We start from the raw sequence: 57,671 nt of genomic DNA, 5'->3' as shown, positions 1-57,671 counted from the left end.
ATTGGTCGGTGTCCAGGTACGATATGCAAGGATCAGAAGCGCCATGGTCTTATAGCGTCCGTCTGCCGTTGTGATATCATACTGTTTCAGTTCCTCTGCATTGGTCGGGATCGTGGTAAAGGTGTAAGTATAGGTATTTATCGTTACATTAATGACTTCCTTCTGTCCTTTATCATTGGTGATCTCTTTTTTTGCAGATTTAGTTCCTTTTGTAAGAACCGGCTCCACCTGTTTCTTTACTGTCTGTGTCACGTGGACAGTACAGCTGCCTCGCCAGGTACTCTTATCCCGGACCTGGATCTTTGTTGTTCCCACATTCACTGCCGTTACTTTGCCTTTACTGTCTACAGTTGCAACAGATGTATCATCACTGGTCCATACAAGAATCTCTTTATAATTCTTTACCTGAAGCTGTCTCACATCACCTTTATTCATATGTAAGGTGGTGTCACTTAAAGATGGTTTCGGCACCGGTGTAGGTGTCGGCTTCGGTTTCTGCGCTGCTTTTACTGTAACCTTACAGTTGAATTTCTTCGTATTTGCCTTCGCTGTGATCACTGCCGTTCCTTTTTTCACTGCGGTGATCTTTCCTTTGGAATCCACACGTGCGATCTTCGGATTGGAAGAAGAATATTTCACCTTCACAGTTGTTCCTGTCAATTTAATGGCACTGGATTTCTTTTCTGTTAATGTCAGCGATGTCCTGCTGAGCTTCGGTGTTTCTACCTTTACAACACATTTATATGTTTTTTTGCTTACCTTTGCATAGATCGTTGCGGAACCTTTATTTTTGGCAACCACCTGACCTTTGCTGTTTACGGTCGCAACACTCTTTTTGGAAGATCTCCAGGCAACCTTCTGCTTGGTCCCGGTAACCTTGAGTGTTGTCTTCTCACCTTTTAAAAGAGTTACTTTTGTTCTGTTCAGTTTTGGTGCGGCGCTGACCGTCACACTTCCAAATGCCATCGTAAAAATAAGGCTGATCAGCAGCACAAAACACAACAGATTTTTTTTCTTTTTCATTCTGATTTCCCCCTTTCCGGTAAAACGTATATTTACGTCATATATTGCTTTAATCATATTTTAGAGGAAATCCCTTATAAAAACACTAGCACTTATGATAGTATCCTTGTAAATATGATCGTTTATATTCTTTCATCGCCCATACCGGGGCTTATTGTCAGGAAACAAAAATAAAACAGGACTGATTTTTGATACAGATACTTGAAATCAAAAGTTTCATCTGTTTAAAAATCAGTCCTGTTATATAAAAAATATCATGGTTGATCCGTAATAGCAGGCAGATCAAGGCATTCGCTATCTGCTCATAATGATACAGTCACGTAACATCGCCAGTGCATGCGCTGTAGTCTGCTCGCGGACCCGCATGCGATTTCCTGTAAAGTGGAACTCTTTGGCAATAGCCTTGCCCTTATAGCAGCAGCCCATAAATACAGTACCAACCGGAGTTTCCTTTGTTCCGCCTCCCGGTCCTGCCAGACCCGTCACGGAAATACTGATGTCTGCTCCGGATGCTTTGCAGGCGCCCTTTGCCATTTCTCTGGCACATTTGGCGGAAACTGCCCCCTGCTCCTTCAGAGTACGCTTCTTCACTCCCAGACATTTATGCTTGGCCTTGTTACTGTAAGTCACAAAGCCATAGCCAAACACCTCAGACGCACCGGATACATTGACAATGCGCTGGGCGATCATACCGCCGGTAAGCGATTCCGCCAGGGAAAGCTTCAGATCTTTCTCTTTCAGAAGATCGATCACTGCTTCCTCCAGTGTCTTGCTCTCATCTGTAGCGAAAACATTCTCTCCAAAACGCTTCTTTAGCTCCTTGACAACCGGTTTGATCAGCTTTCTGCAGGCCTTTTCATTCTCTGCGCTTGCTGTCACACGAAGATGCACTTCACCGGTTTTTGCATAAGGTGCAATGGTAGGATTGGTCTGGCTTTCGATCAGATCCTGGATTTCCTCTGCTACCTGACTCTCACCGATCCCGCTAATCTTTACCATCTGGGACACAATGATCTCCGGCTGGTTTTTCTGCAGATATGGGACCACGTACTCCTCGAACATGGGCTTCAGCTCATTGGGAGGTCCAGGAAGAAGGATCGCGGTTTTTCCTTTTTTCTCAAGGATCAGTCCCGGAGCAGTTCCGTTATGATTGTCAAGAACAATGGCTCCCTCAGGAACCATGGCCTGTTTATAGTTGTTCTTCGTGATACGTCTCTGAGGATTGTTTTTCTCATATTCCTTCAGATATTTATCGATCAGTTTCCTTGAGTGGGAATCTTCCTTAAGAGACATTCCCATCAGATCCGCAGTTACTTCCTTGGTGATATCATCCTCTGTTGGTCCAAGACCTCCGGTGAGGATCACAACATCGGAACGATCCAGTGCAGTACGGATCACGTCACGCATACGGCCTTCATTATCACCTACTACATCCTGATAGTAAACACTTAACCCAAGCAGGGCGCATTTTTCAGAAAGATAGGCGCTGTTGGTATTTACGATATTTCCTAGAAGGATCTCGGTTCCTACGGATATCAGTTCTGTGATCATGAAAAGAAACTCCTTTCGTATACTCTGATCCCTACTCCTGCATGGAAAGGACCTTTCTGTTCTGCATGATATAAGTCAGCAGGGAGATAATGGTCAGTGCAACGGACAGCCAGATAAATATCTGTGTCAGCACTGCAAAAACACCTCCGAAATCCAGCATCAGAAGTATGATCATGATCATCTGGGAAACGGTTTTGAATTTTCCCCAGTAGTTTGCGGCAATGACAATTCCGTTCTCCGCTGCGATCAGACGGAAACCGCTGATGATAAATTCCCGTCCGATGATAATGATCACAACCCATGCCGGAAGCTTGTCAACCTCGATCATGCAGATCATGGCAGAGCATACCAGAAGCTTGTCTGCCAGCGGATCCATAAATTTTCCAAAATTGGTTATCAGGTTATATTTTCTGGCAAGATGACCGTCAAACCAGTCTGTCACACTTGCTGCGACAAAAATCGCAAGACAGATCCAGCGGTTTGCTTCTCCTCCCCATCCTGTCAGTAAGAAAACTACAAGAAATGGTACAAGTATCATTCTTGCAACTGTAAGTTTATTCGGTGTATTCATCGCTCAGCACTCCTATCAAATCATACTCAAGCGCACCTGTCACACGTACCTTTGCAAAATCACCTGTCATAAGCAGTTCGCCTGTCTGAACGAAAATGTATCCGTCAACCTTCGGTGCATCCCCGTAGGTACGTCCGATATAGGCACTTTCATCTGCAACTTTTCCTTCGATCATAACAAGAAGTTCCTGTCCGATACGGTCCTGACCTCTGTCATAAGAAATCTCCTGCTGAAGCTCCATCAGCTCGTCTCTGCGTTCTTCCTTCACTTCTTCCGGAACCTGGTCTGCCATCTCTGCTGCCGGGGTATTCTCCTCCGGAGAGTAAGTGAAGACACCAAGACGGTCAAATTCCATCTCATCTACGAACTCCTTCAGTTCTTCATGGTCTTCCTCCGTCTCACCCGGAAATCCGGTGATCAGAGTTGTACGCAGTACGATATCCGGAATCTCCTTACGGAGCTTTCCGACAATATCGATCAGTTCCTGTTTGGAAGTACGGCGGCCCATTCTCTTAAGAATTCGGTCCGATGCGTGCTGGATCGGAATATCCAGATAATGACAGATCTTCTTCTCATCACGAATAGTTTCGATCAGTTCATCGTAAATCTCCTCCGGATAACAGTAAAGGATGCGGATCCAACGGATACCTCTGATCTCACAGAGCTTCTTTAAAAGAATGTGAAGAGATTTTTTGCCGTAAAGATCCTTTCCGTAAACGGTGGTCTCCTGTGCTACCAGGATCAGCTCTTTCACTCCCTGTTCAGCCATATCCTCTGCCTGGGCAATGAGGCGCTCCATTGGGACGCTTCGAAATTTACCTCTGAGCTTCGGGATGATGCAGTAGGTACAGTGCTTGTCGCAGCCTTCCGCGATCTTCAGGTAGCCGAAATGTCCACCTGTTGTAAGGACACGTTTGCTTCCTGTATCCGGCAGATAATCAATATCACGGAATTCTTCGAAATGATTTCCGGCTACTGCTTCCTCCAGAGCCTTTACGATGTCGCCGTAGGATGTGGTTCCAAGAACAGCATCGACCTCCGGAACCTCCTCAATGATCTCTTTCTGGTATCGCTGTGCCATACAGCCGGTAACGATCAGTGCATGGCAGCTTCCTGTTTTTTTGTATTCTGCCATTTCAAGAATGGCTTCCACACTCTCTTCCTTGGCATCCTTGATAAAACAGCAGGTATTGATCACGATTGCATCTGCCTGTGTTTCATCGTCTGTGATCTCATGACCTCCGGCTGTAAGAAGTCCCAGCATTTCCTCAGAATCCGCCAGGTTCTTGTCACAGCCAAGAGAGATGAATAATATTTTCATAAAATTACTCCGCTTCTGTCTGAGCTGCTTCTACAGTCTCAGTGCCTTCTGCGGTCTCGCCCTCTGCTGCCTCAAGAGCCTCCTTCTCAGCTTCAAGAGCCTCCAGCTCTTCCTCTTCCTCCTGTCCGGGAAGGATCTTTACTTTGCCCTTGTAAAGCTCATCAATGGCAACGGAAAGCGGTTTCTTTCCTGCTGCACCCGGTACAAGCGGCTCTGCTCCTGCGATCAGCTGACGGGCACGTTTGCTTGCTGCAAGTACAAGAGAATAACGGCTGTTCAGCACGAGAGCCTCATCGTCGTCCTCGTTGTTTGTGTTGATAGCCTCAATTAATTCTGAATAAGATGGATGTATCATATCTTTTCTCCCTTCTGTAACGGCAGGGCCGTATTTAACTTGTTAATTGGTATTTATAAAAAAGCTTCCGCTTCTTTCTGGATCCTGGATACAAAATCATGATTCCTGGATGTACGCATACGCTCACACCGGATGGTCTCATGAAGTGTATCAACACATTCCTCCAGATCATCATTGATCAGGAGATAATCATATTTATCCATTCCTCTGGATTCTTCAACCGCTCTTCTGAGACGCCCGTTGATCACATCCAGAGTCTCTGTTCCGCGACCTACCAGACGGTTCTTAAGCTCCTCCATAGACGGCGGACATACAAATACCAGCAGTGTATCCGGAAACTTCTCACGGATCTTCATGGCACCCTGGATCTCGATCTCAAGGATCACATCTTTCCCTGCGGAAAGCTGCTCCTCTACATATTTGCGGGGTGTGCCATAATAATTCTCCACATACTGCGCATACTCGATCAGTCCGTCTTCCCGGATCAGCTGTTCAAATTCTTCTTTTGTGCGGAAGAAATAAGCCTCTCCGTCCTTCTCACCCGGTCTTGGATTTCTGGTAGTAACAGAAACAGATAATGCATAATTGTCATATTTTTCCATCAGCCGTTTCATGACAGTACCTTTTCCGGAACCGGAAAAGCCCGAAACAACAACTAAAATTCCCTTACTCATTTCCTTCCTCCCTCATTTCCTCTCCATACGCTTCCGAAAATCTCCTGGCAATAGTTTCCGGCTGCAGAGCGGAAAGGACAAGATAATCATCGGAAGTAACAATCACTGCTTTTGTTTTTCTTCCCTGTGTGGCATCGATCAGAGTTCGGGTCCCCTTGACACTCTGTATCATGCGCTTTACAGGAGCGGCATCCGGACTTACCACAGCCACGATCTTGCGTGAATTGACAACATTTCCAAAGCCTACATTAATAAGTTTCGCCATTTACGCTCTCCCTTTCTGTCTGTGTACAGCCTGTTTCCTGTCCGGTTACTCGATATTCTGGATCTGCTCACGGATCTTCTCGATCTCTGTCTTCAGATCGATGGCCGCGTTGGATACAATAAGATCATTGGATTTAGACAGGATAGTGTTCGCCTCACGGTTCATCTCCTGTGCCATGAAATCCATCTTACGTCCCACGCCCTCGTTCTCATCCAGGATCTTTCTCATTCCGTGGATGTGGCTTCGAAGACGTACCGTCTCCTCATCATTGCAGATCTTATCTGAAAAAAGTATCACCTCTGCGGCGATCCTGGAATCATCGATCTGGTTATCTTCAAGTAGCTCGTGCATCTTGGCTTCCAGTTTCTCCCGATAAGCCTTCACTACTTCCGGAGAACGTTTTTCCACTACATCGACCTTTGCTTCCAGTCCGTCCAGCTTCCCAAGAAGATCCTGTTTCAGATTAGCACCCTCACGCTGGCGGGTCTCCACAAATTTCCGGCAGGCCTCATGAAGCGGACCCTCCAGAAAATTCCAGAGTTCTTCCTCATCCGGAGCCTGCTCTTCCATCGTAAACACATCCGGATATCTGGAAAGTGTGGAAACACGGATATCATTCTCGATCCCCAGTTCCTCACTCATCTGGTTCAGATAGCCCAGATATTCCTTTGCCAGCTCTGCATTGTATTTCAGAGCCATTCCGCCCATTGTATAGTCTTCATAGGTGATGAACACATCAACTTTGCCGCGGCGGATATAAGTCTTCATCACATTTCGGATCTCTCCCTCAAAATAGCTGAGTCTTTTCGGCATTTTGATGTTCAGATCCAGATATCTGTGATTGACGGATTTCAGTTCAACAGAAACCTTACGCTCTCTGGAAACTGCTTCTGCCCTGCCAAAGCCGGTCATACTTTTTATCATGTTATCCTCCAATACTGCCTCTTAAGTTTATCAGCTGCTGATAAATACAGTAACTGATTGCATACGGATTTATTATAGTTCATTCCAAAACCCTAGTCAAACTCTTTTTTTACTGTTATAATGATTGATGTTGAAATGGAGGTAAAATCATGGCATTTGACGGAATTACAGTTTCTGCTCTCGTGGCAGAGATCGATGATAATTTAAAAGGCGGACGTATCAACAAGATCGCCCAGCCGGAAAACGATGAACTTTTGATCACAGGAAAGGGTGCAAATGGACAGAAACGTCTTCTCTTAAGTGCAAGCGCATCCCTTCCTCTGATCTATTTTACAGATAAGAACCGTATCAGTCCTTTAACCGCACCGAACTTCTGCATGCTTCTCAGAAAGCACATCGGAAGCGCCCGTATCCTTGATGTGAAGCAGCCTGGAATGGAGCGCGTGGTGGAATTTGAGCTGGAGCATCTTAATGAGCTGGGGGATCCCTGCAGAAAGCGTCTGATCATGGAACTGATGGGCAAGCACAGCAACATCATCTTCTGTGACGAAAAAGGCATGATCCTGGACAGCATCAAGCATGTCTCTTCCCATATGAGCTCTGTCCGTGAGGTTCTTCCCGGAAGAGAATATTTCATTCCCAATACCAGGGATAAAGAAAATCCGCTGACTGTTTCCGAGGAGGAGTTCACACAGCACATCTGTAAAAAGCCTGTGAATATTTCCAAGGCGCTTTACACTTCACTCACAGGTATGAGCCCGGTAATGGCTGAGGAGATCTGCTACCGTGCATCCATTGACGGAAGCGATGCATCGCAGTCCCTGGATGAGGCAGCCTGCACCCATCTTTATCATACCTTTCTCCGCCTTATGGAACAGATCCGGAACAGAGAGTTCACCCCAAATATTGTCTACCGCGGAGAGGAACCTGTGGAATACGGTGTCTTTCCTTATCAGCAGTTTGGCAGTGAATACCGCAGCGAAATCTTTGACAGTGTCTCTGTTATGCTGGAGACCTATTATGCTACCAAAAGTCTGCTGACACGTATCCACCAGAAATCCTCCGATCTTCGCCGTGTAGTACAAACCGCTCTGGAACGTAACCGAAAAAAATACAACATCCAGAAAAAGCAGCTGAATGATACTGCAAAAAAAGATAAATTCAAGGTCTACGGTGAACTGATCAACACTTACGGATACGGGCTTGAGGAAGGCTGCAGATCCTTTAAGGCACTGAACTATTACACCAACGAGGAGATCACTATCCCTCTTGACCCGACACTGACTCCGGCACAGAATTCCAAGAAATATTTTGATAAATACGGAAAGCTAAAGCGTACAGAGGAAGCCGTCACAGAACAGATCACAGATACGGAAAGTGAGATCTCTCATCTGGAATCTATCTCCAATGCTCTGGATATCGCCAGATCTGAAAGTGACCTTTCCCAGATCAAGGAAGAGCTCACTGAGTACGGCTATATCAAACGTCACTACACAAACAAAAAAGGCCAGAAAGCCCAGCCGAAATCCAAACCGCTCCACTACATATCCAGTGACGGTTTTGATATCTATGTGGGAAAAAACAATTTCCAGAATGATGAGCTGACTTTCAAGTTCGCAACCGGAAATGACTGGTGGTTCCATGCAAAGAAAATGGCTGGTTCCCATGTGATCGTCCGCACCAAAGACGGTGAACTTCCGGACCGTACTTTCGAAGAAGCAGGCCGCCTGGCAGCCTGGTACTCCAAAGGACACTCTGCTCCCAAGGTAGAGATCGATTATATCCAGAAAAAGCATGTGAAAAAACCTGCCGGTGCGAAACCCGGTTTCGTTGTTTATTACACCAATTATTCTCTCATGGCTTCTCCGGATATTTCGGATCTGAAAGAGGTTACGGAGTAATAACTATTCAACAAAAAACCTTCCTGTGTTCTCGTATTTCTTCAAGACCGGATACCTGTATCTCTGCAAGTATCTGTCCTGAGAAATTTTTCTGTAAACACAGGAAGTTTTTTTTATTGAACATTCGCACTCCGCTTCGTTACATGCTCACGAACAAAAATCGCAAAACGATTTTGTTCAGATCTCCAGTTTTTTCTTCACTGCCGGTGCAATAGACGTATCTGCTTTATGATATGGGATCAGTGTAGACTGCAGTGCATGGTACAGATCGGATTTTCCGGGCCATACGGTTCCTTTCAGATGATTCTGCTCATCCAGCTGATGAAACCAGGAGCCGTTTTCGTGATCCATGACCACTTCATCCAGGTACTTCATAAACGCAGCATAATCTTTCGCATATTTCTCCTTACCGGTCACATGATAAAGAACTGCAGAGGTATTGATCGCTTCCGCAAGCGTCCAGTGCATACGGTCATGTACCACCGGTTTGCCATTCCAATCTGTCGTGTATACAATTCCCGGTGCACCATCTGCGTTCCAGCCGTCTTTTATTGCTGTTGTGTAAAGGTTTTCTGCTGCCTGAAGATGTTTTTCCAGTTTTTCTTTCTCTTCTCCACAGTTTGCAAGCGTCCACTGTGTGATCAGCCTTGCCCATTCGATTCCATGTCCCGGTGTTGCGCCGTATGGCTTGAACGGATCATCCGGACGGTCACGGTTGCAGTCAAGATCTGCCACCCATTCCTTCGTAAAATGTTCCGGGATCCTCCAGGAGTTATCTTCTGCCCACTGGATCACATGATCAATGATCCTGCCTGCACGAATGTGATATTTTTTATCCCCAGTGACATCTCCTGCTGCCAGAAAAGCCTCTACCGTATGCATATTGGCATTTAATCCCCGATAATCATCCAGCACAGTAAATTCCGTATTCCAGGTGTCACAGGCCAGCCCTTCCTCTTCATTCCAGAAATATCGGTCATAAACAGCCAATGCCTCTTCAAGGAGCTCTTTCGCCCCGGGCCTTCCGGCTGTCAGTGCGGAAGATGCAGCCAGGATCACAAATGCATGGGCATAACACTGTTTATTGGGCACAATATCTCCTTCCGGTGTTACACCTGCATACCAGCCACCGTTTTTTTCATCGTGAAGCTCTCCCTTCAGACCTTTCAATGCCGCATCCGCAAGCTCTCCGCTTCCCTCATGGCCAAGCATCAGACCCAGACTATATACATGAGCCATACGACAGGTGATCCAGGTTTCCCGGTTTCTGTCCTTCCATGGTGTTCCGTCGTCCCCCAGATAATAGGAACCTCCATTCGGTGAAGGAAATCGATGTCCGAAATTCAAAAGCTCCTCACAGGATGCTTTCAGGAATTCCCGGTTTTCTTTTGTGTTGATCTCATATTTGCTGTTCATTTCAACCACCCCATCTACTTTTTTCTTTAGGATACCATTCTTTTTTGGGGACTTCAATTCCTTTGGATTCTTTTGACAGATTGACGAAAAAAGGAGAATGCCCTATATGCATTCTCCTCATATCAGATTTCTTAATTCCATTACCATAACGGTCACAGATAGCCCTGTATTAATCTTCAAAGCAGGTGATCACATAACGCTCACTTTCTGTGATCACATCGGAAACATTATCCCTGTCCCAGATCGCATCACTGATGATATCTTTCAGCTTATCATCCATAACGATATTAAAATTCTCCTCGATCACCTGAAACGGGACTCCCTCATTCTCCTGTGCATACTCCATGATAAAATCAAGAATCTTCTCTTCCATACCTTAAAATCTGCCTTTCTGTAAATACTAACGTTTAATATATTACATCAGATTTCCGCAGATGTCCAGATATTTTCCAGCCATGTCCATGCGGTATTCCATAAGATATTGTGCCAGTATACACACCCCTTCACATTTCGTTCTATATCAGAATCTGGTATGTCGGTTCACATATTTTGCTTTATATTTGGAGTACACAATGGTCTGATCCTTGTAAAGGCCATAATATCCCGATGCTGCATAGCTGATAGATACTGCGATCAGATAGAAGGATACTCCCTTAAATCCAAACATTTCAAAAGCGATCAGGATCGAAGTGATCGGACAATTGGTCACACCGCAGAAAACTGCTGCCATTCCGCAGGCTGCACAGATCGACGGAGAAATTCCCATAAGATTACCCATCACACAGCCAAAGGTAGCTCCAATACAGAAAGAAGGTACGATCTCTCCCCCGCGGAATCCTGCGCGCATAGTCAGTGCTGTAAGCACCATTTTCCAGAAAAAGGCGAAAGTATCCGCCTGTCCGTTTTCCACCGCTTTTTCAATAAGCTCCGCACCAGCGCCCATATATTCATCTGTTCTCAGAATAAAGGTGACAACAATGACCAGGCAGGCGCCCACTGCAACCCTGACATATTTATTCTTAAACCATCTGCCATAAAGTCCTACTGCACCATTCAGCGCAATACAGAACATAATGCTGACAACTGCACAGCCCAGAGCGATCACTCCCATTTTCAGGCCAGTTTCCACAGTCAGTGCCGGAATATCCGTCACATGAAAACTTTCCGGCGTGACTCCCATTCCGGCTGCAAATCCGGAAGCGATCAATGACGCGATCATACACGGCATCAGTGCTGCATAATACATCACGCCCACACTGACCACTTCCAACGCAAAAACTGCCGCTGCCATCGGTGTTCCAAACAGCGCGGAAAACGCCGCGCTCATGCCGCACATGACAATTACATGACGGTCCTCCTCGTCCAGATGGATCCATCTTCCAAGCTGGTTGGCAATACTTCCTCCAAGCTGGATCGCTGCTCCCTCACGTCCCGCAGAACCACCGGTAAGATGAGTCAGCGCCGTTGTGATAAAGATCAGAGGCGCAGAAAGGATCGGCACATCATCTCTGGAACGCACGGTAGAAAGAACCTGATTGGTCCCTCCATCCTCTTTTCCAAGCTTCTCATACAAAAATACAATGACAAGTCCGGATAATGGCAGCAAAAAGAAAATCCATTCATGAGCTTTCCGGTAATTGGTCACTGCCTTTAACGTAAAAGAAAACAGTGTGCTGGCAGCTCCTACGATACATCCTGTAATGACAGCAAGAACCAGCCACTTGATCAGATTTGAGATATCCCGGCTGATTCTTGCACTGTAATAATATAAATGTTCCTTTAATCTTTTGTTATGATCGATCCCCATGTTCCTTCCCTTCTTTTCTTTACTGTCTGCATTATACTACATTTTTCTTCACAGTAAAAGCAGGAAGGAGAAAGCCCTGTTATTTTTTCTTCCGGGAAATATGCCTGTGTATCAGGATCGAGAATACACTGATCATCACAAGAAGCACTGCGGAGAGCCAGAATGCCGGAGACTTCGGATTTTTGATATTTGCTCCAAATATTGTAGCGAGAATAACTCCCGGCAGCGTTCCAAGCACGCCACCTGCCATATAGGTTACAAATGGGATCTTTTCAGCTCCGAGAAACAGACTCACAGCATCTCCCGGTAAAAAGTTCAATGTCCGCATAAAAAATGAAATATACAGGCAATTTCCGTTCTGGTAATCTACTACTGTTTTCAGTTTCGGATATTTAGCTGTAAGACTTTCCACCATGGATGCACCTGAGAAGCGTCCCATCCAATATGGAAGTGCCAATGTGACTGCTCTTCCCAGAAAGTTCACCAGAAGTGCTGTTCCTGTAGAAAACAGATGCCCTACAGCAAGCTGCAGGATCGCAATTGGAAATATAAAAGAGACACTTTTCACTGCATAAAGCCCAAGCATAAGTAATGCAGCCTTAACAGGTTCCTCCGGTGTATAGCTTAAGATCCTTTCCACAGACAGATCCTCTCTATAACGGATACAGAAAAGGAGAAGCACAAGAAGGAGCACCGCTGGCAGATATTTTCTGATGTTGTCAATCATTTTTTTCATGATCTGATCCCTCCGTTTTCAAAAAAAGAGCACCGGCACCTGTTTCCGGTACCGTGCTCTTTCATAAGTTCTGCTTTTTTAAGTTTCAGGATCAGCAGCCTTTCTTCGCTGCCTTTCTCTCCTGGTCTTCCTTCCACATTTCCTCTGCTACCGGCTTCCAGTTTTCAGCATACCGGTCACATTTCGCACAGAGATGCTCTGCACTCTCCGGTGACTGAAGATCTGTGGAATGTGCTCCGGATTTTTCTACCATTTCTCTCAGCTTCTGCGGATTTTCAAGCATCGGGCATGGACGGTACATATTGTCATTAAACGGCTGTCCGTCATGATATGCCATCATCATCGGAGACTGCAGTGCTTCCAGAAGTGTTTTCTCGCGGATATTGGAATCAGAATAATGGATAAACACACATGGATCGATATCGCCGTTTGCATTGATATGCAGATAGCGACGGCCGCCTGCAATACATCCTCCCACAAACTCTGCATCATTCTGGAAATCCATGGCAAACAACGGCTTTGTTGCACGGTATTTACGGATACGCTCATAGGTTTCTCTTCTCTGTGCAGGAGTAGGAAGCAGCTCCGGTGCTGCATCATTTCCAACCGGCATATAATGGAAATACCAGATAAAGTACGCTCCAAGATCGATCAGGCTGTCGTAAAATGCCTCTGATGTGATAGACTCGAAATTTGCACTCGTATAACATGCAGAGATACCAAATACAAGCTTCTTCTCTCTGAGAAGATTGATGGCCTTGATAACCTTCTGGTATACACCATTTCCTCTTCTGCCATCTGTTGCAGTCTCAAATCCTTCCAGTGAAATTGCAGGAACAAAGTTTCCTACCCGAAGCATATCATTTGCAAAATCCTCATCGATCAGTGTTGCATTTGTGAAGGAAAGGAAGATACAGTCATTATGTTTCTCGCAAAGACGGATCAGATCCTTTTTTCTTACAAGTGGCTCTCCGCCTGTGTAAATATACATATAAACGCCAAGCTCCTTACCCTGGCGGATGATGTCATCGATCTCATCGTAGGTGAGGTTCAGCTTGTTTCCATACTCTGCTGCCCAGCATCCTGTACAGTGCAGGTTACATGCACTTGTTGGGTCAAGAAGGATTGCCCACGGGATATTACAGCCATATTTCTCACGGCATTCATCCTGTTTCTTCCAGCCTGCAAGATTTGCATTGATAAAGAAGTTTGCAACCAGAGTTTTCATAACATGCGGATCAATATCAGTTACCAATCTATGAATAAACGGATAATACGGATGTTCCGGATTAGAAATGGCTGCGCGGATCATTGCTCTCTGTGTAGGAAATCCACCACCGGAAAATTTATCTGCCCAGTCCATGATCTTGATAAAATTCTTATCCGGATCTTTATAAACATAATTGAATGCCTGTTCAAGTCCGAATTTCTTAAGTGTGTTCATTGCGCTCATACTATCTCTCCTTATTTCTCTCAATGTAAATATGCAATCTAGCTAAACGGACATCTTCATTCCGTCACACTGCATTTCGAGTACCAAAGCTTTCTTACTATCTTTGCCTGACTCATGGTGTTACTGTACGTTTTTTCCATTTGAATAACAATAGACAATATAATTGGCATGACCAAAAACTAGGCAAATCTGTTAAAATGCCTAAATATTATTGGCATTTATTCTAAATAACATTCGTTATTTTTGTGCATACTTACCGATTTTACGATGTTTATCCATATAAAAAACACCCTGGCAAAGGCAGAAATATCTTCCGCCCTGCTTCGGGTGTTTTTGATTTATCTTATTACTTTACTACGATATTGATGATCTTCTTCGGTACGTAAATTTCTTTGATGATATTTCCGGAAATCTTATCTGCAACTGCCTTCTTTCCTTCGGCAATCGCATCTTCTTTGGAGATTTCTGCCGGAATACTGATAACAGCCTTGGTCTTGCCGTTGATCTGAACCGGAACCTCGATCTCATCATCCTTCATAAGCTCCTCATCGTGAGCCGGCCACTGTGCATGGAAAATGGAATCCTCATGACCAAGCTTCTCCCAGATCTCCTCTGCAATATGAGGAACAAATGGCGCAAGAAGAATGGTAACTGTCTCGATGGTTTCTTTGTCAACAGCGCCGTCATTCTGCTTTGCGATAGCGATCAGCTTGTTTGTGTATTCCATAAATCCGGACACTACGGTATTCAGGCTGAAGGCCTCAAGTCTGCTGGTGATATCATATACCATCTTATGACGGGTCTTCTCCATCTCTTTGGTAGCCGGGATATCTTTCTCAATGCTGTCAAGAGCCAGATTCCAGAAACGTTTCAGGAATCTGGATACACCATCGATTCCTCTGTCATCCCATTCTGCATCCAGTTCCGGCGGTCCTACGAACAGCTCATACATACGTAAGGAATCACATCCGTAATCATTTACAAGATCATCCGGTGAAATAACATTTCCTTTGGATTTACTCATCTTGATTCCGTTTTTACCTGTGATCATACCCTGATTGAACAGCTTGACAAACGGCTCATCGAAATCAATAGCTCCGATATCATACAGGAACTTGGTGTAGAATCTGGAGTACAGAAGATGAAGAACAGCATGCTCTACACCACCGATATACATATCTACCGGCAGATATTTATCAGCTTTCTCTTTGGAAACCAGTTCTTTATTATTCTTATTATCTACATAACGGAGGAAATACCAGGAAGATCCTGCCCACTGAGGCATGGTGTTTGTCTCACGTTTTGCAGGAGCACCACAGCATGGGCATGTGGTATTTACCCACTCGTCAATAGCTGCAAGCGGTGACTCTCCGGTTCCTGTCGGCTGGTAGCTTTCTACCTCCGGAAGTCTTAACGGAAGCTGATCCTCCGGTACCGGTACCGCACCGCATTTCGGGCAGTGTACGATCGGGATCGGCTCACCCCAGTAACGCTGACGGGAAAATACCCAGTCTCTCAGTTTGTAGTTGACAGTCTTACGTCCGATACCCAGCTTCTCGATGATATGCGGTGCTTCCTTCTTCAGTACGGAAGATTCCATTCCGTTCCACTCACCGGAGTTGATCATGGTTCCGGAAGCCTCTGTGTAAGCTTCTGTCATATTCTGAATTTCTTTACCATCTTTTGCGATAACCTGGATGATCGGAATATCGAATTTCTTTGCGAACTCAAAGTCACGGTCATCATGAGCAGGTACACACATGATAGCACCTGTACCATAATCAGCAAGTACATAGTCAGAAAGCCAGATTGGAAGCTTCTCACCGTTCAGCGGATTGATCGCATAAGTACCTGTGAACACACCGGTCTTCTCTTTATCCTGAAGACGGTCTACATTGGATTTCATGGAAGCGTCAAAGATATATTTCTCTACAGCCTCTCTTGTCTCGTCTGTTGCAAGAGATTTTGCAAGAGCATGCTCCGGTGCAAGTACCATGAATGTTGCTCCATGAAGAGTATCCGGTCTTGTTGTATAGACCGTGATCTTCTCTTCTCTTCCCTCAACCGGGAAATCGACCTCTGCGCCGTAGGATTTGCCGATCCAGTCTGTCTGCATCTTTTTAACCTTCTCCGGCCAGTCCAGTTTATCCAGATCACTTAAAAGTCTGTCTGCATATTTTGTGATGCGGAGCATCCACTGACGGAGGTTCTTTTTGGTAACCGGAGTGCCACAACGCTCGCAGCATCCGTTTACAACCTCTTCATTTGCAAGACCTGTCTTACAGGAAGGGCACCAGTTGATCGGGAACTCCTTCTCATATGCAAGCCCCTCTTTGAACATTTTTACAAAGATCCACTGTGTCCATTTATAGAATTCCGGATCTGTTGTGTTAACCTCCATATCCCAGTCATAGATCGCTGCGATATCGTTGATCTGACGTTTGATATTTTTGATGTTTGCTGCTGTAGATACTGCCGGATGAACACCCATCTTGATGGCATAGTTCTCAGCCGGGAGACCAAAAGCGTCCCATCCCATCGGATGAATCAGGTAATAACCCTGAAGCATTTTATAGCGGCTCCATACATCAGAGATCACATAGCCTCTCCAGTGTCCTACATGAAGACCGTTTCCGGACGGATACGGGAACATATCCAGACAGTAGTATTTCGGTTTCTTGCCATCATTGACATTTACCGGCTTTTTCTCCCAGTTTGTGCGCCATTTCGCTTCGATGGCTCTATGGTTATAAGGTGCAGCCATTTTTTTATTCCTCCTGACAAATTACTCAGTATTAATACTTTAATGCTTTCACACACTGCTATTAATTTTAACTACTTATGATGTATTTGTCAAACAAAAATCCAAAAACAGCCCTTTTCCATCAAAATATACATGAACCTGCAATCCTAGCCTGGTTTAGTTGACGCTTCTTTTTTCACATGATATAATTTCCTGCATGTATTTTCCTATATTATACATACCATACATATTTATCTTAGGAGGGAACACATAAATGAAATCTTTTTATTCCTGGTACCGGAAGCATATTACCGGTGCGATCTTTACAGGACTGATCCTGGGTATCCTCACAGGACTTTTCCTGGCCGGACGGTTTGAACCTGTCCTCACTGTGACCAGTCTGATCGGAAGTATCTACATGAACGCCCTGAACATGATGATCTTTCCCATGGTCTTCTGTTCCATTGTCATTGGAATCTGTTCCATCGGAAACGCACGTACTACCGGCAAGATCACTGCAGCATCCATGATCTATTTTCTCTGCACAACGGCACTTGCCAGCCTGTGCGGACTGATCATCCCGAGACTGATCCATCTCGGAAAGGGAGTCAAATTTGAGATGGCAACAGCCGATATCCAGGCTACAGAAATGAGCAGTATCCTTGACACCCTGAAAAACCTGATCCCTTCCAACCCAATCGCCGCATTTGCTGACGGAAACATGCTCCAGGTTCTGGTGTTTGCCCTGATCATCGGTTTCACACTGATCGCAGTCGGTGAAAAAGGAACTCCATTCCTGAATCTGATTGATTCCATCAATGAAGTATGCCTGAAGATCATCACAACCATCATGTACTTTACACCCATCGGTGTTTTCTGTACCATCGTACCGGTTGTGGAAGCCAACGGAACTGAAACGATCATTTCCCTTGCAACACAGCTTGTCATTCTGTATGTGGCATTCTTTGGCTTCGCTATTGTAGTGTACGGTCTCTCTGTAAAGCTGATCGGCAAACAGAGTCCGCTGAAATTCCTGAAAGCGATCCTGCCAGCAGCACTGAATGCCTTCGGAACCTGCTCAAGCTCCGCAACCATTCCATTAAGCAAGCAGTGTATGGAGGAAGAAATGGGCGTATCCAACCAGATCACCAGCATCGCCATTCCTCTTGGTGCTACCGTTAATATGGATGCTGTATCTATCCTGATGTCCTTTATGATCATGTTCTTTGCAAACGCCTGCGGGATCCATGTAAGTATTCCTCTTATGATCATTATCCTTCTTGCAAACGTACTGCTTTCCGTTGGTACTCCAGGTGTTCCCGGTGGTGCTATCGCATCTTTCGCAGCACTGGCAACTATGGCCGGACTTCCTGCCGGAGTTCTTGGTGTTTATATCAGTATCAATACCCTCTGTGATATGGGCGCCACCTGTGTCAATGTTATCGGTGACATGGCATGCTGCTCTGTACTGAAAAATGTTATCCAGATTGAGGAAGAAGCATAAACAAATCTTTCTAAAGTGTTATTTAAACAGAATGCGAATTACTTTACATAAAATATTTTATGTAAAGCAGCAATAGCAAAAGCCGTAAGATATATGTTTAAGAAACTTTCACATATACTTACGGCTTTTCTGTTTATCAACTGTTCACATCCTGTATTCTTTATACTGTTTAACGTAAATGATGTAACACAGAAATTTATATTTCATTTTGCTGACTTTATTTTTTCAGAACACGGTAATTTTCTTCTCTGTCGTAATCCTTATGGACCCCATCGTCCTCATATAAGGTATACTCCGCACCTTCATATCCGAGAAGCTGCATATTTTTTGTATCCAGAGCTGCCACACATTCCGCTGCTTCTGCAACCGGAATACATTTTCCCTTCCGGATAAACAACGGAATCTCATTCAGTGCCACCTCTACATAATGAACACCCTTTTCAAGGATCTCCTCTGCAATGGTTCCATCCGGAAGGAATTTCACAAACTTCATCTCCTCCGGAAGATATACATAACGGCCTCTTGCGTTCTGTTCATAAACCGGAGCGATCATGATCTCATTTCCAAGAAGCAGCTGGTCTTCCACATGTACAGCAATCTTATCCTCCGGATAAACAAAGCCCAACGGCCGGAAATACATATCATCGTTCAGAGCCGCCTTCATATATTCACTGTAAAGATATGGAATAAGACGATATCTTACACCGATCACATGACGGAAATCTTCCACATTTTCAAACTGGTAGCATTCCTGCTCTCTGGTACCGATCGCTGTATGATCACGCATCAGCGGTGTGAATACTCCAAGTGCCAGGAAACGAAGCAGCAGTTCTCTTGTTGTATCAGCGCCAAATCCACCCAGATCTGCTCCTGCATACAGGAAACCACACATATTCAGAGATGGCATCATCTTCAGGTTCAAAAGGATATGAGCCCACCAGGATTTATTATCGCCGGTCCAGATCCCACCATAACGATGCATACCAATATAGGATGATCTGGAGAACATCAGAAAACGTTTTTCCGGATCGATCCGTTCAAAAGCCTCCCCTGCTGCTCTGGTCATATTGTAGCCAAACAGGTTATGGACTTTGTCATGGCGGATCTTTCTGCCATCCACATTATGGTAAAATCTCCGATAATCTTCCGGATTGTTTGCAACATTGCGAAGTGCACTCTGCATCTTCCAGATATGGATCTTTCCTTCCGTATCTTTTGCAAATTCTCCTGCAAGCTCTTTGACCTCTTTCATTCCCTCTGTGGAATAGAAGATCGCTGGCTCATTCATATCGTTCCAGAAACCGTCGATTCCCTTCTCGATCAGGAAACGGTATTTGTCACCGAACCATTTTCTGGCATCTTTGTTCAATACATCCGGAAAATGAGTATCCCCCGGCCATACAGCAGCTACAAAATCACTGCCGTCCTCTCTCTGGCAGAAGTAGCGGTTTTTAACACCCTCCTCATAAACATCGTATCCCGGCTCTACCTTGACGCCGGCATCGATGATCGGGATCAGACGGATATCCTGATCCTTCAGTTCCTTTACAAATTCCGGAAAATCCTGAAAATTCTCTTCACTTAATGTAAAGTCCTTATAAGACTGCATATAATCAATATCCATATAGATCATATCAATAGGAATATGATTTTCACGATATCCAGCTGCAACCTTCCGGAAATCCTCTTTTGTAGTATAGCCCCATCTGCTCTGGCCAAATCCAAAGGCAAATTTCGGCGGGATATAGCTTCTTCCGATCACATGACGGAACTGCTTTACAATATCATAGGGACTCTCCCCTTCGATCACATAAAGCTTCAGGTCTGCATTTTCGCAGGTTACCTTCATGGTATCCATTCTGGTATAGCCAATGTCAAAGGTGATCGCTGCCGGATAGTCAAAAAACATTCCAAAGGTTTCTTTTCCGGACACAATGATAAGATTATGTGCACCGTACAGGGAATGTTTATCCTCTGTATGCTCCGGATCATCGGTACAGTTACTGGTGTAAATGAATCCTCTCTTATTGATACCGCGGTTGGATTCTCCCAATCCGTAGACGATATCCTCTTCATCCATGATATAAGTAAAAGAAAATCCATCTTCTGTACAGATTTCTCCATATCCTGGCTTTCCTTCTGCTGTCTCAATGTTTTCTGTCAGTGCCTCAGTCTCAAAGGGCTCTCCATATACATATTTTTTTATCATTTTTCCCTCTCCTGTTACAGATTTCTGTAAAGAACAAATGCCTCATAAGGTTTCAGGACCACTTTCTTTCCAAAATCCTTTCTTCCAAGATTTGTGATCAGACATTCTGCATTTTTCTGAAATTCTTCCGGAATTTCCATTTCTGCCACATGCTCACTGAAATTGCAGACTGTGAGAAGCTTCTCTCCCTCAAGAGTTCTGGTATATGCAAAAATCTGATCATGATCTCTGTAAAGTGCCTCAAAAACACCGTAAACGATCACCGGTTTTTCTTTTCTTAAACGGATCAGCTTCTGATAATAATGGAAAATAGAATTCGGATCTGAAAGCTGCTGCTTCGCATTGATCTCCTTATAATTAGAGTTTACCCTGATCCACGGCGTTCCCTCCGTAAAGCCGGCCTGATGAGAATCCTCCCACTGCATTGGTGTTCTGGCATTGTCACGTCCTCTCAGCATCAGGCACTTCATCATATATTCCGGTGTATAAATACCTGCTTCTGTATATTCATGGAAATACTGAATACTCTCGATATCACGATAATCCTTAAGCTCTGTAAAATAAGCATTGGTCATTCCAAGCTCTTCTCCCTGATAAACATAAGGAGTTCCCTGCATCATATGAAGACAGGTTGCCAGCATCTTGGCTGAAGTTTCCCTGTATGCCGGATTATCATTTCCAAATCTGGAAACACTTCTTGGCTGGTCATGATTTCCAAGAAACAGACTGTTCCATGCTTTTCCCGCAAGCTCTTCCTGCCATTTGATCATAACCTTTTTAAATTCCTGGAAATCGTATTTCTCGGTAGTCCATTTACCATGGTCTGATCCCTGGTCCTCTACATGCTCAAACTGAAACACCATGTTCAGCTCATTTCTGTCCTCACCTGCATATTTCTGTGCCTCTTCGATAGTCACACCGGAGGTTTCTCCAACTGTCATCACATCGTATCGGGATAAAACCTCTCTGTTCATTTCCTGAAGAAACTCATGGATCCTCGGGCCATGGACGCAGTAAGGACCAAAATCACCGTATAATCCTCCATTCATTTCTCCATCCGGATATGACTGATCCTTGGAGATCATGCTGATCACGTCCATTCGGAAACCGTCGATTCCTTTTTCACACCAGAAATTCATCATATCGTAAACTTCCTGACGAACCTTTTCATTTTCCCAGTTCAGATCCGGCTGTTTTCTTGAAAACAGGTGAAGATAATACATCTCTGTCTGAGGATCATACTCCCATGCAGGTCCTCCGAACGCACTTCCCCAGTTATTCGGTTCTTTTCCATTCACCGGCTCTCTCCAGATATAGTAATCCCTGTAAGGATTATCTTTGGATTTCCTGCTTTCAATAAACCAGTTGTGTTCATCGGAAGTATGGTTTACGACCAGATCCATGAGGATCTTAATGCCCCGTTTATGCGCTTCTTCAAGAAGCTTTTCATAATCCTCCATGGTTCCATATTCTTTATAGATTCTGCGGTAATCGGAAATATCATAGCCATTGTCATCCTGCGGAGATTCCAGCATGGGTGAGATCCAGAGAACATTTACTCCCAGTTCTTTCAGATAGTCCAGTTTTTCTATGATCCCGGGAATATCACCAATTCCGTCTCCGTTGCTGTCCTTAAAACTTCTCGGGTAGATCTGATATACCACGCTTTCTTTCCACCAGTTTTTTTCCATGGTAAATTGCCTCCTTTTTCTGTTGATTCTGAAATTAGCATATCCTATCCCACCTTTAAAATCAACAAGTTTCTCGTGAAACTTAAATTACTGCCAAACTTTTCTGTTTTTTTTATGCAGTTTTAACAATAAAGCACTACTGACCTCTAAAAATAATTTCCAACCGTATTTCGATGATGTGCCAGGAAAAGTCATCACAACATAAAAAAAGAGATCCTGCTACTCTTTTACAGAATCTCTCTTTACAAGCCAGACAGGGCTTTTTACATTTTTTTCGGCAGGTTCCTTTCCCTCTGCCATAAGAAGCAGCTTCCGCAAGGCCAGAACTGCTTTCTGATGAACATCCTGATGAATGGTGGTAAGCTTTGGCCTGACGATCTGCGCATAAAAATTATCATCAAAGCCGGTAATGGAAATCTGATCCGGAATCCGGATTCCCCTGTCTGTAAAAAAATTGATGGCCTCCACAGCTGTGTAATCCGAAGAAAATGCCAGAGCCTTTGTCTCCAGAAAATGAGGCAGCAGCTCTTCATATTTTTTCAGTCTGCGCCGGGGTTCCTGGGGAACCACCACATAGCGGGAGCGGCTGCAAAAGCCGCCATTTTTTTCCATAGCCTGTTTGAATCCAAGCCATCTGGCATAATCACTGTCCTGCTCTGTTTCCGCAACAAAAAGTGCCCGGTGGTATCCACAGGAATGCAGATATTCCCCGATCTGATATCCGCCGGAATAATCATCCACTCCTACATTCTGAAAGCTATATCCACCCTTCGGATAGGCATCGATCAATACCATTTTTTTATTCAGCTTTCTGGAAAGCTGATGATACTGTTCTTCATTATACCCTATAATGATAAGACCCTCTACATTCCAACGGGATGCCATATCTACCACATTATCGATCCGTTCACCGCCAATGAGCATAATATAATAACCTCTGTTTTCTGCTTCGACCTGCAGCGTTCCGGTGATCTCTCCCACAAAAGAATCCTGCAGAGACTGCATACCATGAATGAAGGAAAAACCAAGAACCACTCCAATGATCCTTGAGCCGTGTCCGGATAGCATCACAGATCCCATGTGGGGAACATAATTCTGCTCCTTCAGGATCGCCGTGATCCGGTCAATGGTGCTCTGTGAAACCCGTTTTGTATTTCCATTGATCACATTGGATACGGTTGTACGACTGACACCTGCCATATCCGCGATATCCTGCAGCCTTATCATTTCATTGAATACTGCATCAGCTCATAATGAAGCTCACAGCCCTCATAGATTTCTGCCGGAAGTAATGCTCTGGCAACCACTTTCAGTTCCTCCTCCGGCTGATCCACACGCTTCAAATGTGCATAATCTCCGTCAATCTGTTCCACGATATAATCACATACTAACATTTTTTGTCCTCTCTCTTTTCTTTTTTGCTCATACTTCAATAACCTGTATGAGCGCAATTCGTTTCTCTGACTGCTTATTTACGAATGCATCTAAAAACAGGCTACAGCAAATGCTGCAGCCTGTCAACTCTTTATTCTGCCCTCAAAAAATATCTCTGTTATTCGTCAGCACTGTCAACCTTGCTTGCGCGTGCCGCGATCTCTTTCTCCTGGATATCATTAGGAGCCTGCTCATAGCGTGCAAATTCATAGGAGAAATCTCCGCTTCCACCAGTCATGGAACGAAGGACAGTGGAATAACCATAGATTTCAAGAAGCGGAACATCTGCCTCAATGATGGTATTTCCTTCGTGGTCCGGATTCATTCCGAGAACACGACCACGTCTCTTGTTCAGATCTCCCATAATATCACCGGTATATTTATCCGGAACTGTAACCTTCATGGAGATGATCGGCTCAAGAAGTACAGGAGACGCTTCCATAAAGCCCTTCTTGAAGGCAAGGATAGTTGCCATCTTAAATGCCATCTCAGAAGAATCTACCGGATGATAAGATCCATCGTAAAGGGTTGCCTTCACACCAACAACCGGATATGCAGCCAGAGGTCCCTTGAGAACACATTCCTGAAGTCCCTTCTCAACAGCCGGGAAGTAGTTCTTCGGAACTGCACCACCTACAACTACCTGCTCAAATACATAAGGTGTCTCCAGATCGCCAGATGGCTCAAAGCGCATCTTAACGTGGCCATACTGTCCGTGTCCGCCGGACTGTTTCTTATGTTTGCCTTCTACATCTGAATTCTTACGGAGTGTTTCACGGAACGGAACCTTCGGTTTGGAAAGCTCCACATCCACTTTATAGCGCTCCTTCAGCTTGCTGACAACGATATCAAGATGCTGATCACCCATACCGTAGATCAGGCTCTGACGGTTTGCACTGTCATTGACAACCTTCAGTGTTCTGTCCTCTGTCATCATCTTGGCAAGGGACTGTGCGATCTTATCCTCGTCGCCCTTTTTCACTGCCTTAAATCTCTTATATGTATATGGTGTGGAAAGTATAGCCTTTGGATAAAGGATCGGATTCGCCTTGGTTGCAAGGCTGTCACCGGTCTGTACACTGCCAAGCTTGGCAATGGCACCGATATCCCCTGCAAAAAGCTCCGGAACTTCGATCGGTTTGGAACCTTCCAGGACATAAAGCTTGTTTACACGCTCCTCTGTTCCTTTCTCTACATTAAGAAGTGTATCATCGGATTTCAGCACACCGGAGCATACCTTGATCAGAGAATATTTACCAAGGAACGGATCCGCGATGGTCTTAAATACATAGGCGGATTTTGCCTTGGCAAAGTCATAATTGGCCTCAAAGATTTCGTTAGTCTTCTGTGCGATACCATTGCAGGAACGTCCGCTTGGGCTTGGGAAGTAACCGCAGATATCATCCAGAAGGTTAGATACACCGCGAAGGTTCACCGGTGATCCCATGCATACCGGAACAATACTTCCATCCTGTACATTGGTTGCAATAGCTGCGGAAACCTCTGCTACGGAGAAGGTATCTCCCTCGAAATAACGGTCCATAAATTCTTCGCTTGTCTCTGCAACAGACTCCATCAGAGTTTCATGATATTTCTCAAGATATTCTGTCAGATAATCCGGAACCGGGCATTCTTCCTTGCCGGCCTTATCAATATATCTTCTTCCTGCCTGCTTCACAACATTGACATAACCTACAAACTTACCATCCTCACGGATCGGGAAATGAAGGGGAGCGATCCTCTTACCGTACAGCTCTGTCAGCTCTTCCACGACCTCACGATAGCTGACATCATCCACGTCCATATCTGTAACAAAGATCATTCGCGGAAGCTTATATTTCTCGCAGAGATTCCATGCTTTCTGTGTTCCTACCTGAACACCGGCCTTACCGGAAACAACGATGATCGCTGCATCTGCAGCACTGACTGCCTCCTCAACTTCTCCCACAAAATCGAAGTATCCGGGAGTATCCAGTACATTTACCTTCATCTTATCCCATGGTACCGGGATCAGAGAAGTTGTGATGGAAAAATGTCTCTTTATTTCTTCCTTGTCATAATCGCTGACAGTATTGCCATCCTCAACACGTCCGAGTCTGCTGGTCATACCTGCCAGATAAGCCATTGCCTCAGCCAGCGTTGTTTTGCCTGCGCCACCATGACCTAATAGGACTACATTTCTGATTCGGTCTGTTCTGAAAACGTCCATATGTAATACCTCCCTGTTTGTCTTACTTAATATGTTCACATTTTACTAAATTTCCATGCAAATTTCAAGTATTTTATTCAATTTTGACAACTTTTTTCAGAAAGTTTTTCGTATTACCGTCAATTAATACAGAACAGTCGTCTATCTTTCAGAATTTCCGGTTTACATACTTTTTCACGGCATCCACAGAACGGTTCAGTACCAGCTCTTCCGGAAAATCCAGTTTAGTCAGAAGGTCTCTGGCAAGATCAAATTCCCCGATCAGAAGATCAAAATGGGCATCACTGTCCATAACCACAGGTACCCGATATTTTTTGCAGTATTCCAGCATGATGGTATCATTCTCTACTGCATTCTCACGGTTACAGTCAGGGTCCATGGAGTGATTGTTCAGCTCCAGGACTTTACCGTATTCTCTGGCGCCCTGTACAAGCGCCTCATAGTCAACCTCGTATCTTCCGTCATCCGGATGTCCGATGATATTGACACACGGATTCTTCATAGCATTAAGATAGGCCTCCGTATTCTCCTGTCTGCTGCCTGGTCTGATGCATGGAACATGAAGACTTGCAATGACCACGTCCAGCTTCTCCAGGGTTTTCTGCTCAAGATCTACCGTTCCCGCCGCATCCAGGATATTTACCTCCGAACCCAGAAGCAGCTGGATCCCGTACATTTCACGGGGTACTACCTTTATATTCTGGAAATAAAACTTATGACAGGTTCCGGGCATTTTCGGTGCATGCTCTGTGATTCCCAGGAGTTCAAGACCTTTATCGGAAGCAGCCCTGGCCATCTCGCGAAGTGTGCAGTATGCATGTCCGCTGGCTACGGTATGTGTGTGAAGATCCATAACTGACTGATATTTCATGATAAATTCTCCTCTGTATCTTATATTGTTTTTTTCTTATTATATTATACGTCCGAAATCTCCGATTTCTCAAGCCTTTTTCTATTGTTACTGTTCACTCCGTTCTCAGCAACACGCTTCGCGATGCACAGAATTTATGCTAATCGCATAAATTCGCGCGGTATGTCTCGGGTTTTCCGTGACCTTCGCTCACAAAAAACACCTCGCGGAATATTACCAATGAACAGTAACTTTCTATTACTCTTCCCTGTTCGCAAAACATTACGGTAAACAGCTACAAAAATGGCCATCCTGTTTCCGCTAACATTTGTTGACATTTTTCGCACTTTCTTTTACAATATAGTCGTGATTTACACTATTAAAGAATAAAAGTAAAAAGTAACCTGAAAGGACTCTGAAGTACTATGAAAACCATAGGTTTTATCGGCCTTGGACTGATCGGCGGCTCCATTGCCAGAACCATACGAAAATTTCACCCGGATTATCGCCTGCTTGCCTTTGACAAAGACAGAAGTGCTCTGGCAGAGGCAGTCAGTTTAAACGTGATCAACGGGATCTGTGATATTGACGATGAGCAGTTATATAACTGTGATTATCTTTTTCTCTGTGCACCTGTAGAATTTAATGTGGAATACATGGAAAAGATCAAAGATTCTCTTGGAAAGAACTGTATCCTCACAGATGTAGGCAGTGTAAAAAGCGTTATCCACGAAAAAGTAACCGAGCTCGGACTTGAAGGACGCTTCATCGGCGGTCATCCTATGGCAGGCTCCGAACGCAGCGGTTTTTCCAATTCCAGTGATCATCTTCTGGAAAATGCTTATTATATCATCACTCCGGGAGGAGAAGTTGCTTTGGAAAAGATTTCTGATTTCACAGAGCTGATCTCCTCTCTTGGTGCGATCCCCCTTGTTATCACTGCAGAAGAACATGATTTCATCACGGCAGGAGTCAGCCACCTTCCTCATATCGTAGCCTCCGCTCTTGTAAATCTTGTAAATCTTCTGGATAACGACGCCCAGTATATGAAAATGATCGCAGCCGGCGGTTTCCGTGATATCACACGTATTGCCTCTTCTTCACCGGTTATGTGGGAACAGATCTGTCTGGAAAATCAGAAAAACATTTCCACGGTTCTGGATGAATTTATCCGTATGCTGATCCAGATCCGCTGTTCCATTGACAACAAAGAAGCTGACAACATCTTTGACATGTTTGCAAGCTCCAAGGATTACCGTGACTCCATTGACATTGTAGACAACAGCCTGATTCCCCGCTCTTATGTCCTTTATATCGATGTGGCAGATGAGGCCGGTGCCATTGCAACCATCGCAACCATCCTTGCAACAGAAAAGGTCAGCATCAAAAATATCGGTATTATCCACAACCGAGAATTTGAAGATGGCGTTCTGAAGATCGAATTTTATACAGACGCAGCTCTGGAGCAGGCTAAAGTGCTTCTTACAAAACGTAATTACAAGATCTGCGAACGCTAATATATAAACGGCAGCAGATATCCGATCTGCTGCCATGTATTTCAAAAATAACAATACAGGCAGGTACTAATATGGAAATCAAAAAAGCAAAAAAATTATCCGGCTCTCTTGCCATTCCCGGAGATAAATCCATTTCTCACAGAGCTGTCATGTTCGGCTCTCTTGCAGAAGGCACTACCAAAATCACAAATTTTCTGGAGGGTGCAGACTGTCTCTCTACTATTTCATGTTTCCGGAAAATGGGTATTAACATTGAAAATACAGAAGGAGAGATCCTGGTCCACGGAAAAGGTCTCCATGGTCTCAGTGCTCCGTCAGAGACTCTTGACGTCGGTAACAGCGGTACTACCACCCGCCTCATCTCCGGGATCCTTGCAGGGCAGGACTTTGTATCAGAGCTTACCGGCGATGCTTCCATCCAGAAACGCCCTATGAAACGGATCATGACTCCGCTTTCCCAAATGGGTGCCGATATCATAAGTCTCAACGGAAACGGATGTGCACCGCTTAAGATCTCCGGAAAAAAGCTCCATGCCATCCACTACAATTCTCCGGTAGCATCTGCCCAGGTAAAATCCTGCGTACTTCTTGCCGGAATGTACTCTGACGGCATTACCCGTGTAACAGAGCCGGTCCTTTCCAGAAATCACACGGAGATCATGCTGAATTACTTTGGCGCCAATGTAACCGCAGAGGGAACAACAGCATCCATCAAACCGGACCCATCTCTTTACGGACGTGAGATCCTGGTTCCGGGAGATATCTCTTCTGCAGCTTATTTTATCGCAGCAGGTCTTCTTGTTCCCAACAGTGAGATCCTTCTGAAAAATGTGGGGATCAACCCGACCCGTGACGGCATCCTCCGTGTATGCAGGGCCATGGGAGCAGATATCACTCTTCTCAATGAAACCACAGAGGGCGAACCTACTGCCGATCTTCTGATCCGCTCCTCTGCGCTTCACGGGACCACAATAGAAGGCGCGATCATTCCTACTCTGATTGATGAACTTCCGATGATCGCCGTTATGGCAGCTTTTGCAGAAGGAACCACTGTTATCCGGGATGCACAGGAGCTTCGTGTCAAAGAGTCCGACCGCATCCAGGTTATGACGGAAAATCTTCGGAAAATGGGCGCAGATATCCAGGAAACCGAAGATGGCATGATCATTCATGGTGGAAAAGCCCTTCATGGCGCAGAGATCGATTCTCATCTGGATCACCGTGTAGCCATGTCTTTTGCAGTAGCAGGACTGCTTTGTGAGAGAACACTTTCCATCAAAAATGGAGAATGTGTCAACATCTCCTATCCGGAATTCTATTCTGATCTTTATAGTCTGGCTGAATAATTATCTTATATCCAGACAGAGAGCATTTTCATGTATCACAACATCTGTTCCATCAGATGACAGTGCATAAAATGCTCTCTTTTTTTGTATTTCGTATATTTTTTATTTATTATGGATATCATAATTCCAAAATGAAACCATTTTTTTGATAAATTTTATCGTTTTTCCCACTTTCCAAATTCCTACTATTATGGTATTATTTTTTCGGAAAATAATTATTTCCAGAGAGGAGCAACGATTATGAAAATTTTGTTTTATGACACCAAGAGCTACGATAGGGAATTTTTTGAGAAGCTGCTTCCATCTTATCCAGGCATTGAAATTAAATTCATTGAAGCAAATATCCATGAAGAAACCGCAGCTCTTGCCCACGGCTACGATGCCATCTGTGCATTTGTAAATGCAGATCTCGGCGCACCGGTCATTGAAGAACTTCACCGCCAGGGTGTAAAACTGATCCTGATGCGCTGTGCCGGATACAATAATGTTGATCTGGAAACTACAGCAAAATGCGGGATCCAGGTGGCACGTGTTCCCGGTTATTCTCCGGAAGCAGTTGCCGAACACGCCATGGCACTGGCCCTTACCGCCAACCGGCACACCCACAAGGCATATATCAAATGCCGTGAAAATAACTTTGCACTGAACGGTCTCATGGGCGTTAACTTTTATCAGAAAACAGCCGGAATCATCGGCACCGGAAAAATCGGTCAGGCAATGGCAAAAATCTGCCGCGGCTTTGGCATGAAGGTAATTGCTTATGATCTTTTCCCTAATAAAAATCTTGACTTTCTGGAGTATGTTTCATTGGACGAACTCCTTTCCACCAGTGATCTGATCAGTCTGCACTGTCCGATGACTCCGGAAACAGAGCATCTGATCAACTCCGAAACGATTGCAAAAATGAAAGATGGTGTGATCCTTGTAAATACCTCCAGAGGCGGACTGATCAAAACCGATGACCTGATCGCAGGTATCCGTGATCACAAATTCTTCGCCGTTGGTCTGGATGTTTACGAAGAAGAATCTGCATATGTATATGAAGACATGTCAAGCAGCATTCTTCCTACTTCCACGATCCAGCGTCTTCTGTCCTTCCCAAATGTGACCATGACCTCACATCAGGGATTCTTTACGGTAGAAGCACTGACCAATATTGCGGAGACAACCCTGGAAAACGCAAAAACTTTTATGGATGGAGCTGAAATGAAAAATCTGGTCCACTGATCAGTCTCAGCCCTGACATGCAAAATCCCCCGGATACTGATCGTTTATCTGTATCCGGGGGTCTTATTTTGTTCTTTTGATTTTAATAGATCTCGTCAAAAGACTGTCCGTCATCGTCTGTGTAATAAATGCGCTTTGCATCCTGAGTGAAGATCAGCTTCTGTTTCCCTGCATCATCAAGGCTGCACTGCTGATAGGTTACGCCCTCCTCTACCGGAAGCATACTGTCTGCATTATCATAGTCTGTAGCAGTCAGATTGGAGGGTACATGGCCATACTCATAAATATACTGGGCCACTTCATCTTTATCCGTATAAGTGCCATTTTCATCCAGTTTCTTTTCGCTCTGCGAGTCTGCTGCATCCGATGAATCGGACCCATCTGTATCTCCTGCTCCTGCACCATTTTCAGAATCCTGCAGCTGCTCCAGGTCGCTTTCATCAGCTACTGCCATCTCATCGTCACCATTCTGGTCCATGGCCTCCACTTCATCCTCACTCAGAGGTTCCAAATCATCCTGAAAAGCGGATTCGTCGTATTTTTCCTTATCTTTGCAGCCTCCCAGCATCACTGCCGCCACCCCCGTAACCACCAGGATAAAATATCTGAACTTTTTCATGGATCAATCTCCTTTCATGGAATATCGTTCTCGTAAAAGTGAAATTTCTCTTTTCCATCCTTCATCATCATTTGGTGTCTCCAAAATAAAGGGAATTCCCTCAAGAGCCGGATGGCACACCACATTCACAAGTGCATCCAGGCCGATCTGACCTTCGCCGATCTTTGCATGACGATCCTTATGACTGCCCAGTCCGTTTATACTGTCGTTAAGATGAACAGCCTTCAATCTGGAAAGGCCGATCACCCGGTCAAACTCATCAAGAACACCATCCAGATCATGGACAATATCATAACCGCCATCCCATACATGACAGGTATCCAGGCAGACACCCAGTTTATTATTTTTTTCCACCCTGTCAATGATATCACGAAGCTCCTGAAACGTTGCTCCTACTTCTGAACCCTTGCCAGACATAGTTTCCAGAAGGACGGTCGTACTCTGTTCTTCTGTAAGGACATCATTGAGGATTTCCGCAATTTTGGTAATTCCCGTCTCAGTTCCCTGCCCTACATGACTGCCCGGGTGAAAATTATAATAATTTCCCGGTGTATATTCCATACGTTTCAGATCATCTGCCATGATCTCTCTTGCAAAATCTCTCAGATTTTCTTTTGCGGCACAAGCATTCATGGTATACGGTGCATGTGCCACCAGCTTTCCAAAATGATTTTCCCTGGAAAGCTCCAGAAATCTTTCCACATCTGCGGGATCGATCTCTTTTGCCTTGCCTCCTCTGGGATTTCGGGTAAAAAAAGCGAACGTGTTTCCACCGTTTTTCAGCATCTGACGCCCCATGGCAGCATAGCCTTTGGACGAACTTGTATGATTTCCGATATATAATATCATATCAGCACCATCTCCCTGTAGTTTATATTTCTGCCTTTTGGCCTAATTATTATATCAAAAACTTCTTTTTCTGAAAAGTCCGCGATTCTTTCTTTACAATACTTACCATTCTTTCTATAATAAAGATATCTTTACATACGAAGGAGAAAAAGAATGGCAAACGACAATCGAAGGCGGCCGCCTCATGGCCATGATCCGGAGCAGGCACGCAGAGAAGCCGCCAGAGCACGGGAAACACGGCGGAAGCATTCTGGTTCTGCATCCCGTAATTCCCGTTCACATTCCACTGGGACTCGCAGGAATGACATCAGCAAAAAATCCAGATATTACCAGGTACGCCGTCAGAAAATGTTTCTTGCAGCTGGCGGGATCCTGATCATACTTGTTCTTGTGATCATTTTTTCCGCACGTGCATGCATTTCTTCCCGGAAAGCTGCAGAAGCCGCCGCTTTGCAAAAGGCCCAGGAAGAGGAGGCCGCAAAAAAGGCAAAAGAAGAAGCTGCTGCTGTGAAAGATCCCGTTTCACTGACGCTCAGCGTAGTCGGGGACTGCACGTTGGGTACCGATGAGACCTTTGATTATGACACAAGTCTGAACGCATGCTACGATAACAACGGCAAAGATTATTTCTTTAAAAATGTAAAAAGCATCTTTGAGGCAGATGACCTGACAATTGCCAATTTTGAAGGAACTCTCACTGATTCCGATGCCAGAGAAGATAAAACCTTTGCATTTAAAGCACCCGCCGAATATGCTCAGATACTCACCAGCGGTTCCGTTGAAGCCGTAAACACTGCAAACAATCACAGCCACGATTACGGAGAGCAGAGCTACACGGATACTCTGACTGCTCTGGACAATGCGGGCATTACACACTTCGGTTATGATGATACTGCAGTTATGGACATCAAGGGGATCAAAGTTGGTCTTGTCGGAATTTACGAGCTGAAGGATCATCTTGGACGCGAACAGCAGCTGAAAGATAATATCGCAAAGGTCAAAGCAGATGGAGCAGAGCTTATAGTTGTGATCTTCCACTGGGGCAATGAGACCGAAACAGTTCCCGATACCAATCAGATGACCCTTGGCCGTCTTGCTATCGATGAAGGTGCAGATCTGGTATGCGGCCATCATCCGCACGTACTCCAGGGAATCGAAACCTATAAAGGAAAAAACATCGTCTACAGTCTTGGCAATTTCTGTTTTGGAGGAAACAGTTCTCCAAGTGATATGGACACCATGATCTTCCAGCAGACCTTCACTGTCACCTCAGAAGGCGTACAGGCTGATAACGTGACCAATATCATTCCTTGCTCTATTTCTTCCGCAGATGGCTACAACAATTATCAGCCAACTCCTGCATCCGGAGATGAGGCATCCAGGATCAAATCCAAGATAGAGGAATGCAGTGCTGCGATTCCTGCCGCGGATTCTTCATCCGCTACATCGGAAGGCTCTGACAGTGAAGAATAAATAGCATAATCGAGTAGGAGGCGGTGACTAACCGCCGTCCTCTCACACCACCGTGCATACCGCTCGGTACACGGCGGTTTCAATAGTTGACGTGCATGGACTGATAGGCTGTGGCTAAATCATAAAAGCCCCAGTTTATCAGTCTTTCTTTTGTTAGTGCTCGTTTGACCACTCCTGCATTTGCCATTCTCCAATAAGCTTTTCGGCTGTAGGCTCCTTCACAGGCTGCCCATTCTGGCATTCCCAACCCCATCAGCTTCCGTTTTCGTGTCTTTGGCAGTTTCCACTGTTTCCAGATACACATTCGTATCCTTCGATACAGCCACCTGTTCAGCCTTTCGACGTTGTTTTTCATGTCTGCCATACTGTAATAGTTCAGCCATCCTCGCATATATTCTTTTATACGTTCCATGGTCTTTACTATACTTCCGCACCTGCTCCGGGAAGTGAGCTTTCTCAGCTTCTCCTTGGCTTTCTTCCATGACTTTCCATGGACACGGACATAGATTCCTTTTCCGCTCTTCCCGAAACAGAAGCCAAGGTACTTAAAATTTCTTATTGCAAACACACTGACCGTACGACTTTTCTCTCGGTTCACCTTTAGTTTCAGTGTCCCTTCCAGATATTTCGTACTGCTTTCCAACAACCGTTCGGATGCACGTTCGCTCTTCGCTAGCAATACGATATCATCTGCATAGCGAATGCACGGTACTCCTCTTTTGTTGAACTCCTGGTCAAACTCGTTAAGATATACATTGGCTAACAGTGGGGAGAGATTTCCTCCCTGTGGTGATCCTTCTTCCGTCTTAATGACTACACCGTTTTCCATCACTCCACTTCTAAGATACCTCTTTATCATCTGTATTACACGTTCATCCTTTACATCTCTGCGCAGGATATTTACAAGTAACTCATGGTTCAGTGTATCGAAATACTTTGACAGGTCTAGGACTACTGCTTTTGTATATCCCTGTTCTGCATACTCCTCTATCCTCTGAACTGCGTCTTTCGCACTCCGTCCCGGACGATATCCGAAACTTCCATCCGAAAACTTTGGCTCATAAATCGGTATCAGCTGTTGTGACATTGCCTGTTGGATGATACGGTCTATGACAGTCGGAATACCAAGTTTTCGTACTCCTCCGTCTGATTTGGGAATTTCCACTCGTCTCACAGGCGATGGGGTATAATGCCCCTTTCGAATCTGTTCTGTCAGTTCGTGGTTATGTTCCTTTATCCACTGGAACGCCTCTTCAATGGTCATCCCATCTACTCCCGGCGCTCCCTTGTTTGCCTTCACTCTTTTGTAAGCTCTGTTTAGGTTGTCCTTATTCAGTATCTTACCTAAGATATCCGGCTCTGCACTGTCCCTTTCTTTCCATATCCGGTTGAATGAGCGGTGCGCTCTTACATACCCTTTACGTTCCGCGCTATCTCTCTGCAAGCAGCTTTCCTTGTTTTCTGCATCCATCTGCTCATTTCTCCTTTCCGGGTCATACTTGAGACTCCTATTGATTCAGTCCTTCACCTCTCGGCTACTATGACCTCTGCTGACTTCTGTGCGTTCAGCACTGCTTTTGGCAGTGGTTACCTCTTTCGAGGCATGTCGCGCAGACCTCCCCGGGTATCACACGCTTCTTTCTCTCCATCTATCTGCCACATCTATTCCGCATGATTCCGTGTAGTTATTGGGCTTTGACTTGTTGTGCAGCCTTACCCTCATGCAAAACCTTATATGTGATTTCTGTTCGTCAGACCAGAGATTTGCCCGTGGTTAGTTTATTCCCACATCCGGCTTCCTTCAGATTCCACCTCACGATGGACACCCTTGCCTTCGGCTATATCCTTCCCACTACCAGGCGGATTCGGGACTTGCCCCCGTTAGAAACGTGCGCCGCCGGGCGCACACAAAAAATAATATCCCAACAGATCCTGTGTTGCATGTTTCCATGCTACGATCCGTTGGGATATTATTTATATAAAAAGTAATTTTAAATCTTATTCGATCATCATGGCATCCCCGAAACTGAAGAAACGATATCTTTCCTTCACAGCTTCTTCATAAGCAGCCATAATATGTTCTTTTCCGGCAAGGGCTGAAACTAACATCAGAAGCGTTGACTCCGGCAGATGGAAATTGGTGATCAGTCCATCGATAGCTTTGAATTTATATCCAGGATAGATAAAGATCTCTGTCCATCCGCTTCCGGCCTTCACGATTCCATCCTCTCCGGCTGCGGACTCCAGGGTACGGCAGCTGGTAGTTCCCACAGAAATCACTCTTCCGCCGTTTTTCTTTGTATCATTGATCAGTTTTGCCTGATCTTCTTCCACAATATAAAACTCTGAGTGCATGTGGTGCTTTTCTACATCATCTACCTTTACCGGGCGGAAGGTTCCGAGACCTACATGTAAAGTTACATGTGCAATATTCACACCCTTCTCCTTTACTTTCTCAAGAAGCTCCGGCGTGAAGTGAAGTCCTGCGGTAGGTGCGGCAGCAGATCCCTCATTCTTTGCATATACAGTCTGATAACGGTTCTTATCCTTCAGCTTGTGGGTAATATACGGCGGCAGCGGCATTTCTCCCAGCTGATCCAGGATCTCTTCGAAAATCCCCTCATAATGGAACTGGATCAGACGGTTTCCCTCATCTACAATATCAATGATCTCACCCTTCAGGATACCGTCACCAAAAGTGATCTTTGCACCAGGACGTGCTTTTTTTCCCGGCTTTACAAGACACTCCCAGATATCATTTTCGCGGCGTTTCAGAAGCAGGATCTCGATCAGCGCTCCTGTCTCTTCCTTGTGACCATAAAGACGTGCCGGGATAACCTTGGTATCATTGATCACAAGACAGTCTCCCTTATGCAGGTAATCCAGTATATCGGTAAAATGACGATGTTCGATACTTCCATCTTTCAGGGACAGATGCATCAGTCTGGAAGAACTTCTGTCCTCCAGCGGATCCTGAGCGATCAGTTCCTGTGGCAGATCATAATAAAAATCTGATGTTTTCATAATTATTTTTCCACTTCCTCTTTCCACTGTTTGCGAAGCCTGCGGACCTCGTTCCACTCTTTGTTGGTCAGATCAGCTTTTGGTAAAAGATCCGGCCTCCATTTGGCTGTACGGATGATAGACTGCTCTCTTCTCCATTTATCCACATTGGCATGGTGTCCGGAAAGCAGCACCTCCGGAACCTTTTTGCCATGCCATTCCTCCGGGCGGCTGTACTGGGGATACTCCAGAAGATTCCCGGAAAAGGATTCCGTCTCACCGGATTCCTGATTATTCAGAACACCTGGTACCATTCTGGAAATAGAATCCATCATGACCATAGCCGGAAGTTCTCCACCGGTAAGTACATAATCACCAATGGAAACATAGTCTGTTACGATTTCTTCCAGAACACGCTCATCAATTCCCTCATAATGACCACAGAGGAAAACCAGGTCTTCTTCCAGGGCAAACTCTTTTGCCATATCCTGATTGAAGGTTTTTCCCTGAGGAGTCAGAAAGATCACGCGGGGTTTCCTTCCAATACGTTCTGCAATGGATTCATAAGACAGATATACCGGCTCCGCCTGCATCAGCATTCCGGCTCCGCCGCCATAAGGATAATCATCTACCTTCTGGTGCTTATTGAATGCAAAATCCCGTATATTGATCGCTTCCAGTGATAACAGTCCCTTTGTAATGGCACGACCTGTAATACTTGTGTTCATTCCGTTCTCGATCATTTCCGGAAATAATGTAAGTACATGATAATTCATTTAAACAAGCCCTTTCATCAAATGTACAGTCATGGTATTTTTTTCCACATCCACATCAAGAACACAGTCATGGATCGCAGGAAGCAGGATTTCCTCGCCATCCATACGATCTACAATATAAACATCATTGGCGCCGGTCTCCATCACATCACGGAGCACTCCGAATTTCTCCCCATTCTCCAGAAGTACCTCCATTCCGATGAGATCCGCCACATAATATTCGTCCTCGCCAAGCTCCTGTGCCTCTTCACGTGGGATCCAGAGCTCACGGCCCTTATACATTTCAATATCATTGATGTTGTCAATGCCTTCAAACTTCAGGATCGCAAGATTTTTAAAAAACTTTACATTCTGAATATTCAGTCTGCGAAGCTCTTTTCCTGTATCCAGAAGCACATATTCAATATCAAGAAAACGCTCTGCGTCATCCGTTGTCGGAAAAACTTTTACTTCACCACGGACGCCATGGGTCGTTGTAATAACTCCTACCTTTAATAAATCTTCCATTTTTGCTCCCTTTCAGAGTAAAAACAGGAGCCATGGAATCCACAGCTCCTGTCTCTTTTTCATTGCAGAATATCTACAATCACTTTTTTGCTGCTTTTTGAAGAAGCCGCTTTCACAACAGTACGGATTGCCTTGGCAATTCTGCCCTGTTTTCCGATAACCTTACCCATATCGGCCGGTCCGACCTTCAGTTCAACAACAATCGCGTCGTCTTTTTCAGTCTCAGTAACGACTACTTCATCCGGATTTTCAACAAGAGATTTTGCAATTACTTCTACAAGTTGTTTCATTACATACCTCCTTGCTCCTGCCTCATTGAGGCCACAGATCCAAATCTGTCAGGTATTATTTCTCGATTCCGGCAAGTTTAAGAAGCTTAGCAACTACCTCTGTAGGCTGAGCACCAGCTGCAAGCCATTTTTTTGCTGCCTCTTCATCGATTTTGTATACGCTTGGGTCAAGGTTCGGATCATATGTTCCGATCTCTGCGATGCATCTTCCGTCACGTTTGCAGCGGGAATCTGCTACTACGATTCTATAGAAAGGTGCTTTCTTCTGTCCCATTCTTCTTAATCTGATCTTAACTGCCATTTTTGTTTTCCTCCAATTATCTTTCTGAAAATTTATTGTTATTTATTAAAAGGGAAGCTTAAAGCCGCCTCTTTTTCCCATATTCATCTTGCCGCCTGTTAATCCCGGCATCTGTTTCATCATCTTCTTGCTCTGCTCAAACTGCTTCACAAGACGATTTACTTCTGTAATATCCACTCCGGCGCCTCTGGCGATACGGTTCTTGCGTGAGATGTTCAAAATGTTGGGGTTACTTCTCTCCTGAGGTGTCATGGAAAGAATGATGGACTTGGTACGGTCCATAGCCTTCTCATCGATCATACCCTCGATATCCTTCATCTTACCGCCCATTCCGGGAAGCATGTTCAGGATACTGGAAATACCACCCATCTTGTTCATCTGCTCCATGCTGGTAAGATAATCATTGAAGTCGAAGTCCATTTTCTTCAGCTTCTTTTGCATCTCCTGAGCCTGTTCCTGATCCACAGATGCTTCCACCTTCTCGATCAGACTCATTACATCGCCCATTCCAAGGATCCTGGAAGCCATACGTTCTGGATAAAACTGTTCCAGATCTGAAAGCTTCTCTCCCATACCAACATAGAAGATCGGTTTGCCGGTCACGGCTTTAATGGAAAGCGCAGCGCCGCCTCGTGTATCACCGTCCATCTTAGTCAGGATCACACCATCAATGCCGACTTTATCAGAAAAGTTCTGCGCCACATTTACTGCATCCTGTCCTGTCATGGCATCAACTACAAGCACTGTAGCATCTACATTCACATTCGCTTTGATATCCTCAAGCTCCTGCATCATATCCTCATCAATGTGAAGACGTCCTGCTGTATCGATGAGCACAACATTCTGCTGATTGGATTTCGCATGCTCGATAGCTGCTTTTGCAATATCCACGGGATTCTGCTTATCTCCCATGGAAAAGACCTCGACGCCCTGTTTCTCACCGTTTACCTGCAACTGTGTGATCGCTGCCGGACGGTAAACATCACAGGCCACAAGCAGTGGTTTCTTTCCCTTGGATTTCAGTTTGCCTGCCAGCTTGGCAACCGTCGTTGTCTTACCTGCACCCTGAAGACCGACCATCATAAGAACGGTAAGATCCATTCCCGGTTTAATCGGAAGCTCTGTTGTCTCACTTCCCATCAGGTTGACCAGCTCATCATTTACGATCTTGATCACCATCTGTCCCGGATTCAGACCATTCATAACATCCTGTCCGATAGCCTTTTCCTGAACGGATTTCGTAAACTGCTTAACGACCTTAAAGTTAACATCCGCTTCCAGAAGCGCCATCTTAACTTCCTTCAGTGCTACCTTGACATCAGCCTCTGTGAGACGGCCCTTGCCCTTCAGCTTCTTAAATACATTCTGCAGTTTATCTGTTAAACTCTCAAATGCCATTGATCATAACTCCTCTAATATCACATTGGAAATCGCCGCAATATCTTCGGCGTGGTACTTGTCAGCCAGTTCATGGATCTTTATGACCTGACTGCGGATGTTCAGGAATTTCTCGACCAGATGAAGCTTCTCTTCATATTCTTCCAACGTCCGATTGCACCGTCTGATCATATCATGCACACCCTGTCTGCTGATGCCAAGTTCCTCAGCAACCTCACTTAAGGAATAATCCTCAAATACCACACTGGTGTACACCTGCCGCTGCCTCTCTGTCAGAAGCTCTCCATAAAAATCAAATAAAAATGTCTGCTCTACAAATTTCTCCATCTGTAATCACCTTGGCTATCATACACGATTCCGGCACACCTGTCAAGGGTTTTTGCTTTACAATTTTATTTTTTCCTGAATTTCACAAAAAAAGGCCGGAAAAGCACTTTTCTGCTGGGTTTTGCAGGCTTTTCCGACCTTTGTTATTCTATTTACCTCTTATTAATAAGTCTTATGCTTCGATCAAAACATTTCCTTTGTCATTTTATCGATTTCCTTATCCACTGCCTCATATACACCTGGGATACATGAGAAATTCAGGCCATGAGTGGTGCACGGAATAAAATAAAGCTTACCACAGTCTCTGCAAAGCTGATCTGTTGACTCTTCGATCATTTCCTGATTCCAATCAAAGCGATCTACTTTACCGTTATCGATACCACCCATAAATGTGATATCTTTTCCATATTCTTTGATCAGCTTCGGAAGATCATTAACAGACATACAGCCCTGCCATACATCAATTCCCATCTCGATCATTGTCGGAACCAGTGTTGCACTGTAGCTGTCATTATGGTGGATGATCAGTTCAACACCATGATCATGGTAATATCCGTAAATACGTTTGTAAGAATCCATAAAGAACTCACGGAACATATCCACACTGATAAATGTAGACTTCTGTGTTCCCCAGTCATCATGATGGAAGACAACATCCGGTTTCATATAGGTGCAGACCTGCTCTGCCCATTTCAGTTCCCACTCTGTAATATATTCGATCAGTTCATGCATGGCTTCCGGCTCTTCGTAGAAATTGATCATGGTATTCTGGATCTCACAGAGATAATGGCACATCTCAAAAACTCCAGGTGCAACCATTGCAGTAACCATGGTTTCATTCCGGTCAATTCCGGCAACTGTCTCCTGGCATTCTTTCCAGTCCTCTGCCGTGTAGTTGATGTCCGGTGCCTTTACATATTTTTTCCACTCTGCGACGTCCGGACATACCAGATGCTCCGGATCATGGAGCGGAAACGCTCCCGGTGTTCCTGCAGGCCAGGAATTATAATATCCCCATCCGCATTTTACTGTTGGTGCACCAGGTCCTTCCGGCATCATAGGATACTTCGTCTGATATGGAGTATTCAGAACAAATGTCAGTCCCTCATACTGTTTTACAAAACGATCCGGATTTCCTCCGCGGATCACTTCCAGCATATTTTGTCTTTTTGTTAACATAAACGCACCTCCTCTACGTTATTATGCAGGAAAGCCTTTTTTCCGCACTTGTTTTGCCACACCCCAACATAAAAGGCTTGTTTCTGCACTTGTTTTTTCCTTATGATTCTATTATACTGTAAATCAAAAGAATCACAATTCCACATAATATGGCTATTATTCCTGTTTTTTCCTACAAAATATAGGAAGGAGGATTTTCCTTGAAACTCAGTGCAAAACTCATATGCTATCACCTGCAGAAATCATTTTCCATGCATACATCCAGGCTGGATACATCCCCCACCCTTTCCTGCCCTTCCTGCTTTGAAAAGAACACCTCTCTTCAGGATGGGCGTGTTTACCTTATCACAGATCCGGATTTTCAGCTCACTTTTCATCATCCCAAAAATATTCTGTTCCTGATGATTGGAAAAATCTATCAGAACTACGAATTAACTCAGCCAAACATGTGTATCATCCCTGAAGATATTCCGGTCAATATTGTCTTTAACAGGATTCAGGATATTTTTATCCTCTATGATCAGTGGAATCAGTCCCTGATGGATTCCCGTCTCCGGAACGCATCTATCCAGGAGCTTCTAGATCTTACAGCTTCCGTTATTCCTAATCCAATAATGCTGATCGGTATGGATTTTACTATCATTGCCTCCAGAGACTGGAATCTAAGTGATCTTTCCAATTCTGTTTTGGGTTCCACTGAAAATTCCTGGGCTATTGTGGACAGCCTGAAGCAGGATCCTCATTACGAAGAGGCTTTTTATAAAACCGGATATTTTTATTATCCGGGAAATGGCCTTACTGCTCCTTCTCTTTGCGTAAATATCTCCAATAGTGATAAAGCAGTATACAGGCTGATGTTTTCCGAAGGTGAGGTTCCCCTGGATGATACGTTTGGTTTTGTTCTGGAGTACCTTTCCCAGATGGTATCCCATGCACTTTCCACAGGTATCATGCACAGCCGAGATAAAGCTTTTCCTCTTCATCAGATTTTTATGTCCATTCTGACAGATCCCGGAGCTGATTATGTAAAAATCAGTCAGCAGCTGACAAATGTGGGATGGCTTTCTTCCCATATATATCAATGCATCCTGATCCAGACCGGACTGATCGACCAGAAAAATCTGACCCTTAATGCCATCTGTAACTATCTGGAAAATACAATTCCTGCCACCTGTGCCACGGAACATAAAGGCAATGCTGTGCTTTTTATCAATCTAGATCTCTGCACTCTGACTATCCATGAGATTTCCGATAAAATCGAGGGCTTTATCAAAAGCAGCATGTTAAGCGCCGGATACAGCCGGAAGATGCTTGGACATTTCAATTTCCACCGGCAATACACGCAGGCTTCTGTTACCCTGCAGGTTGGAAAACGCAAAAATCCCGCAGAAAGTATCCACTATTTTGACTCCATCGCTCTGCCCTATATTCTGGAACAGGCAACCAAAAAGCTTCCTGCTTACATGGTCTGTCACGAAAAGCTTCTGTCAATGAAATATAAGGATGAGGCAAAGCAATCTCATCTCTATGAAACACTACGTTGTTTTCTGGAGCACAACCAGAACATTTCTCATACTGCCAGCGCTTTATTTATCCACAGAAGTACTCTTCTTTATCGTCTGGATAAGATCAAAGCTTTTCTGGATTCAGATCTTACAGACAGAAACGAGATCCTGTATCTGTTGCTTTCTTTTCATCTGATGGATATGGAAGAAGAAAACCGGAATGCAAGATCATAAAAACGGGAACTCTCTTAAATATTTAGCGTTTTCCCAGCTGCCAAAATGCAACTGCACTGGCTGCCGCCACATTCAGTGAATCCACACCGTGTGCCATTGGAATACATACTGTATAATCACAGTCCGCAATGGTCTCCGAAGCAAGGCCATCCCCCTCTGTTCCAAGAACTACTGCCAGTTTTTCTTCTGCCATCAGATGAGGATCATCAATATCAAAAGAATCCTCCCTAAGAGCCATGGCTACCGTCTTAAATCCCATCGCTTTCAGAGACCGGATTCCTTCCGTTTTCCACTCTGTTTTTTCATCAAAAAAAGTCCATGGTATCTGGAATACGGTTCCCATGCTGACACGGATCGCACGGCGGTACAATGGATTGCTGCACCCCGGTGTCAGCAGCACCGCATCCATCCCAAGAGCCGCCGCAGAACGAAAGATCGCGCCTATATTAGTAGGATTTACCACATTTTCCAGAACTGCGATCCTGCGGGCATTTTTGCATACATCGACTATATCAGGAAGCGCCGGCCGGCGCATTGCACAGAGCATTCCTCTTGTCAGCTTGAATCCGGTCAGCTGCGTCAACACATCAAATTCTGCCGTATAAACCGAGATGTCTCCACAACGACGGATCAGTTCTTTTGCCTCACCCTCAACATGTTTATGTTCCACCAGAAAAGAAATCGGCTGGCACCCGGAATCCAAAGCTCTCTCAATAACCTTCGGGCTCTCCGCAATAAAGATCCCCTTCTCCGGTTCTGCCCGGTTCAAAAGCTGTATCTCCGAGATCCTGGCATATACATCCAGCTCCGAAGCGTTGAAATCTGTGATTTCTATGATATTTGACATGTTTATTTTTCTCCTGTTCTGTCTTCTTGTTTTCATCCTGCTATTGTAACAGAATCTCTTTGCAAAAGAAAGCCAGGTGCTATATGTTTCCACCTGGCTTTGCTGCTACTTGTAAAACAATTTGTTTATATTCAGATCCTCACTTCCATCCACCGGATCATATCCCCGATCACTTCATCTTTACAATACTCATTCAGGATCTCATGAAAAAGTCCGCCGTAGATCTTCATCTGCTTGTCTTTTGATCCTGCTTCTTTAAAGAAATCATAGGTATCCTGTACACTTACCAGACCGTCTTTCTCGCCGTGTGTCATAAGGACCGGATAATGGAACTCTGCTTTTTTCTCTTTGAACCAGTCAAGTCCGTCGCAGATCGCATAGCATAACCCCGCTGTAAAGGACTGTTTATTGTATGGATCTTTTCCGTACCAGTCTACCACTTCCTGTACAGAGCATACACCTGACCCCAGCTGATTGGCAAGGCGCGTATGTACATCCATTTCTCCCGGCACACCACGTATCAGATTGCCGTTATCTGCGGTCAGCGCACCACTGGTAATGATCCCCCGGAGTTTTTTGTCCGGATATTTGGCTCCGTACAGAGAAACCGTAAATCCGCCCATGCTGTGTCCCAGAAGAAATACCGGAATATCCGGATTTTCCTCAATTGCCATATCCACAACTACGTTGGTGTCGTCCAGAAGCTCATTGAAATCTGAATAAAAAGTCTCTTCACCCTCAGACCGTCCATGTCCTCTGTGATCAAAACGATAGGTTCCTATTCCCGCCTCATGAAGTTTTTCCGCAAAATAATCGTACCTGCCCTGGTGCTCACAGAGTCCGTGGACAATCACGATCACCGCTTTATTGTCTGCTGCCGTTTCTTTTTTCAGATACAGTTTCGTTCCGTCAAACGATGTGATCATACTTTCACCCATAATAAAAACCTCCCTTTTCTTGCTGCGAGATACATATCCCCATTATATGTCTCACGCTATCTGATAGGTTTATCATATCATGAAATCTGTATTTTGATAACCCCTATTACTAATTATCAGCAATTATATGATTTTTACAAAAAGTAATGAAAAATAGAGGAGTGACATATTTTGTTCTCTGAACTATAATCACCTCAGTACAAAGGGGCTGTCGCACTAAAAAATTAGTGCGACAGCCCCTTCTTTTTTCATTGTTAGGGCAAATCCCTAACAAAAACGGCAACGGAATATCTACATTTCCGCTGCCTGAATTTCTTATTCTACTTCTTCCGGCTCCATGCTGAGCATATGGCCTTCCTGATTTCCAATATCATATTTCTGTCCGTATTCCTTGAAATACTGGTAGTAGTCCGCACTGTTTGTGGGATAGATCTTGGAATCGTGAATATGAAGATCAGATCCTGTCTCTCCGCTCTTCATAAGTGCCACCATAGCACTTGCACAGTGAGTTGCGATACGACAGAAACTGTTAAGGATATCACTAAATACCGTTCCCTCTTCCAGTCCGCATTTGCCCTGGCTCAGTCGCTCTGCATGACGCATCTTCAGTACATCACAAAGTCCTGTGATCACAGCTCCGAGAGGTGCTACTCTCTGTGCCATTTCTTTATCGTCTTTCATGAAAGCATTGCAAGTTATATTGATATCCTCACGAACTGCCTCCATAACAACATTCAGCTCATCCCAGGCTTCCTGTGAAAAATTCGTATGGTTATCATGCATTTCATTAGACATATGAGCAATGTAAGAAGCATGATCACCGATACGCTCAAAATCATTGATCGTATGCAGATACAGTGAAGTCTGTCTTGTCTGTGCAGAATTCATCTCTCTCTTTGTCAGCTGGATCAGATACTCTCCTAGACGACTTTCATACTTGTCGATCAGATCCTCTTTTCGCTGAACCTTATCATACTTATCCTGCTGATAATCATTCAGAAGATTCATGGCTCTGTTGACATTCTTACGGAGCTTCTTGGACATTCCGTTCATTACACGGTGACACTGTGCGATAGCAAGGGCCGGGTAATTCAGAAGACGCTCTTCCAGGAGATCAAAATCTGCCTCATCTTCCAGGTCTTCCTTGTTATCCTTAACAAGCCAGCATACCAGCTTCTCGATCTTTGAAATAAACGGGAACAGCACGATAACCGTTGCCAGACGGAAAACTGTGTTCAAAAGTGCGATCGCTACCGGTGTCATGGTCATATCCATAAATGTAAAATGTACAAACGCATTCACGGTATAAAAGATCACCGACCAGAGGATCAGACCAAACAGGTCATTGATCAGATATACAAGAGCAGTTCTTTTACCGTTCTTATTTGCTCCGATGGCTGAGATCAGAACTGGACATGCAGCACCAACACCGATACCAAGAACGATCGGAAATGCACTGGCAAATGTCAGGATACCGGTTACGGAAAGAGCCTGGAGCACACCGACTGTTGCAGACGCACTCTGGAGTACCGCAGTAAAAGCGATACCTACGAGAATACCCGCGATCGGATTGGAAAACATAGTCAGCATCTTGATGAACATCGGACTCTCACGCAATGGAGATACCGCACCACTCATCATCTGCATACCTGTCATCAGGATTGCAAAACCAAGCATGATATTTCCCACGTTCTTATGTAAGGTACGCTTACAGAACATACGGAAAATAATACCAACTACAGCCACAACAGCAGAAATGGTTGCTGTGGAAAGAACACTAGCGATTCCATTAGATCCTTCAATATAAGAAAGACATAAGATCCAGCCAGTAATACTGGTTCCGATATTGGCTCCCATGATGATACCGATCGCCTGTTTCAGTTTCATCATACCGGAGTTTACAAAACCGATCACCATAACTGTCGTCGCAGAAGACGACTGGATCACACTGGTAACACCAGTACCAAGTGCGACACCCTTCAGCGGAGTATTGGTCATCTTATAAAGAAATGCTTCCAGCTTATTACCTGCTGCCAGCTTCAGACCATCGCCCATTAGGGACATACCAAACAAAAATAATGATACTCCACACAACAAAGATAAGATCATTGAAAAAATTGCCATAATTTTCTCCTTTGTCATACTCGCTTCCTGTCATAACCTGTCAGGAGCCATGTTATCCTGAAAATGCGACTTTACATTTCCTTAATCTGGATTTTTCTTATTTTTAACATTTTCCCATTTATTATGCCACATCAATTTCCATATTACAACAACAGATTTATTTCGAAAATAAAAAAATTCGAAGGCAGCGGATCATCTTCCAAAACTCTGCCTTCGAAATGGGGATTTTTGAGTGATTTTTCACAAAATTTTCTATTTTTCCAGGCGCATCAGCATATCATCCAAAATATCTTCCAAATACCCTCCCGTTGTTTTTTCCCCTTCTTTTTTTATCTGGAGCATCGCTTTCAAATCTTCATCGGACAGGCAGATGATCAGTTTCCCGCTTTCCCGTAGACTTCCCCGTGCAGCCATTTTCGCATGTTTATCCGCTCCTTTTCTGGAAATAATGATCGCAACTTTACGGAGAGCTTTTTCGTACAGATATTTTTCTGTAGTGTAAATTTCCCTCTGAGTAATAGGCTTTTCATAGTTTTTAAACTCGAACACGATATACTTCGTAGAAAAATACTTACAGATCGTGTCAAAAAAATCCTGTGTCACCCCGTTTTTGATCTTACAGCACATGTCAAAACGATACAGATCTTCCTCTGTTGTCTTCTGCTGCTCCCACAAAGTCAGATATTCTCCAAGGATATATTTCAGAATAGAAACACAAAGTTCCTCATATTTCTTGAAAGCTGCACTACCGGTCTCCAACACTTTTAACTGCGCTATATAGCTGTCAGCAACCGATTCCGGATCCGTATTCTCCATCTGGCTGCTTTCCTCAAAGATAAAAGGCTCCGGTCTCTCCGGTTCTATGTTTTCCACCGAATAATTCAGAATCGAGATCAGTTCGTTCTTCAGTTCCGGATAGTCCTCAAAGAGCCACAGCACATTTCGGATGTCCCAGACATATCCAAGCTTCGCCTCTTCGTACTTTCTCTTAGTCTCATCAGAGACCAGATTCGCCACTACACAGATATTTTGTAATGGCAGATCCTTTTTCTGATCTGACACTGCTTTTCCAACCAGACGGCTATAACTCTGCAACCGTTTAAGTGTAGCGATTTCTTTGGAATCACTGTACATTCTGGTCATAAAGACCCATTCATCGCTTTGGAAAGAAACCCCTTTATATGTAAGGTATTTTTCAAAAAGCTGCTTAAAGCGGGCCATATTTTCCCAGTTTTTCATCTGCACATCACCCTCTGAATTTATATAGGGTTCTACGCAGAGATTGCGAACGACCTGTTCTGTCACTTTTATGTTCGGCGCATATATCAGGCTTCTGTACATCCGGCTTTTGTTTGGCACAGAACGTGGAAAATCTTCCGGAAATCCCTTTAATCTGGCTATTTCTTTGTGTGTGATCTTATGATAGACGCCATGGATACGGATCAGCGGCATTTTTATCAGATTCAGACGAACCTGCCCGGATTCCCGATAACCGCCTTTTTCCCAACACAAAACGCTGTCACCGGCATGCGAAGCATCAATCTTCTCTTTCGCAAAATCAATTCTGTAATACCAGGAATCCTGTGGATTCATTTCCACCCAGCCATCCAACAGGATACTACTCTTATGGACCTGCACCGGCATGATCATATCCGAAGCATTCACTCTTTTTGAAACAATATATGCAAATTCTTCCCGCAGCGGAAATGCAGTAACCTCCGAACTCTGGATATTTTTATGCGTGATATGGTATCCATATTCTTGCAGCTGAAAAATGTGCTCCTTTATGAACCCTTTCCATAATTGCTTTTTCATAACAAAAAGAATGACCGGCGGCCGTCTTCTTTGCACCAGGGCCAAACTACGAAACACCTCTTCTTCTTTCGACTGCGTCAGACCAAAAGCCCAGACATTACTATCCGGAACTGTGGCAGGATCTATGGAAGAAAGGCTGCATGCAGTTACATTTTGACTTATATTTTCCTGATAGATCTCTGTCACTTTCCTGTCCGGCTCATATGCTTTCAAAATCTCATAACCGGCATTTTTAAAACCCAGAGTCAGTGCACCGATACCGGCATTAAAGATCACCACTGTATTCTTCATATATTTTTTCCTATCTTATTATTTGTACTGTGACAGCAGCTCCAAAAGCTTACCACTGTTGATTGGTTTGTTATAATTGATCCCCACAAGCCAGGATATTCCCTGTACATTTCTGTAAAGACTCCGGATAATTTTTCTCCTTTATCTGCTCTATGACTGTCCGGGCACTCTGGTTTCAGTTCAATCTCCTCTCTGGCACTACCGGCATAAGCATGTACCCGTCACCCCTTCTTAATATCCCCTGAAAAGCAAAATAATTTCACAGCATCATATGTCTATATGATACCATGAAACTATTTTTGCGTAAAGATTTTATAAAAAAGCCTCAGAGTATTTTCGCATATACATACTCTGAGGCTTTCTCTATAGTCCATATATATTTTTTACTCCACTGTCACGCTCTTCGCCAGATTTCGTGGTTTATCCACATCCAGTCCTTTAGCTACGCTTACGTAGTAGCCCAGAAGCTGAAGAGGGATCACTGCCAGGGATGTTGCAAAGTGCGGGTCTGTTTTCGGGATGTAGACGGTGAAGTCTGCGGTATCCTCGATATTGTAATTGCCAAATGTGGTCAGGCCCATAAGGTAGGCGCCACGGCTCTTACACTCAACCATATTGCTGACAGTTTTTTCGTAGAGATCCGGCTGGGTCAGCACACCGATCACAAGAGTCCCATCTTCGATCAGGGAGATCGTTCCGTGTTTCAGTTCTCCGGCAGCATAGGCTTCAGAGTGAATGTAACTGATCTCTTTCATCTTCAGACTGCCCTCCAGGCTGATAGCGTAATCAATTCCTCTTCCTACAAAGAAAGCATCTTTTACATTTGCCTGTTTTGAGGCAAACCACTGGATACGCTCCTTATCTTCCAGGATCTTACAGATCTTATCCGGAAGTGTCTGCAGTTCACTGATATAATTGCTGTAGGCTTCTTCTGTGATCGTTCCTCTTACCATTGCAAACTGGATCGCAAGTGTATAAGCTGCGATCAGCTGTGTGCTGTACGCCTTGGTAGTAGCTACAGAAATCTCCGGTCCGGCCAGAGTATAAAATACATTATCAGCCTCACGTGCAATGGAAGATCCCACTACATTAACGATTCCCAGTGTACGAATACCATTTTCCTTGCATTTACGAAGTGCTGCAAGACTGTCTGCTGTTTCACCGGACTGGCTGATGATCACTGCAAGGCTGTTGGTGTTAAGGGCCATTTTTCGGTAACGGAATTCGGAAGCGAGCTCTACTCTTACCGGGATCTGTGCAAGATCCTCGATCACATACTGTGCTGCCATTCCTACGTGATAAGCGGAGCCGCAGGCTATGATATAGATCTGCTGGATGTTCCGGATGCTTTCTTCTTCCAGGCCAACTTCACTGAGGTCGATCTTTCCATCCTTGAGCACGGAATTCAACGTATCCAGTACTGCCTTTGGCTGTTCATGGATCTCTTTCATCATGAAATGCTCATATCCGGCTTTTTCCGCTGCTTCTGCATCCCATTCAATGGTTTTCAGCTCTTTCTCGATCTCATCTCCATCAAGATTGTAGAAGGTGACTTCGCCTTTTTTCACACGCGCCATCTCCAGATTGCCGATATAATATACATTGCGGGTGTATTTCAGGATCGCCGGTACGTCAGAAGCGATAAAGGATTCATCTTCTGCCACTCCAAGGATCATGGGGCTGTCTTTTCTGGCTACATATATTTCACCCGGATAATCCCTGAACATGATCGCAAGGGCATAGGAACCACGGATACGTACCATGGAATGTGTGATGGCATCCACCGGTGTTCCCTCATATTTCTTGTAATAATAATCGATCAGCTTGACTGCTACCTCGGTATCGGTCTCAGAATAGAAAGTATAGCCTTTACGGGCGAGCTTATTTTTCAGTTCCTGATAGTTCTCAATGATGCCGTTGTGGACTGCTACGATATTACCGTCGTCTGTCATATGCGGATGTGCATTGTTCTCAGAAGGTTCACCATGAGTTGCCCATCTGGTATGACCGATACCACAGGTTCCCGGTACAGTCTCTCCGCCGTTTGTCTTTTCTGACAGAACTTTCAGTCTTCCCTTGGCTTTGATCACTTCCGTCTCGCCCTCACCGTCACGTACGGCGATTCCAGCGGAATCATATCCTCTGTATTCCAGCTTGGAGAGCCCATCTAAAAGGATCGGAGCTGCCTGGTGTCTACCTGTAAATCCTACAATTCCACACATATTTATCTGTCCTTTCTGTCTATGCAGGTATTTTCGCAAAAGACCGGGCTGTTACATCATATGCAACAGTCCGGTCAGAAGTTTCAGTTATTGCAATATAACATGTCCTACAGTATAGCACGTACCACTCTCGGTTTGCAACCCGCTTTTTCCAGAGCTGCAACGATCTGATTCTTATGATCTGTTCCGAATGCTTCCATAGTGATCCGAAGTTCTACGGCTGCATTTCGGTTGGTACTTACAAACTGGTTATGATCCAGTTTGATAACATTACCCTGATTTTCAGCGATCACACTTGCAACACGTACCAGTTCACCTGGCTTATCCGGAATAAGTACGGATACGGTAAAGATACGGTCACGCTGGATCAGTCCGTGCTGTACAACCGATGACATGGTGATCACATCCATATTTCCACCGCTTAAGATGGAAACGATCTTCTTATTCTTTACATCCAGATGACGGAGAGCTGCTACAGTAAGAAGTCCTGAGTTCTCTACGATCATCTTGTGGTTTTCTACCATATCCAGAAAAGCCACGATCAGTTCATCATCATCGATGGTAATGATATCGTCCAGATTTTCCTGGATATATGGGAAGATATTTTTTCCCGGAGTCTGTACTGCAGTACCATCTGCGATAGTATTTACGTGAGGAAGCGTTACGACCTCCCCTTTCTCCAGGGATGCCTTCATACATGCTGCGCCTGCCGGCTCAACACCGATGACTTTGATGTGTGGGTTCAGAAGCTTCGCAAGTGTGGAGACACCTGTAGCAAGTCCGCCCCCTCCGATCGGTACCAGAATGTAATCTACAAGCGGAAGTTCCTGTACGATCTCCATGGCGATGGTTCCCTGACCGGTTGCTACTGCCGGATCGTCAAATGGATGGATAAAGGTATATCCTTTTTCTTCTGCAAGGGCAAGTGCGTGTGCGCAGGCTTCGTCATATACGTCGCCGTGAAGGATAACCTCCGCACCGTAACTCTTGGTGCGCTCTACCTTGATCAGTGGTGTGGTAGTTGGCATGACAATGACTGCTTTTACTCCATATTTATGTGCAGCATAAGCAACACCCTGGGCATGATTTCCTGCAGATGCAGTGATCAGACCTTTGTTCCTCTCTTCGTCAGAAAGTGTGCTGATCTTGTAATATGCGCCACGCACCTTATATGCACCGGTACGCTGCATATTCTCTGGCTTCAGATAAACCTTATTTCCCGTCATATCTGAGAAATAACTGCTGTATATCAGCTTTGTTTCCTGTGTCACTTCTTTTACTTTTGCTGCCGCTTCCTCAAAGCTCTCTAATGTAAGCATTTGTATTTAGCTCCTTTCTTCTACGTCAAAGAGGGCGTTTACAAATGCGTCTGCATCAAATTTCTGCAGGTCATCGATACTTTCGCCTACTCCGATGTATTTTACTGGTATGTCAAGCTCAGACTGGATCGCTACTGCGATTCCGCCCTTGGCTGTACCATCAAGTTTGGTAAGAATGATTCCGGTAACGTTTGCGACCTCGGCAAACTGTCTTGCCTGGGAAAGTGCATTCTGGCCCGTGGTTCCGTCAAGAACTACCAGCGTTTCTAAATATGCTTCCGGATACTCACGTTCCAGAATACGGTAAATCTTGCGAAGCTCTTCCATAAGGTTTTTCTTATTATGAAGTCTTCCTGCGGTATCGCAGATCAGAATATCTGCATTTCTGGCTTTGGCTGCTGCCACGGCATCATAGACAACAGATGCCGGATCTGCTCCGTCCTGGCCGCCGATGATCTCAACACCTGCACGGTTAGCCCACTGTGTCAGCTGCTCTCCGGCTGCCGCACGGAAGGTATCTGCTGCTCCGAGGATGACCTTTTTTCCCTGATCCTTTAATTTACCGGCCAGCTTGCCTACAGAGGTAGTCTTACCTACTCCATTGACACCGATCACAAGGATCACGGATTTCCGGTTCTCAAACTCATATTCTGTACTTTCTACCTGCATCTGTTTTTTGATGCTGTCGATCAGAAGCTGTTTGCACTGGGACGGCTCCTTGATATGCTGCTCAGCAACCTGCTCCTTTAAATGCTCCAGAATGGAGGTGGTTGCGTTAATGCCGATATCTCCCATAATCAGGATCTCTTCCAGTTCTTCATAAAAATCATCATCAATACTGGAAAAACCGCTGAAAATGGAATCAAATCCGGCAACGATATTGTCTCGCGTTTTGGTAAGTCCACTTACCAGACGTTTAAAAAATCCTTTTTTTTCTTCTGCCATACTGATTCATCCCCTCTGCTACTGGGTAAGCTGGTTCTCTACTAAATCTACGGATACCAGCGTGGATACCCCTTTTTCCTGCATGGTAATTCCATAAAGCCTGTCTGCTGCATTCATGGTACCACGTCTATGTGTTATTATAATAAATTGTGTGTTCTTCGTCAACTTCTGAAGATATCCCGCAAAACGTCCTACATTGGAATCATCCAGTGCAGCCTCGATCTCATCCAGAAGACAGAATGGTGAAGGCTTCAGATTCTGGATCGCAAAAAGAAGTGCAATGGCTGTCAGTGCTTTTTCTCCACCGGAAAGCTGCATCATGTTCTGAAGTTTTTTTCCGGGCGGCTGGGAAATGATCCGGATCCCTGCCTCAAGGATATCCTCGTCTTCCGCAAGTTCCAGAGTTCCCCGGCCTCCGCCGAACAGTTCTTTGAAGGCTTTATCAAATTCTTTCTGGATCTCTCCGAATTTTTCGGTGAACTGCTTCCGCATGCCCTCATCCAACTCCTGGATGATCTGTTCCAGCGTTTTTTCCGCTTCCAAAAGATCGTTGTACTGACCGCTTAAGAACGTATGCCGTTCCAGAAGTTCTTTGTAATCCTCAATGGCATTGACGTTGACAGAGCCAAGAGCTCGGATCTCGTCCTTTAATTTATGGATCTGCTGCTTCATCACATGCCTGTCATTCATTTCTTCTTTCCTGTACTGCAAGGCATTATTCGGAGTGATCTCGTATTCTTCCCACATATAGGAAATCCTTGCTTCCCGGTTCTCTTCGATCTTTTCTGCCTGAGTCTTCAGTCGGAAGCATTCTTTGTCCAGAAGACTGATCTGGCCAGACAGCTCATCACGCTTTTCAAAAAACTCCTTATGGCTTTTTGTGCGCTCTTCCTTTTCCTGCTGCCATTTTTCCAGCTGTTTTGCAGCCGCCTCTTCTTTTGCGGCAAAGCCTTCAATCTCCTTACGGACCTTGTCGATCGTCTTTCTCTTTTCTGCAGTTTCCTGGCTGCCTTTTTCCAGAGAATCCAGAATTTCTTCCCTCTCTTTCGAAAGAACTTCGATCTCCTCTTTCAGACGCCGCAGATTTTCCTTTATGAAGCTTTCCTTCTGCTGGGATGCAGATGCGTCAAGACGGATCCTTTCCAGCTTCTCTGAAGTCTCCGCTTCGTCCTTTTTCCAGTCCTCCAACTCCTTCTGCCGGGTCTCGATAAACGTTTCCAGCTCTTCCTCATCCCTTTTGGATGCTTCAAGTTCCTGCGTGATCTTTATGTTATCTGCCTGCATGTCTCTTGCCTGAAGACGGATCTCCTCCTGCTCCCTCTCGATCCTGGTATAACCGCCGCGGATCTCCTCCGCTTTTTTCTCCAGCTGTTCAATGTTCAACCTGGCTGTATTCTGCTGAATGGATTGTTCCTGAAATTTCTGCTGCAGCGCCGCCACAGTATCACGCATCTCATTTCTTCTGCTGCGGTTATCTTCCATGGACTGTCGGATCTCATGATACCCGGCTGCCAGCTCTTTTACCTTCTTTTCCAGTTCCTCGATCTCACGACGACGCCCAAGAAGATTGCTGTTGTTCTTAAAAGCTCCACCGGTCATGGAACCGCCTGGACTTAAGGATTCTCCCTCCAACGTTACCATACGGATACTGTGTCGGTATTTTCTGGCAATGGCAATAGCATGATCGATATGATCCACCACCAGCACTCTGCCAAGAAGATATCCGATCAGACCGTCATATTCCTTCTCTGCAGTTACCAAGCCACTGGCAAGACCAATAGCTCCCGGTTCGTTCAAAGCACCTCTCTGATTAAACTCGCCTCTTGAAGAAATGCTGTTTAACGGGAGAAAAGTCGCACGACCATACCGGTTTTTCTTCAGGAATTCGATCATTTGCTTAGCAGTCTGCTCGTTATCCGTAACGATATTCTGAATACTTCCGCCAAGAGCTGTCTCAATAGCGATCTCATAATTTTTTTCAACGTGAATGATATCCGCCACTACGCCACGGATCCCAGGAACATGATTCTTCTGTTCCATGACACGGCGGATACTGTTTCCATATCCATCATAACGTTCTGTGATATTGCGGAGGGATTCCAGTCTGGATGCCTCTCTATGATAGGACGTCTGTTCCTTTTCCAGCTGTGTATTCTGCTGTTTAAGGGTTTCCTGGATGGCATGTATCTCTTTTGTAAGACGGTTGCCTTCTTCTCTGGTTTCCTGAATGGCTTTCGTGATAGTGTCGTATTCCTTCTGTGCCTGATCAATCGCTGACTGCTGCTCCTCTTCTTGGGTTTTCAGGGAAAGGATCCTCTGACTGATTCCTGCTTTCCGGATATCCAGCTGCTCCTTCATGGCATCAAAACGCTGTGCCTTACCTTTGGTGTTTGCACGGGAATTAAGGATCTCAATGATCTCATTCTTACCATCTTCCACTGCCTGGGTGCATTCTTCGATGCTGCTCTGGATATTGTCCATTTTTTTCTGCTCGTCAGCAAGTTTTCTGTCGATCTCCCGTAAATTTGCCTGAAGATCTGCTTTTTGCTCTTCTAGAGCCTTCTGGTCTGCAGATTTTTTCTCCGTATCTTCCTGAACTGCTAAAAGACGGCTGCGATAATGACTGTCATTCTGCTCTCCTGCCAGGATCTGTTCATGAAGAACATTGATCTCACCGGACAGCTGTTGTTTACGGATAGCACGATCCCGGCTTTCTTCCCTCAACGCCTCCATCCGCTCATTCAGCTCTTCCAGTATTTTTTCCAGACGTTCATATTCATCCTTGGTACGACTATGAGCATCCTGGGCTTCTTTTAACTGATTTTCTGCGATCCTGGTTTTTTCTTCCAGCTCGCGGATCAGATTTCCGGTGTGTTCATATTCCAGGAGGAACATATTTATATCCAGCTCTTTCAGATTTTCTCTTTTTGCCAGATATATTTTTGCAGTCTCAGACTGACGTTCCAGCGGTTCCAGCTGCTTGGTCAGCTCACTTAAGATGTCCGTGACACGGACCAGATTCTGTTGTTCTTCCTCAAGCTTCTTCAATGTGGTATTTTTTCGTCTTTTAAATTTAACGATCCCGGCTGCCTCGTCAAAAAGCTCTCGGCGTTCTTCGGGTTTTCCACTTAAGATCTTATCGATCTGACCCTGTCCGATGATGGAATATCCTTCTTTTCCGATACCGGTATCATAGAACATCTCATTGATGTCCTTTAAACGACAGGAGCTGCCGTTGATGCGGTATTCACTCTCACCGGAACGATACAGTCTTCTGGTAACGGTTACTTCTTCAAAATCCACCGGGAGCTTGTGATCACTGTTATCAAGTGTAATAGCCACGGACGCAAAGCTCAGAGGCTTGCGAAGCTCCGTTCCTGAAAAGATAACATCCTGCATATTCCCGCCTCGAAGCTGCTTGGCGCTCTGTTCTCCCAGAACCCAGCGGACTGCATCGCCAACATTACTTTTTCCGCTGCCATTAGGTCCTACGATGCCGGTGATCCCGTTATGAAATTCAAAATTTATTTTCTGTGCAAAGGATTTAAATCCCTGCACCTCTATATTTTTCAGATACATTGGCCACCTGCTGTTATTTTATACTGCGTATTGCCTCTAGGGCTGCAGCCTGTTCTGCTGCCTTTTTTGTATGGCCGGTTCCGGTTCCCATACTTTTTCCATTGATCAGCGCCTCCACAGTAAAGCTCTTGCTGTGGTCCGGTCCCTCTTCTTTCAGAAGACGATATTCCACCGGATGATTTCCGCCTTCCTGTACCATTTCCTGAAGCACTGTCTTGCTGTCATAAAAAATCCTCTTATCCTCCAGATCGTTCAGGATAAATTTCATAACAAAAGCCTGTGCCGGTTCAAATCCACCGTCCAGATACATAGCCCCGATCAGAGATTCCAGGGCATCAGAAACGATGGAATCTCTTTTACGACCGCCCATCATTTCCTCACCTCTTCCAAGGAGGATAAACTC

Annotated in this window: 46 protein-coding genes and 1 pseudogene (2 of these 47 only partly in view); 7 read left to right on the top strand and 40 right to left on the bottom strand. The window is 44.8% G+C overall.

The window, feature by feature from the left end:
* The 8 genes and pseudogenes from NQ489_RS07775 to NQ489_RS07740 all read right to left on the bottom strand — a co-directional run.
* Positions 1 to 1,023: the 5' portion of a DUF6935 domain-containing protein gene (locus NQ489_RS07775; protein ID WP_049947026.1), read on the bottom strand. Its footprint begins 420 nt before the window's first position; 1,023 of the gene's 1,443 nt are visible here — the first part of the coding sequence; its start codon is at positions 1,021 to 1,023; the stop codon falls past the left edge of the window.
* 294 nt (positions 1,024 to 1,317) lie between these two features.
* Positions 1,318 to 2,574, bottom strand: a complete 1,257-nt coding sequence (locus NQ489_RS07770) for a competence/damage-inducible protein A (protein WP_021652625.1) — start codon at positions 2,572 to 2,574, stop codon at positions 1,318 to 1,320.
* A 31-nt stretch (positions 2,575 to 2,605) separates the two neighbouring features.
* On the bottom strand, positions 2,606 to 3,145 hold the full coding sequence (gene pgsA, locus NQ489_RS07765) for a CDP-diacylglycerol--glycerol-3-phosphate 3-phosphatidyltransferase (protein ID WP_015525184.1): 540 nt from the start codon (positions 3,143 to 3,145) through the stop codon (positions 2,606 to 2,608).
* Complete coding sequence (gene rimO / locus NQ489_RS07760; RefSeq protein ID WP_021652626.1) at positions 3,129 to 4,466, bottom strand: 30S ribosomal protein S12 methylthiotransferase RimO; 1,338 nt, start codon at positions 4,464 to 4,466, stop codon at positions 3,129 to 3,131. The genes pgsA and rimO overlap by 17 nt, the downstream gene beginning before the upstream one ends.
* A 100-nt stretch (positions 4,467 to 4,566) precedes the next feature.
* Positions 4,567 to 4,821, bottom strand: a pseudogene (rpoZ, locus tag NQ489_RS07755) (DNA-directed RNA polymerase subunit omega); the annotation flags it as partial.
* Between the two features lie 53 nt (positions 4,822 to 4,874).
* A complete protein-coding gene (gmk, locus tag NQ489_RS07750; protein WP_015525188.1) occupies positions 4,875 to 5,495 on the bottom strand; it encodes a guanylate kinase in 621 nt (206 codons plus the stop codon).
* Complete coding sequence (locus NQ489_RS07745) at positions 5,488 to 5,760, bottom strand: DUF370 domain-containing protein (RefSeq protein WP_015525189.1); 273 nt, start codon at positions 5,758 to 5,760, stop codon at positions 5,488 to 5,490. Before NQ489_RS07745 ends, gmk begins: the two co-directional genes overlap by 8 nt.
* Positions 5,761 to 5,805: 45 nt before the next feature.
* Positions 5,806 to 6,684 (bottom strand): YicC/YloC family endoribonuclease, encoded by an 879-nt coding sequence (locus tag NQ489_RS07740; protein ID WP_015525190.1) that lies wholly within the window; start codon positions 6,682 to 6,684, stop codon positions 5,806 to 5,808.
* 149 nt (positions 6,685 to 6,833) lie between these two features.
* Between NQ489_RS07740 and NQ489_RS07735 the strand changes: the two genes are divergently transcribed.
* A complete protein-coding gene (locus NQ489_RS07735) occupies positions 6,834 to 8,585 on the top strand; it encodes an Rqc2 family fibronectin-binding protein (protein WP_021652628.1) in 1,752 nt (583 codons plus the stop codon).
* Positions 8,586 to 8,762: 177 nt separating this feature from the next.
* Here NQ489_RS07735 and NQ489_RS07730 read toward each other — a convergent pair whose 3' ends face one another.
* The 6 genes from NQ489_RS07730 to leuS form a co-directional block, all read right to left on the bottom strand.
* Complete coding sequence (locus tag NQ489_RS07730; protein ID WP_044962190.1) at positions 8,763 to 10,001, bottom strand: AGE family epimerase/isomerase; 1,239 nt, start codon at positions 9,999 to 10,001, stop codon at positions 8,763 to 8,765.
* Between the two features lie 169 nt (positions 10,002 to 10,170).
* Positions 10,171 to 10,374, bottom strand: coding sequence for a hypothetical protein (locus NQ489_RS07725; RefSeq protein ID WP_021652630.1), 204 nt, complete (start codon positions 10,372 to 10,374; stop codon positions 10,171 to 10,173).
* A 147-nt stretch (positions 10,375 to 10,521) separates the two neighbouring features.
* Entirely contained in the window at positions 10,522 to 11,808 is a 1,287-nt protein-coding gene (locus NQ489_RS07720; RefSeq protein ID WP_021652631.1) for a chloride channel protein, read from the bottom strand.
* Between the two features lie 79 nt (positions 11,809 to 11,887).
* Complete coding sequence (locus NQ489_RS07715) at positions 11,888 to 12,544, bottom strand: TVP38/TMEM64 family protein (RefSeq protein ID WP_021652632.1); 657 nt, start codon at positions 12,542 to 12,544, stop codon at positions 11,888 to 11,890.
* A gap of 91 nt (positions 12,545 to 12,635) precedes the next feature.
* Positions 12,636 to 13,997: a radical SAM protein gene (locus NQ489_RS07710; RefSeq protein WP_021652633.1), complete on the bottom strand. Its 1,362-nt coding sequence runs from the start codon at positions 13,995 to 13,997 to the stop codon at positions 12,636 to 12,638.
* A gap of 346 nt (positions 13,998 to 14,343) precedes the next feature.
* Positions 14,344 to 16,761: a leucine--tRNA ligase gene (gene leuS, locus NQ489_RS07705; RefSeq protein WP_021652634.1), complete on the bottom strand. Its 2,418-nt coding sequence runs from the start codon at positions 16,759 to 16,761 to the stop codon at positions 14,344 to 14,346.
* Between the two features lie 253 nt (positions 16,762 to 17,014).
* On the opposite strand from leuS, the gene NQ489_RS07700 reads away from it, so the two are divergent.
* Positions 17,015 to 18,244 carry a dicarboxylate/amino acid:cation symporter gene (locus NQ489_RS07700; protein WP_021652635.1) on the top strand — a complete coding sequence of 410 codons (1,230 nt, stop codon included), beginning with the start codon at positions 17,015 to 17,017 and terminating at the stop codon, positions 18,242 to 18,244.
* Positions 18,245 to 18,461: 217 nt separating this feature from the next.
* On the opposite strand, the gene NQ489_RS07695 is transcribed toward NQ489_RS07700, so the two are convergent.
* The 6 genes from NQ489_RS07695 to NQ489_RS07670 form a co-directional block, all read right to left on the bottom strand.
* On the bottom strand, positions 18,462 to 20,453 hold the full coding sequence (locus NQ489_RS07695) for a glycoside hydrolase family 31 protein (protein WP_021652636.1): 1,992 nt from the start codon (positions 20,451 to 20,453) through the stop codon (positions 18,462 to 18,464).
* A gap of 14 nt (positions 20,454 to 20,467) precedes the next feature.
* Positions 20,468 to 22,144: a glycoside hydrolase family 13 protein gene (locus NQ489_RS07690; RefSeq protein WP_021652637.1), complete on the bottom strand. Its 1,677-nt coding sequence runs from the start codon at positions 22,142 to 22,144 to the stop codon at positions 20,468 to 20,470.
* Between the two features lie 219 nt (positions 22,145 to 22,363).
* Positions 22,364 to 23,344, bottom strand: coding sequence for a LacI family DNA-binding transcriptional regulator (locus NQ489_RS07685; protein WP_235812357.1), 981 nt, complete (start codon positions 23,342 to 23,344; stop codon positions 22,364 to 22,366).
* 23 nt (positions 23,345 to 23,367) lie between these two features.
* Positions 23,368 to 23,538, bottom strand: coding sequence for a hypothetical protein (locus NQ489_RS07680; RefSeq protein ID WP_015525206.1), 171 nt, complete (start codon positions 23,536 to 23,538; stop codon positions 23,368 to 23,370).
* A gap of 158 nt (positions 23,539 to 23,696) precedes the next feature.
* Positions 23,697 to 25,787, bottom strand: coding sequence for an elongation factor G (locus tag NQ489_RS07675; RefSeq protein WP_021652640.1), 2,091 nt, complete (start codon positions 25,785 to 25,787; stop codon positions 23,697 to 23,699).
* A gap of 148 nt (positions 25,788 to 25,935) precedes the next feature.
* On the bottom strand, positions 25,936 to 26,658 hold the full coding sequence (locus tag NQ489_RS07670) for a phosphatase (protein ID WP_015525208.1): 723 nt from the start codon (positions 26,656 to 26,658) through the stop codon (positions 25,936 to 25,938).
* Between the two features lie 404 nt (positions 26,659 to 27,062).
* Between NQ489_RS07670 and NQ489_RS07665 the strand changes: the two genes are divergently transcribed.
* From NQ489_RS07665 to NQ489_RS07655, 3 genes are all read left to right on the top strand, one after another.
* Positions 27,063 to 28,154 (top strand): prephenate dehydrogenase, encoded by a 1,092-nt coding sequence (locus NQ489_RS07665; RefSeq protein WP_015525209.1) that lies wholly within the window; start codon positions 27,063 to 27,065, stop codon positions 28,152 to 28,154.
* Between the two features lie 71 nt (positions 28,155 to 28,225).
* Positions 28,226 to 29,500, top strand: coding sequence for a 3-phosphoshikimate 1-carboxyvinyltransferase (aroA, locus tag NQ489_RS07660; protein WP_021652641.1), 1,275 nt, complete (start codon positions 28,226 to 28,228; stop codon positions 29,498 to 29,500).
* 240 nt (positions 29,501 to 29,740) lie between these two features.
* Positions 29,741 to 30,727: a 2-hydroxyacid dehydrogenase gene (locus NQ489_RS07655; protein ID WP_015525211.1), complete on the top strand. Its 987-nt coding sequence runs from the start codon at positions 29,741 to 29,743 to the stop codon at positions 30,725 to 30,727.
* Between the two features lie 82 nt (positions 30,728 to 30,809).
* On the opposite strand, the gene NQ489_RS07650 is transcribed toward NQ489_RS07655, so the two are convergent.
* Entirely contained in the window at positions 30,810 to 31,346 is a 537-nt protein-coding gene (locus NQ489_RS07650) for a ribonuclease domain-containing protein (protein WP_021652642.1), read from the bottom strand.
* 3 nt (positions 31,347 to 31,349) lie between these two features.
* The gene (locus tag NQ489_RS07645; RefSeq protein ID WP_021652643.1) at positions 31,350 to 32,195 is read right to left on the bottom strand and encodes a deoxyribonuclease IV; all 846 of its coding nucleotides are present in this window, start codon (positions 32,193 to 32,195) and stop codon (positions 31,350 to 31,352) included.
* Between the two features lie 348 nt (positions 32,196 to 32,543).
* Between NQ489_RS07645 and NQ489_RS07640 the strand changes: the two genes are divergently transcribed.
* Positions 32,544 to 33,668: a CapA family protein gene (locus NQ489_RS07640; RefSeq protein ID WP_021652645.1), complete on the top strand. Its 1,125-nt coding sequence runs from the start codon at positions 32,544 to 32,546 to the stop codon at positions 33,666 to 33,668.
* Positions 33,669 to 33,747: 79 nt separating this feature from the next.
* On the opposite strand, the gene ltrA is transcribed toward NQ489_RS07640, so the two are convergent.
* The 9 genes from ltrA to NQ489_RS07595 all read right to left on the bottom strand — a co-directional run bounded on the left by ltrA (position 33,748) and on the right by NQ489_RS07595 (position 41,449).
* Positions 33,748 to 35,139, bottom strand: coding sequence for a group II intron reverse transcriptase/maturase (gene ltrA / locus NQ489_RS07635; protein WP_021650934.1), 1,392 nt, complete (start codon positions 35,137 to 35,139; stop codon positions 33,748 to 33,750).
* Between the two features lie 527 nt (positions 35,140 to 35,666).
* The gene (queA, locus tag NQ489_RS07630) at positions 35,667 to 36,692 is read right to left on the bottom strand and encodes a tRNA preQ1(34) S-adenosylmethionine ribosyltransferase-isomerase QueA (protein ID WP_015525215.1); all 1,026 of its coding nucleotides are present in this window, start codon (positions 36,690 to 36,692) and stop codon (positions 35,667 to 35,669) included.
* A gap of 2 nt (positions 36,693 to 36,694) precedes the next feature.
* Positions 36,695 to 37,447, bottom strand: a complete 753-nt coding sequence (trmD, locus tag NQ489_RS07625; RefSeq protein WP_015525216.1) for a tRNA (guanosine(37)-N1)-methyltransferase TrmD — start codon at positions 37,445 to 37,447, stop codon at positions 36,695 to 36,697.
* Positions 37,448 to 37,954, bottom strand: a complete 507-nt coding sequence (rimM, locus tag NQ489_RS07620; RefSeq protein ID WP_021652567.1) for a ribosome maturation factor RimM — start codon at positions 37,952 to 37,954, stop codon at positions 37,448 to 37,450.
* Between the two features lie 59 nt (positions 37,955 to 38,013).
* On the bottom strand, positions 38,014 to 38,244 hold the full coding sequence (locus NQ489_RS07615; protein ID WP_021652566.1) for a KH domain-containing protein: 231 nt from the start codon (positions 38,242 to 38,244) through the stop codon (positions 38,014 to 38,016).
* A gap of 55 nt (positions 38,245 to 38,299) precedes the next feature.
* Positions 38,300 to 38,545 carry a 30S ribosomal protein S16 gene (rpsP, locus tag NQ489_RS07610; RefSeq protein WP_015525220.1) on the bottom strand — a complete coding sequence of 82 codons (246 nt, stop codon included), beginning with the start codon at positions 38,543 to 38,545 and terminating at the stop codon, positions 38,300 to 38,302.
* Positions 38,546 to 38,590: 45 nt separating this feature from the next.
* Positions 38,591 to 39,943 carry a signal recognition particle protein gene (gene ffh / locus NQ489_RS07605; protein WP_021652565.1) on the bottom strand — a complete coding sequence of 451 codons (1,353 nt, stop codon included), beginning with the start codon at positions 39,941 to 39,943 and terminating at the stop codon, positions 38,591 to 38,593.
* A gap of 3 nt (positions 39,944 to 39,946) precedes the next feature.
* On the bottom strand, positions 39,947 to 40,270 hold the full coding sequence (gene ylxM, locus NQ489_RS07600; RefSeq protein WP_015525222.1) for a YlxM family DNA-binding protein: 324 nt from the start codon (positions 40,268 to 40,270) through the stop codon (positions 39,947 to 39,949).
* A 183-nt stretch (positions 40,271 to 40,453) separates the two neighbouring features.
* Positions 40,454 to 41,449 carry a uroporphyrinogen decarboxylase family protein gene (locus NQ489_RS07595; RefSeq protein ID WP_021652564.1) on the bottom strand — a complete coding sequence of 332 codons (996 nt, stop codon included), beginning with the start codon at positions 41,447 to 41,449 and terminating at the stop codon, positions 40,454 to 40,456.
* 200 nt (positions 41,450 to 41,649) lie between these two features.
* On the opposite strand from NQ489_RS07595, the gene NQ489_RS07590 reads away from it, so the two are divergent.
* Positions 41,650 to 43,188, top strand: a complete 1,539-nt coding sequence (locus NQ489_RS07590) for a PucR family transcriptional regulator (RefSeq protein ID WP_044962140.1) — start codon at positions 41,650 to 41,652, stop codon at positions 43,186 to 43,188.
* Between the two features lie 22 nt (positions 43,189 to 43,210).
* Here the strand turns inward: NQ489_RS07590 and NQ489_RS07585 are convergent, their stop codons facing one another.
* The 9 genes from NQ489_RS07585 to rnc form a co-directional block, all read right to left on the bottom strand.
* Positions 43,211 to 44,035 carry a TrmH family RNA methyltransferase gene (locus NQ489_RS07585; RefSeq protein WP_044962138.1) on the bottom strand — a complete coding sequence of 275 codons (825 nt, stop codon included), beginning with the start codon at positions 44,033 to 44,035 and terminating at the stop codon, positions 43,211 to 43,213.
* A gap of 131 nt (positions 44,036 to 44,166) precedes the next feature.
* Complete coding sequence (locus NQ489_RS07580) at positions 44,167 to 44,973, bottom strand: alpha/beta hydrolase (protein WP_015525224.1); 807 nt, start codon at positions 44,971 to 44,973, stop codon at positions 44,167 to 44,169.
* A gap of 315 nt (positions 44,974 to 45,288) precedes the next feature.
* Positions 45,289 to 47,097 carry a Na/Pi cotransporter family protein gene (locus NQ489_RS07575; RefSeq protein ID WP_044962146.1) on the bottom strand — a complete coding sequence of 603 codons (1,809 nt, stop codon included), beginning with the start codon at positions 47,095 to 47,097 and terminating at the stop codon, positions 45,289 to 45,291.
* Between the two features lie 252 nt (positions 47,098 to 47,349).
* On the bottom strand, positions 47,350 to 49,203 hold the full coding sequence (locus NQ489_RS07570) for a DNA cytosine methyltransferase (protein WP_021652558.1): 1,854 nt from the start codon (positions 49,201 to 49,203) through the stop codon (positions 47,350 to 47,352).
* A gap of 383 nt (positions 49,204 to 49,586) precedes the next feature.
* The gene (glmS, locus tag NQ489_RS07565; protein ID WP_015525228.1) at positions 49,587 to 51,425 is read right to left on the bottom strand and encodes a glutamine--fructose-6-phosphate transaminase (isomerizing); all 1,839 of its coding nucleotides are present in this window, start codon (positions 51,423 to 51,425) and stop codon (positions 49,587 to 49,589) included.
* A gap of 107 nt (positions 51,426 to 51,532) precedes the next feature.
* Complete coding sequence (gene ilvA, locus NQ489_RS07560; protein ID WP_015525229.1) at positions 51,533 to 52,744, bottom strand: threonine ammonia-lyase; 1,212 nt, start codon at positions 52,742 to 52,744, stop codon at positions 51,533 to 51,535.
* 6 nt (positions 52,745 to 52,750) lie between these two features.
* Complete coding sequence (ftsY, locus tag NQ489_RS07555) at positions 52,751 to 53,689, bottom strand: signal recognition particle-docking protein FtsY (RefSeq protein WP_015525230.1); 939 nt, start codon at positions 53,687 to 53,689, stop codon at positions 52,751 to 52,753.
* 18 nt (positions 53,690 to 53,707) lie between these two features.
* Complete coding sequence (smc, locus tag NQ489_RS07550; RefSeq protein WP_227945601.1) at positions 53,708 to 57,268, bottom strand: chromosome segregation protein SMC; 3,561 nt, start codon at positions 57,266 to 57,268, stop codon at positions 53,708 to 53,710.
* Between the two features lie 13 nt (positions 57,269 to 57,281).
* On the bottom strand, positions 57,282 to 57,671 hold the 3' portion of the coding sequence (gene rnc / locus NQ489_RS07545; RefSeq protein WP_021652555.1) for a ribonuclease III. The gene runs 291 nt beyond the window's last position; 390 of the gene's 681 nt are visible here — the last part of the coding sequence; its start codon lies off the right edge, out of view — the gene reads right to left on this strand; its stop codon occupies positions 57,282 to 57,284.

The sequence above is a fragment of the Blautia sp. KLE_1732_HM_1032 genome (assembly GCF_025147905.1).
GTDB classification, from domain to species: Bacteria; Bacillota; Clostridia; order Lachnospirales; family Lachnospiraceae; genus Blautia_A; species Blautia_A fusiformis.
This window is presented reverse-complemented; position numbering and strand designations above follow the sequence as displayed.

What these genes read in the sequence shown, in the direction of transcription:
- NQ489_RS07770 (WP_021652625.1), bottom strand. Translation starts at nt 2,574, where the DNA reads ATGATCACAGAACTGATATCCGTAGGAACCGAGATCCTTCTAGGAAAT.
- pgsA (WP_015525184.1), bottom strand. Translation starts at nt 3,145, where the DNA reads ATGAATACACCGAATAAACTTACAGTTGCAAGAATGATACTTGTACCA.
- rimO (WP_021652626.1), bottom strand. Translation starts at nt 4,466, where the DNA reads ATGAAAATATTATTCATCTCTCTTGGCTGTGACAAGAACCTGGCGGAT.
- gmk (WP_015525188.1), bottom strand. Translation starts at nt 5,495, where the DNA reads ATGAGTAAGGGAATTTTAGTTGTTGTTTCGGGCTTTTCCGGTTCCGGA.
- NQ489_RS07745 (WP_015525189.1), bottom strand. Translation starts at nt 5,760, where the DNA reads ATGGCGAAACTTATTAATGTAGGCTTTGGAAATGTTGTCAATTCACGC.
- NQ489_RS07740 (WP_015525190.1), bottom strand. Translation starts at nt 6,684, where the DNA reads ATGATAAAAAGTATGACCGGCTTTGGCAGGGCAGAAGCAGTTTCCAGA.
- NQ489_RS07735 (WP_021652628.1), top strand. Translation starts at nt 6,834, where the DNA reads ATGGCATTTGACGGAATTACAGTTTCTGCTCTCGTGGCAGAGATCGAT.
- NQ489_RS07730 (WP_044962190.1), bottom strand. Translation starts at nt 10,001, where the DNA reads ATGAACAGCAAATATGAGATCAACACAAAAGAAAACCGGGAATTCCTG.
- NQ489_RS07725 (WP_021652630.1), bottom strand. Translation starts at nt 10,374, where the DNA reads ATGGAAGAGAAGATTCTTGATTTTATCATGGAGTATGCACAGGAGAAT.
- NQ489_RS07720 (WP_021652631.1), bottom strand. Translation starts at nt 11,808, where the DNA reads ATGGGGATCGATCATAACAAAAGATTAAAGGAACATTTATATTATTAC.
- NQ489_RS07715 (WP_021652632.1), bottom strand. Translation starts at nt 12,544, where the DNA reads ATGAAAAAAATGATTGACAACATCAGAAAATATCTGCCAGCGGTGCTC.
- NQ489_RS07710 (WP_021652633.1), bottom strand. Translation starts at nt 13,997, where the DNA reads ATGAGCGCAATGAACACACTTAAGAAATTCGGACTTGAACAGGCATTC.
- leuS (WP_021652634.1), bottom strand. Translation starts at nt 16,761, where the DNA reads ATGGCTGCACCTTATAACCATAGAGCCATCGAAGCGAAATGGCGCACA.
- NQ489_RS07700 (WP_021652635.1), top strand. Translation starts at nt 17,015, where the DNA reads ATGAAATCTTTTTATTCCTGGTACCGGAAGCATATTACCGGTGCGATC.
- NQ489_RS07695 (WP_021652636.1), bottom strand. Translation starts at nt 20,453, where the DNA reads ATGATAAAAAAATATGTATATGGAGAGCCCTTTGAGACTGAGGCACTG.
- NQ489_RS07690 (WP_021652637.1), bottom strand. Translation starts at nt 22,144, where the DNA reads ATGGAAAAAAACTGGTGGAAAGAAAGCGTGGTATATCAGATCTACCCG.
- NQ489_RS07685 (WP_235812357.1), bottom strand. Translation starts at nt 23,344, where the DNA reads ATGGCAGGTGTCAGTCGTACAACCGTATCCAATGTGATCAATGGAAAT.
- NQ489_RS07680 (WP_015525206.1), bottom strand. Translation starts at nt 23,538, where the DNA reads ATGTTAGTATGTGATTATATCGTGGAACAGATTGACGGAGATTATGCA.
- NQ489_RS07675 (WP_021652640.1), bottom strand. Translation starts at nt 25,787, where the DNA reads ATGGACGTTTTCAGAACAGACCGAATCAGAAATGTAGTCCTATTAGGT.
- NQ489_RS07670 (WP_015525208.1), bottom strand. Translation starts at nt 26,658, where the DNA reads ATGAAATATCAGTCAGTTATGGATCTTCACACACATACCGTAGCCAGC.
- NQ489_RS07665 (WP_015525209.1), top strand. Translation starts at nt 27,063, where the DNA reads ATGAAAACCATAGGTTTTATCGGCCTTGGACTGATCGGCGGCTCCATT.
- aroA (WP_021652641.1), top strand. Translation starts at nt 28,226, where the DNA reads ATGGAAATCAAAAAAGCAAAAAAATTATCCGGCTCTCTTGCCATTCCC.
- NQ489_RS07655 (WP_015525211.1), top strand. Translation starts at nt 29,741, where the DNA reads ATGAAAATTTTGTTTTATGACACCAAGAGCTACGATAGGGAATTTTTT.
- NQ489_RS07650 (WP_021652642.1), bottom strand. Translation starts at nt 31,346, where the DNA reads ATGAAAAAGTTCAGATATTTTATCCTGGTGGTTACGGGGGTGGCGGCA.
- NQ489_RS07645 (WP_021652643.1), bottom strand. Translation starts at nt 32,195, where the DNA reads ATGATATTATATATCGGAAATCATACAAGTTCGTCCAAAGGCTATGCT.
- NQ489_RS07640 (WP_021652645.1), top strand. Translation starts at nt 32,544, where the DNA reads ATGTTTCTTGCAGCTGGCGGGATCCTGATCATACTTGTTCTTGTGATC.
- ltrA (WP_021650934.1), bottom strand. Translation starts at nt 35,139, where the DNA reads ATGGATGCAGAAAACAAGGAAAGCTGCTTGCAGAGAGATAGCGCGGAA.
- queA (WP_015525215.1), bottom strand. Translation starts at nt 36,692, where the DNA reads ATGAAAACATCAGATTTTTATTATGATCTGCCACAGGAACTGATCGCT.
- trmD (WP_015525216.1), bottom strand. Translation starts at nt 37,447, where the DNA reads ATGAATTATCATGTACTTACATTATTTCCGGAAATGATCGAGAACGGA.
- rimM (WP_021652567.1), bottom strand. Translation starts at nt 37,954, where the DNA reads ATGGAAGATTTATTAAAGGTAGGAGTTATTACAACGACCCATGGCGTC.
- NQ489_RS07615 (WP_021652566.1), bottom strand. Translation starts at nt 38,244, where the DNA reads ATGAAACAACTTGTAGAAGTAATTGCAAAATCTCTTGTTGAAAATCCG.
- rpsP (WP_015525220.1), bottom strand. Translation starts at nt 38,545, where the DNA reads ATGGCAGTTAAGATCAGATTAAGAAGAATGGGACAGAAGAAAGCACCT.
- ffh (WP_021652565.1), bottom strand. Translation starts at nt 39,943, where the DNA reads ATGGCATTTGAGAGTTTAACAGATAAACTGCAGAATGTATTTAAGAAG.
- ylxM (WP_015525222.1), bottom strand. Translation starts at nt 40,270, where the DNA reads ATGGAGAAATTTGTAGAGCAGACATTTTTATTTGATTTTTATGGAGAG.
- NQ489_RS07595 (WP_021652564.1), bottom strand. Translation starts at nt 41,449, where the DNA reads ATGTTAACAAAAAGACAAAATATGCTGGAAGTGATCCGCGGAGGAAAT.
- NQ489_RS07585 (WP_044962138.1), bottom strand. Translation starts at nt 44,035, where the DNA reads ATGTCAAATATCATAGAAATCACAGATTTCAACGCTTCGGAGCTGGAT.
- NQ489_RS07580 (WP_015525224.1), bottom strand. Translation starts at nt 44,973, where the DNA reads ATGGGTGAAAGTATGATCACATCGTTTGACGGAACGAAACTGTATCTG.
- NQ489_RS07575 (WP_044962146.1), bottom strand. Translation starts at nt 47,097, where the DNA reads ATGGCAATTTTTTCAATGATCTTATCTTTGTTGTGTGGAGTATCATTA.
- NQ489_RS07570 (WP_021652558.1), bottom strand. Translation starts at nt 49,203, where the DNA reads ATGAAGAATACAGTGGTGATCTTTAATGCCGGTATCGGTGCACTGACT.
- glmS (WP_015525228.1), bottom strand. Translation starts at nt 51,425, where the DNA reads ATGTGTGGAATTGTAGGATTTACAGGTAGACACCAGGCAGCTCCGATC.
- ilvA (WP_015525229.1), bottom strand. Translation starts at nt 52,744, where the DNA reads ATGCTTACATTAGAGAGCTTTGAGGAAGCGGCAGCAAAAGTAAAAGAA.
- ftsY (WP_015525230.1), bottom strand. Translation starts at nt 53,689, where the DNA reads ATGGCAGAAGAAAAAAAAGGATTTTTTAAACGTCTGGTAAGTGGACTT.
- smc (WP_227945601.1), bottom strand. Translation starts at nt 57,268, where the DNA reads ATGTATCTGAAAAATATAGAGGTGCAGGGATTTAAATCCTTTGCACAG.